The organism is Bacillus sp. FJAT-22090, from assembly GCF_007676755.1.
GTDB lineage: Bacteria > Bacillota > Bacilli > Bacillales_A > Planococcaceae > Psychrobacillus.
Genome location: NZ_VEBK01000007.1, coordinates 115,343 through 173,013, shown reverse-complemented (window position 1 = coordinate 173,013; position 57,671 = coordinate 115,343). Strand labels below are relative to the sequence as shown.

The 57,671-nt window shown below is 37.1% G+C and carries 57 protein-coding genes and 1 other RNA gene (1 of these 58 cut by a window edge); 4 read left to right on the top strand and 54 right to left on the bottom strand.

The annotated features are described in order from the left end of the window. The 11 genes from FS486_RS10990 to FS486_RS20130 form a co-directional block, all read right to left on the bottom strand. Positions 1-351, bottom strand: partial view of a VOC family protein gene (locus FS486_RS10990; protein ID WP_144511377.1) — the 5' portion only. Its footprint begins 72 nt before the window's first position; only the first 351 of its 423 coding nucleotides appear in the window; its start codon is at positions 349-351; its stop codon lies off the left edge, out of view. 270 nt (positions 352-621) lie between these two features. After that, positions 622-2,121, bottom strand: a complete 1,500-nt coding sequence (locus tag FS486_RS10985; RefSeq protein WP_144511376.1) for a carboxypeptidase M32 — start codon at positions 2,119-2,121, stop codon at positions 622-624. A 24-nt stretch (positions 2,122-2,145) separates the two neighbouring features. Then, positions 2,146-4,041: an ATP-dependent DNA helicase gene (locus FS486_RS10980; protein WP_144511401.1), complete on the bottom strand. Its 1,896-nt coding sequence runs from the start codon at positions 4,039-4,041 to the stop codon at positions 2,146-2,148. Between the two features lie 75 nt (positions 4,042-4,116). Continuing rightward, positions 4,117-5,244 carry a THUMP domain-containing class I SAM-dependent RNA methyltransferase gene (locus tag FS486_RS10975; protein WP_144511375.1) on the bottom strand — a complete coding sequence of 376 codons (1,128 nt, stop codon included), beginning with the start codon at positions 5,242-5,244 and terminating at the stop codon, positions 4,117-4,119. Continuing rightward, a complete protein-coding gene (locus FS486_RS10970) occupies positions 5,244-6,971 on the bottom strand; it encodes a putative bifunctional diguanylate cyclase/phosphodiesterase (protein ID WP_144511374.1) in 1,728 nt (575 codons plus the stop codon). The genes FS486_RS10975 and FS486_RS10970 overlap by 1 nt, the downstream gene beginning before the upstream one ends. Before the next feature lie 91 nt (positions 6,972-7,062). After that, positions 7,063-7,447, bottom strand: an RNA gene (rnpB, locus tag FS486_RS10965) — RNase P RNA component class B. Positions 7,448-7,510: 63 nt separating this feature from the next. Next, the gene (gene gpsB / locus FS486_RS10960) at positions 7,511-7,804 is read right to left on the bottom strand and encodes a cell division regulator GpsB (protein WP_144511373.1); all 294 of its coding nucleotides are present in this window, start codon (positions 7,802-7,804) and stop codon (positions 7,511-7,513) included. 69 nt (positions 7,805-7,873) lie between these two features. Continuing rightward, positions 7,874-9,169 (bottom strand): ribonuclease H-like domain-containing protein, encoded by a 1,296-nt coding sequence (locus FS486_RS10955; protein WP_144511372.1) that lies wholly within the window; start codon positions 9,167-9,169, stop codon positions 7,874-7,876. A 2-nt stretch (positions 9,170-9,171) separates the two neighbouring features. After that, complete coding sequence (locus tag FS486_RS10950) at positions 9,172-11,439, bottom strand: DEAD/DEAH box helicase (RefSeq protein WP_144511371.1); 2,268 nt, start codon at positions 11,437-11,439, stop codon at positions 9,172-9,174. After that, positions 11,429-11,800, bottom strand: coding sequence for a YppE family protein (locus tag FS486_RS10945; RefSeq protein ID WP_186321419.1), 372 nt, complete (start codon positions 11,798-11,800; stop codon positions 11,429-11,431). Before FS486_RS10945 ends, FS486_RS10950 begins: the two co-directional genes overlap by 11 nt. 75 nt (positions 11,801-11,875) lie before the next feature. Further along, positions 11,876-12,031 carry a hypothetical protein gene (locus FS486_RS20130; protein ID WP_186321418.1) on the bottom strand — a complete coding sequence of 52 codons (156 nt, stop codon included), beginning with the start codon at positions 12,029-12,031 and terminating at the stop codon, positions 11,876-11,878. Positions 12,032-12,279: 248 nt separating this feature from the next. Between FS486_RS20130 and recU the strand changes: the two genes are divergently transcribed. Then, the gene (gene recU / locus FS486_RS10940) at positions 12,280-12,879 is read left to right on the top strand and encodes a Holliday junction resolvase RecU (RefSeq protein WP_144511369.1); all 600 of its coding nucleotides are present in this window, start codon (positions 12,280-12,282) and stop codon (positions 12,877-12,879) included. Positions 12,880-12,900: 21 nt separating this feature from the next. Beyond that, positions 12,901-15,564, top strand: coding sequence for a PBP1A family penicillin-binding protein (locus FS486_RS10935; RefSeq protein WP_144511368.1), 2,664 nt, complete (start codon positions 12,901-12,903; stop codon positions 15,562-15,564). An 859-nt stretch (positions 15,565-16,423) separates the two neighbouring features. Here FS486_RS10935 and FS486_RS10930 read toward each other — a convergent pair. The 11 genes from FS486_RS10930 to FS486_RS10880 form a co-directional block, all read right to left on the bottom strand. Next, positions 16,424-16,726 (bottom strand): YpoC family protein, encoded by a 303-nt coding sequence (locus FS486_RS10930; protein ID WP_144511367.1) that lies wholly within the window; start codon positions 16,724-16,726, stop codon positions 16,424-16,426. Further along, complete coding sequence (gene nth, locus FS486_RS10925) at positions 16,713-17,369, bottom strand: endonuclease III (RefSeq protein ID WP_144511366.1); 657 nt, start codon at positions 17,367-17,369, stop codon at positions 16,713-16,715. Before nth ends, FS486_RS10930 begins: the two co-directional genes overlap by 14 nt. Before the next feature lie 12 nt (positions 17,370-17,381). Continuing rightward, positions 17,382-18,092 (bottom strand): DnaD domain-containing protein, encoded by a 711-nt coding sequence (locus FS486_RS10920; protein WP_144511365.1) that lies wholly within the window; start codon positions 18,090-18,092, stop codon positions 17,382-17,384. A 47-nt stretch (positions 18,093-18,139) separates the two neighbouring features. Next, positions 18,140-19,435 carry an asparagine--tRNA ligase gene (asnS, locus tag FS486_RS10915; protein WP_144511364.1) on the bottom strand — a complete coding sequence of 432 codons (1,296 nt, stop codon included), beginning with the start codon at positions 19,433-19,435 and terminating at the stop codon, positions 18,140-18,142. Positions 19,436-19,461: 26 nt separating this feature from the next. After that, entirely contained in the window at positions 19,462-19,950 is a 489-nt protein-coding gene (locus tag FS486_RS10910; protein WP_144511363.1) for a cell wall elongation regulator TseB-like domain-containing protein, read from the bottom strand. A gap of 3 nt (positions 19,951-19,953) precedes the next feature. Next, complete coding sequence (locus FS486_RS10905) at positions 19,954-20,124, bottom strand: YpmA family protein (RefSeq protein WP_144511362.1); 171 nt, start codon at positions 20,122-20,124, stop codon at positions 19,954-19,956. Positions 20,125-20,147: 23 nt separating this feature from the next. Beyond that, positions 20,148-22,904 carry an ATP-dependent DNA helicase DinG gene (dinG, locus tag FS486_RS10900; RefSeq protein WP_144511361.1) on the bottom strand — a complete coding sequence of 919 codons (2,757 nt, stop codon included), beginning with the start codon at positions 22,902-22,904 and terminating at the stop codon, positions 20,148-20,150. 154 nt (positions 22,905-23,058) lie between these two features. Beyond that, a complete protein-coding gene (panD, locus tag FS486_RS10895; RefSeq protein WP_144511360.1) occupies positions 23,059-23,442 on the bottom strand; it encodes an aspartate 1-decarboxylase in 384 nt (127 codons plus the stop codon). A gap of 3 nt (positions 23,443-23,445) precedes the next feature. After that, a complete protein-coding gene (gene panC, locus FS486_RS10890) occupies positions 23,446-24,291 on the bottom strand; it encodes a pantoate--beta-alanine ligase (protein ID WP_144511359.1) in 846 nt (281 codons plus the stop codon). After that, the gene (gene panB, locus FS486_RS10885; protein WP_144511358.1) at positions 24,266-25,123 is read right to left on the bottom strand and encodes a 3-methyl-2-oxobutanoate hydroxymethyltransferase; all 858 of its coding nucleotides are present in this window, start codon (positions 25,121-25,123) and stop codon (positions 24,266-24,268) included. Before panB ends, panC begins: the two co-directional genes overlap by 26 nt. 994 nt (positions 25,124-26,117) lie before the next feature. Further along, a complete protein-coding gene (locus FS486_RS10880; protein WP_144511357.1) occupies positions 26,118-27,104 on the bottom strand; it encodes a biotin--[acetyl-CoA-carboxylase] ligase in 987 nt (328 codons plus the stop codon). Between the two features lie 274 nt (positions 27,105-27,378). Here FS486_RS10880 and FS486_RS10875 point away from each other — a divergent pair, with 274 nt between their 5' ends. After that, positions 27,379-28,236, top strand: coding sequence for a manganese catalase family protein (locus tag FS486_RS10875; RefSeq protein ID WP_144511356.1), 858 nt, complete (start codon positions 27,379-27,381; stop codon positions 28,234-28,236). Between the two features lie 294 nt (positions 28,237-28,530). Here FS486_RS10875 and FS486_RS10870 read toward each other — a convergent pair whose 3' ends face one another. Genes FS486_RS10870 through FS486_RS10850 form a run of 5 tightly spaced genes read right to left on the bottom strand, consistent with a single transcriptional unit; the run spans position 28,531 to position 32,395 of the window. After that, positions 28,531-29,721: a CCA tRNA nucleotidyltransferase gene (locus tag FS486_RS10870; protein ID WP_186321417.1), complete on the bottom strand. Its 1,191-nt coding sequence runs from the start codon at positions 29,719-29,721 to the stop codon at positions 28,531-28,533. 1 nt (position 29,722) lies between these two features. Further along, the gene (bshA, locus tag FS486_RS10865) at positions 29,723-30,853 is read right to left on the bottom strand and encodes an N-acetyl-alpha-D-glucosaminyl L-malate synthase BshA (protein WP_144511354.1); all 1,131 of its coding nucleotides are present in this window, start codon (positions 30,851-30,853) and stop codon (positions 29,723-29,725) included. 12 nt (positions 30,854-30,865) lie between these two features. Further along, a complete protein-coding gene (mgsA, locus tag FS486_RS10860) occupies positions 30,866-31,273 on the bottom strand; it encodes a methylglyoxal synthase (protein ID WP_144511353.1) in 408 nt (135 codons plus the stop codon). 10 nt (positions 31,274-31,283) lie between these two features. After that, complete coding sequence (gene dapB / locus FS486_RS10855) at positions 31,284-32,060, bottom strand: 4-hydroxy-tetrahydrodipicolinate reductase (RefSeq protein WP_144511352.1); 777 nt, start codon at positions 32,058-32,060, stop codon at positions 31,284-31,286. Positions 32,061-32,062: 2 nt separating this feature from the next. Then, a complete protein-coding gene (locus tag FS486_RS10850; protein ID WP_144511351.1) occupies positions 32,063-32,395 on the bottom strand; it encodes a nucleotide pyrophosphohydrolase in 333 nt (110 codons plus the stop codon). 108 nt (positions 32,396-32,503) lie between these two features. Here FS486_RS10850 and FS486_RS10845 point away from each other — a divergent pair, with 108 nt between their 5' ends. Next, positions 32,504-33,373, top strand: coding sequence for a YitT family protein (locus FS486_RS10845; RefSeq protein ID WP_144511350.1), 870 nt, complete (start codon positions 32,504-32,506; stop codon positions 33,371-33,373). Between the two features lie 125 nt (positions 33,374-33,498). On the opposite strand, the gene FS486_RS10840 is transcribed toward FS486_RS10845, so the two are convergent. The 27 genes from FS486_RS10840 to der form a co-directional block, all read right to left on the bottom strand. Beyond that, positions 33,499-34,122: a zinc metallopeptidase gene (locus FS486_RS10840; RefSeq protein WP_260858082.1), complete on the bottom strand. Its 624-nt coding sequence runs from the start codon at positions 34,120-34,122 to the stop codon at positions 33,499-33,501. Between the two features lie 114 nt (positions 34,123-34,236). Continuing rightward, a complete protein-coding gene (gene lhaT, locus FS486_RS10835) occupies positions 34,237-34,833 on the bottom strand; it encodes a lipoprotein heptaprenylglyceryl N-acetyltransferase LhaT (protein ID WP_144511348.1) in 597 nt (198 codons plus the stop codon). Between the two features lie 98 nt (positions 34,834-34,931). Next, positions 34,932-35,717 (bottom strand): menaquinol-cytochrome c reductase cytochrome b/c subunit, encoded by a 786-nt coding sequence (locus FS486_RS10830; RefSeq protein ID WP_144511347.1) that lies wholly within the window; start codon positions 35,715-35,717, stop codon positions 34,932-34,934. A 42-nt stretch (positions 35,718-35,759) separates the two neighbouring features. After that, positions 35,760-36,434: a menaquinol-cytochrome c reductase cytochrome b subunit gene (gene qcrB / locus FS486_RS10825; RefSeq protein ID WP_144511346.1), complete on the bottom strand. Its 675-nt coding sequence runs from the start codon at positions 36,432-36,434 to the stop codon at positions 35,760-35,762. Between the two features lie 21 nt (positions 36,435-36,455). Then, positions 36,456-36,959 (bottom strand): QcrA and Rieske domain-containing protein, encoded by a 504-nt coding sequence (locus tag FS486_RS10820; protein WP_144511345.1) that lies wholly within the window; start codon positions 36,957-36,959, stop codon positions 36,456-36,458. A 158-nt stretch (positions 36,960-37,117) separates the two neighbouring features. Beyond that, positions 37,118-37,564: a DUF2487 family protein gene (locus FS486_RS10815; protein WP_144511344.1), complete on the bottom strand. Its 447-nt coding sequence runs from the start codon at positions 37,562-37,564 to the stop codon at positions 37,118-37,120. 11 nt (positions 37,565-37,575) lie between these two features. After that, a complete protein-coding gene (locus tag FS486_RS10810) occupies positions 37,576-38,127 on the bottom strand; it encodes a ReoY family proteolytic degradation factor (RefSeq protein ID WP_144511343.1) in 552 nt (183 codons plus the stop codon). Positions 38,128-38,147: 20 nt separating this feature from the next. Beyond that, entirely contained in the window at positions 38,148-39,392 is a 1,245-nt protein-coding gene (locus FS486_RS10805; protein WP_260858079.1) for a tetratricopeptide repeat protein, read from the bottom strand. A 195-nt stretch (positions 39,393-39,587) separates the two neighbouring features. After that, the gene (aroA, locus tag FS486_RS10800; RefSeq protein WP_144511342.1) at positions 39,588-40,880 is read right to left on the bottom strand and encodes a 3-phosphoshikimate 1-carboxyvinyltransferase; all 1,293 of its coding nucleotides are present in this window, start codon (positions 40,878-40,880) and stop codon (positions 39,588-39,590) included. 15 nt (positions 40,881-40,895) lie between these two features. Beyond that, complete coding sequence (locus FS486_RS10795; protein WP_144511341.1) at positions 40,896-41,996, bottom strand: prephenate dehydrogenase; 1,101 nt, start codon at positions 41,994-41,996, stop codon at positions 40,896-40,898. Beyond that, the gene (hisC, locus tag FS486_RS10790) at positions 41,996-43,096 is read right to left on the bottom strand and encodes a histidinol-phosphate transaminase (RefSeq protein ID WP_144511340.1); all 1,101 of its coding nucleotides are present in this window, start codon (positions 43,094-43,096) and stop codon (positions 41,996-41,998) included. The genes FS486_RS10795 and hisC overlap by 1 nt, the downstream gene beginning before the upstream one ends. Before the next feature lie 25 nt (positions 43,097-43,121). Continuing rightward, on the bottom strand, positions 43,122-43,484 hold the full coding sequence (aroH, locus tag FS486_RS10785) for a chorismate mutase (protein ID WP_144511339.1): 363 nt from the start codon (positions 43,482-43,484) through the stop codon (positions 43,122-43,124). After that, positions 43,481-44,572 carry a 3-dehydroquinate synthase gene (gene aroB, locus FS486_RS10780; protein WP_144511338.1) on the bottom strand — a complete coding sequence of 364 codons (1,092 nt, stop codon included), beginning with the start codon at positions 44,570-44,572 and terminating at the stop codon, positions 43,481-43,483. The genes aroH and aroB overlap by 4 nt, the downstream gene beginning before the upstream one ends. 3 nt (positions 44,573-44,575) lie before the next feature. Next, the gene (aroC, locus tag FS486_RS10775; RefSeq protein WP_144511337.1) at positions 44,576-45,757 is read right to left on the bottom strand and encodes a chorismate synthase; all 1,182 of its coding nucleotides are present in this window, start codon (positions 45,755-45,757) and stop codon (positions 44,576-44,578) included. Positions 45,758-45,859: 102 nt separating this feature from the next. Next, positions 45,860-46,630 carry a CheR family methyltransferase gene (locus FS486_RS10770; protein WP_144511336.1) on the bottom strand — a complete coding sequence of 257 codons (771 nt, stop codon included), beginning with the start codon at positions 46,628-46,630 and terminating at the stop codon, positions 45,860-45,862. Positions 46,631-47,084: 454 nt separating this feature from the next. Continuing rightward, positions 47,085-47,531 (bottom strand): nucleoside-diphosphate kinase, encoded by a 447-nt coding sequence (ndk, locus tag FS486_RS10765; RefSeq protein WP_142537214.1) that lies wholly within the window; start codon positions 47,529-47,531, stop codon positions 47,085-47,087. A 108-nt stretch (positions 47,532-47,639) separates the two neighbouring features. Further along, a complete protein-coding gene (hepT, locus tag FS486_RS10760) occupies positions 47,640-48,614 on the bottom strand; it encodes a heptaprenyl diphosphate synthase component II (RefSeq protein WP_186321416.1) in 975 nt (324 codons plus the stop codon). A gap of 20 nt (positions 48,615-48,634) precedes the next feature. Further along, positions 48,635-49,339, bottom strand: coding sequence for a demethylmenaquinone methyltransferase (locus FS486_RS10755; RefSeq protein WP_144511335.1), 705 nt, complete (start codon positions 49,337-49,339; stop codon positions 48,635-48,637). 3 nt (positions 49,340-49,342) lie between these two features. Beyond that, complete coding sequence (locus tag FS486_RS10750) at positions 49,343-50,104, bottom strand: heptaprenyl diphosphate synthase component 1 (RefSeq protein ID WP_144511334.1); 762 nt, start codon at positions 50,102-50,104, stop codon at positions 49,343-49,345. A 53-nt stretch (positions 50,105-50,157) separates the two neighbouring features. Further along, the gene (gene mtrB / locus FS486_RS10745; protein ID WP_144511333.1) at positions 50,158-50,379 is read right to left on the bottom strand and encodes a trp RNA-binding attenuation protein MtrB; all 222 of its coding nucleotides are present in this window, start codon (positions 50,377-50,379) and stop codon (positions 50,158-50,160) included. 70 nt (positions 50,380-50,449) lie between these two features. Then, complete coding sequence (gene folE, locus FS486_RS10740) at positions 50,450-51,019, bottom strand: GTP cyclohydrolase I FolE (RefSeq protein WP_144511332.1); 570 nt, start codon at positions 51,017-51,019, stop codon at positions 50,450-50,452. Between the two features lie 177 nt (positions 51,020-51,196). Further along, positions 51,197-51,469: an HU family DNA-binding protein gene (locus tag FS486_RS10735; RefSeq protein WP_144511331.1), complete on the bottom strand. Its 273-nt coding sequence runs from the start codon at positions 51,467-51,469 to the stop codon at positions 51,197-51,199. A gap of 172 nt (positions 51,470-51,641) precedes the next feature. Beyond that, positions 51,642-53,120, bottom strand: coding sequence for a stage IV sporulation protein A (gene spoIVA, locus FS486_RS10730; protein WP_144511330.1), 1,479 nt, complete (start codon positions 53,118-53,120; stop codon positions 51,642-51,644). A gap of 76 nt (positions 53,121-53,196) precedes the next feature. Next, positions 53,197-53,907: a hypothetical protein gene (locus FS486_RS10725; protein WP_144511329.1), complete on the bottom strand. Its 711-nt coding sequence runs from the start codon at positions 53,905-53,907 to the stop codon at positions 53,197-53,199. Between the two features lie 13 nt (positions 53,908-53,920). Then, the gene (locus FS486_RS10720) at positions 53,921-54,136 is read right to left on the bottom strand and encodes a DUF2768 domain-containing protein (protein ID WP_260858078.1); all 216 of its coding nucleotides are present in this window, start codon (positions 54,134-54,136) and stop codon (positions 53,921-53,923) included. A gap of 85 nt (positions 54,137-54,221) precedes the next feature. Further along, positions 54,222-55,241: an NAD(P)H-dependent glycerol-3-phosphate dehydrogenase gene (locus FS486_RS10715; RefSeq protein WP_144511328.1), complete on the bottom strand. Its 1,020-nt coding sequence runs from the start codon at positions 55,239-55,241 to the stop codon at positions 54,222-54,224. Positions 55,242-55,263: 22 nt separating this feature from the next. Continuing rightward, positions 55,264-56,574 carry a ribosome biogenesis GTPase Der gene (gene der, locus FS486_RS10710; protein WP_144511327.1) on the bottom strand — a complete coding sequence of 437 codons (1,311 nt, stop codon included), beginning with the start codon at positions 56,572-56,574 and terminating at the stop codon, positions 55,264-55,266. Positions 56,575-57,671: the final 1,097 nt, after the last annotated feature.

The window sequence follows — 57,671 nt, the reverse complement described above, 5'->3', positions numbered from 1 at the left end:
TTTGAATACAGCAACAATGCCATATGGTTGTTCCAGTGGCTCTCTAACAAATTCTATTTCTCTTTCTATCATTTCATTATAGTCTCTCCAAAAGTCATCTGTCGCAAGGAATAGAAAAACTCTGCCTCCCGCTTGATTTCCAATAAAACATGTTTGTTCTGGTTTTGAGGCCCTTGCAAGTAATATGGTAGTTCCCGAAGAACCAGGTGGGGCTACTACTACCCATCGTTTATCTTGCTCTGGTTGATACGTATCTTCAATTAACGTAAAATGAAGTTTTTTTGTGTAGAACTCAATAGCATCATCGTAATCCTGAACAACCAAAGCTATATGTACAACAGATTGTATCATTATGTGAACCCTTCTTTCTTTGAAAATAAAAATCCTTACAACATCATATTAAACATCTGCAGAAAATACTTAGAAGTAACTCTATGGATTTCTTCAAATACCGTTAAATCTTTGGAGAATCTACCTAATTCCTACTTCCTCGTAATCCCGAAATATAAATTAGTATATACCTAGATCGTGAAATAAGCCGTATATCCGATAGCAAAAACGGAAATACGGCTTATTGTTTTACATATAAAAAACATGATTATATTATTATGCGGGATTACGTTATAGCTGATATATCTTCGTATATTTTTCTTCTAAATAATCTGCTAGGTAGTTGCCATTAAGTCCTTCTCCTGTAGCACTTTGCAATATGTCCAGTGGTTTTTTTAATGCCCCATATTGATGGACATTTTGAGTAAGCCACTCTTTAATCGGAGAAAGATCCCCCTGCTCAAATAACTCGTCAAAGTTAGGGATATCCTTTAACATCGCTGCTTTAAATTGTGAAGCGTACATGTATCCAAGTGCGTATGAAGGAAAATAGCCAAAGCTCGCTCCTGCCCAGTGGACATCTTGTAAAATACCTTCAGCATCTGTTTGTGGACGAACACCCAAATATTCTTCATATTTTGCATTCCAAATTTCAGGTAAATCTTCTACTTGTAAATCTCCATTGAACAAGCCTTTTTCTATTTCATAGCGTATCATAATATGAAGTGCATACGTCAATTCATCTGCTTCAATTCGGATAAGAGAAGGCTTCACTTCGTTGATAGCACGCAAAAATTCTTCCATCGTAACGTTTCCAAATTGGTCAGGTGAATAGCTCTGGAGCTTTTCATAATTTTGTTCCCAAAATTTCGGATTTCGCCCAACAAAGTTTTCATAAAATAATGACTGAGATTCATGTATTCCCATGGATGCACCACTAGCTAGTGGCGTTCCCGTAAGCTCTTCTCCAACGTTTTGCTCGTAAATCGCATGACCACATTCATGAATTGTTCCAAAAACGGCAGAACGGAAATCAGACTCATCGTATTTCGTTGTAATTCGCACATCCCCACGATTCAATCCTGTCGCGAATGGATGTACAGTTTCATCTAATCTACCAGCTTCAAAATCATATCCTAGTTGCTTTAGTACGTCCAAACTAAAAGCCTCTTGTTTTTGTTTATCGAAATGCTTGAATAGAAAATCTGTCTTTGGTTGGTTCGGTGATTCTGCAATTTTCTTTAATAACGGAACAATTCGGCTTCGTAAATCTCCAAACACTTGATCTAATACTTCAGTCGTCATTCCTGGTTCGTATTGATCAAGCAGGACGTTATACGGGTTATCATCTTTTACTCCCCAATAGTTAACAAACTGCTTTAAAGTTGCGACCATTTCTTTTAAATATGGCATGAACATAGCCCAATCATTCGTTGCTTTTGCCTCTTCCCAAACCGATTCGGACTTAGATTGAAGAATGACAAACTTCTTATATTCCTCTGCCGGAATTCTTTTACTTAAATCATACTCTTTTTTTACTTCTTCAAATGTGCGTTTCGTTACAATATCAGCATGATCTAGTGAAGCTTCTACTCCGTCCAATAAACCTTTAAGTTCGTCTGAAGTAGATAAGTTAAACACCTCGGTAGCAAGTACCCCTACAACTTCCGAGCGCTGATCAATTCCTTTTTTTGGTGCACCAGTGCGCATATCCCAATATAGAACTCCTAATGCTTCATTGTAGGCACCAATCTTTTTCACATAATCTAAAAACTGTTGTTCAACCGTCATCCCAAATCCCCCTTGTTAATCACCTTACATTGTAGTAGGTAAAATACCTGTAAATTTGCTTTCTAGTTTTGCTTCTTCTTCATTCAAAAGAAGATGAATTTCACCATGATCATTCGATGTACGGATTAAGCGCCCAATTCCTTGCTGCAATCTTAAAAGCATGAAAGGCAATTCTACCTCCTCAAATGGATCATTTGAAAACGAACGTTTTGCATCAAATAGTGGATCCACTGGAGGAAATGGCAAATCATAAATAATTACTCTCGTTAATGCTTTTTGTGGCAAATCGAGCCCTTCCCATAGATGGTATGAACAAAGTGTAGAGAAATCGCCATTTTGAAACTCTTTTACTATTGTAGAAAGCTCACGATCCCCTTCAAATACTATACCATTTAAGTTTGTCGCACGGATACGGAATTGTTCCATCGCCGCTTTAGATTTGAATAAAATTAAAGTTTGCTGTGGTTTTTCTAAAATAGTTTCTACTTGATTTACTTTTTCGCTTTGCTCTATTCGATGAGCATAGATTTTCATCACTTCATCATAGTCAAACGGAGACTGAACTGAAAACGATTGATATTTTTCAATCCCTAAGGAATCTGCAATGTACGTAAAATCTTTTTCGATCGATAAAGTAGCAGAAGAAAAAACGATTGGCAATTTCGAAGTGAATAGTTTCTCGTGTAATATGTCTGTTACAAGGCGTGGCATTACTATTAAAGTCTCATAACCATCAATTATTTCAAGCCATTCCACTCCATCACCTTTTTCGGTAAACAAACGTAAAGAGAATGAATACTGCTCCAGAAATTCCTCTACCATACGAAGTTCGTATTCTGGAATTGTAAATAGCTCTGATTCGAAAACAAATTCCTCGAGCAAATCATCCGTAATCTGTATAGCCTGTTTGCATAACTGCATGAGTTCTGGTGTTTTATCAATTTTCATGCGTTCGCTTTCTTCTTCATTGGTTCCTTTTCTTAAAAGGCCAAATATACGATCATGGTTTTCTTGCAGCATTTCCATTAGATTTAACGTTTTTTCTCGTACGCCATCTACCATCACTCGTTCAAGCAAACGGATTAGGGTCTCACTTTGTACTTCGTATGTTAAAGCTTTTTGTGCAGCAAACTCCAGCAAATGCCCTTCATCCAATACAATCATTGAAACCTCAGGAAGTAGGGGCATTTGCCCTTCTCGCACCCGAGATTCTTTCGTCCAAATATGTTCCATTAAAAACTCATGCGAACAAATAAGTAGATCGGTTGATTGTCGATAATTCTGACGGTGTATCGTTTGACCACAACGATTGCGTAGATCACACACCATACACTGTTGGGTCGGGTGATAATTTACTTTTTGCCAATCCTCATCGCTAATACCGGCATATTGACTTCTCTCCCCATAAGGAAAAATCTTTTGAAGGGAGGAATGACCATAAACGAAATCAGGAACTTGATCTTCAATTTCTTCTAAAAAATAGTCATTATCTCCATCTTTTTGCGCTTCTTCTAATCGTTTCAAACATAAATATTGGTCGCGTGATTTTGCTAAACGTACATCTATGTTAATATCCAAATAGTTCTGCAGCTTAAAAATATCCCCGGCTTCTTTTACTAATTGCTCGATGAGCGTTTCATCAGCACAAGCTATAAGAGCTGGTTTTCCCGTATAACGTGCATATGAAATAGCTGGTAATAAATAAGCAATTGTTTTGCCAGTTCCAACTCCGGCTTCTGCAAATAATACGTTTTTTTCTTTTAACGTTTTCTCAATTTGATACGCCATGAAGATTTGTTCATCCCGGCATTCAAACCCTTTTTCAGGCAATTCATCATAAAGAACATCTCCCATCCAATCTCCTAGTGATTCAAAGAAAGAACGGTCTTTTGATAATTTAAATGGTAAAGCATTTTTCATCATAAAACTCCCTTGAGTAATTATATTTCCCTTAAATAACAATATAACAGTAAAGGGGACTAGTCCCCTTTACTGTTATGAACGTTTACCCCAGAACTGATAGTAATCTGTTCGAATAAAACCATTAAATAGTTTTCGTTTTTTTGTTGCTTTGCTACCATATAAATTTTCAAAGTTTTCCATGGAAGAAAGCATGTAAACTGACCAGGATGGATATTTTCCCATAACATGCCCTAAATTACTAATTACTTGCTCAATAACTTCTATCTCACCAATACGTTCCCCGTAAGGAGGATTTCCAATCATGACACCATCCGTTAAGGTTGTTGAAAAATCACTTGCTTGCATCTGTTTAAACGTGATTAAATCAGCAAAGCCTGACTCGAATGCGTTTTGCTCTGCAACTTGAATCATTTTATGGTCTATATCTGACCCAATTATTTGAAGTTCCTGATCATAATTTGCCAAACTCTCTGCTTCGTTGCGGACATCTTCCCAAATTGTTTTGGGCATCCAAGACCATTCTTCACTATGAAAGTCACGATTAAAGCCAGGTGCAATGTTTTGACCAATCATGGCAGCCTCAATTGGAATTGTTCCAGAGCCACAAAATGGATCTACAAATGGACGATTGGGACTCCACTTCGAGATTTTTACAAGAGCAGCTGCAAGGGTTTCTTTTAATGGTGCTTCACCTTGTTCTTGACGATATCCCCGTTTATGAAGACCCGCGCCACTCGTATCAATCGTAATAGTTGCTATATCTTTTAAAATGCTTATTTCAATTTTATAAGTTGCACCAGATTCATCTAAAAATCCAATCCGTTTATGTGCTAGTTTCAATCGTTCTACGATCGCTTTTTTCACAATTGCTTGGCAATCAGGCACACTGAATAACGTGGACTTAACTGATTTCCCTTGAACTGGAAAAGCTGCATCTACGGGCAAAAACTTTTCCCATTGTACTGCTTTTGTGCGTTCGAAAAGATCATCAAACGTTTTCGCCGGAAACTGAGCTGCTACAATTTTTACTCGGTCGGCAACACGTAGCCAAATATTTGCTCGTGCAATTGCTCGTTCGTCTCCTTCAAAATATACTTTTCCATTTTCAGTTGTCGTTTCGTATCCTAATGCTTTAACTTCATCTGCAACTATGGATTCGAGACCCATAGCAGAAGTAGCTACTAATTTAAATGTTGTCATTATATATTCCTTTCTTGCTTGTGAATATCCCAAAGTTCCAGAAAATCCAACAACTCTAAACTTGGGATGGGTTTACTGAAATAATACCCTTGAATGATGTCACAGCCCATTTCTGTTAAAAGCTTCAATTGATCTTTTGTTTCTACACCTTCTGCTACAACTTTTATATGTAATCGGTGCGCCATCAAAATAATAGAATCTACAATTGCCTGCTTATCTTGTAATGATGCGATTTGTTGTATAAAACTACTATCAATTTTTAAATAGTTTAACGGGAAGCGATTTAAATAACTTAAAGAAGAATAACCAGTTCCAAAATCATCAATTGATATTTTAAAACCCATACTTTTTAATTTTATCAATTTATTGACGACATCTTCTGCATCTTTCATAACCGTTCGTTCTGTAAGCTCAAGTTCTAATTGCTGCGGACTACAATTATGTTGCATAATAATTGAATTTATACGTTCGATAAAGTCATCCTGTTGAAAGTGGAGGGCCGCAATATTAACAGAAACAGGTAAATGATACACATTCTGTATTCTCCATTCTATTATATCCAAACAGACTTTTTCTATAATTACTTCGCTCAGGGGGATGATAAGCCCTGTATCTTCCGCATAAGGAATAAATTCTGCAGGGGATACAAATCCTAGTTGGTCATTCCTCCATCTGACAAGCGCTTCCACACCTATTACTTGTTGAGTATCTAATGATATTTTAGGTTGGTAATGAATATCAAATTCCTTCTTTTGTATTGCTTTTCTAAGCTCAGCTTCAAGTAAAAGTATTCTTTTGGCATCTTTCTTTAGATCTTCAAAGTAGAAGGCGTATTGATTCCTTCCATTTTGTTTTGCAAAATACATCGCTTTGTCTGCTTTATGAATGAGCTTTTCTACTTCTTCCCCATCTTGCGGATAAAAACTAATTCCTATACTCGATGTTATATATATTTCATTTTCCTTAATATAAAACGGTTTATTTAAAAGCTTAAGGACTTCTTTTGCAAATAGTGCTGCTTCTTTTTGATGGCCAATATTAGACCTTGTCAATAAGAATTCATCCCCACCATATCTCGCAAAAAGATCCTGCGACTTTACGATTGGCTGGATACGATTAGCAACTTCCGTTAAAATTAAATCTCCTATTTCGGTTCCTAGTGTTTCATTTATTTGCTTAAATCGATCTAAATCTATAAAAAGAATAGCATGTTTACTAGAGCTTAATGTGGATACTTGGATTAAGTCATCTAATAATTTATTATACGAATTTCTATTCATTAAATTAGTTAAATGGTCTGTGCTTGTTAGCTCTTCAATTTCTTTTTCTACGATCTTCTTACGAGAAATGTCTGAAAAAATCCCGAAATAATGTGTAATCTCTCCATCGCTATTTGCAATGCTTTCAATGGATAACCATTCCGGATACAATTCCCCACTTTTTCTTTTATTCCAAATCTCGCCTCGCCAAACTCCATTTGTTTTAATTTCGTTCCACATTTTCTTATAAAATAATGGAGATTGTTTTCCTGATTGCAGAATACTTGGCGTTTTTCCCTTCACTTCATTTAACGAATATCCTGTAACAGTTTCAAAGGCAGCGTTAACTAATAAAATTTTCATTTCACGGTCTGTAATCATTATTCCTTCAACCGTTGAGTTAAATATTTCTTGAATTAATATGTTTGGATATAAAGAAAGTTCTTCAAATGGTTGCTTATTGTCCATTTTCTACACCAACCTGCCTAACTATTTAAAGAAAAGAAAAGCCCTCCTAGCGTGGAGAGCTTCTTAGTTATTTAATATAGCCACTCATACACCCAATAAGCCATGTTTTGTTTCTACAGTACTCAAACGGTGCTTTACCTCGTACGATGTAGATGGCAATCATCTATCTACGAAAATTTCTTCTCGTTCTTCTATCCGTTCATTTCCTTCAAGAAAATTCCCCTACCATAATTTGGGTTTCTCACTCGTGGGGTTTACCTCGTTCCACCTGTATAGTTTCCTATACAGCTTCGTCACTGTGGCACTTTCAGAGATTGTCAGCCATATCATACGACTTAGGCCTTCATCCCGCCGTCAGCTATTCTAGCTGCCTTAGTTTATTTTTTCACTAAGCACGAACACTACATTCATCGCAGAATTGTGTGAGCATGGACTTTCCTCTACAATGTCTAGCATTGCAGCGATTGCCCGGATATATAAGTGGTATGTCTAGTATATACGAAGTACTGAATAGATTCAATCGCTGTGAATTAATATAATTATTCGTACAATTTACTACCGAAAACATGCTTTTCTAGATGAGAAAGTCTTTTTAAAATATCAAAGTTAGTTGCTCCTGTTTGTGGTGCCGGAGCAGTCCTTTTTGGTGCTTCCGCTAACTCTTCTTTTAGTTGGTTATTTTCTAATTGAAGTTGCGCAATTTTCTTCTCAAATGCCTCATAATCTTGAATGATGTCATCTAAGAAAATATCAACTTCCTCTTGGTTATAGCCTCTTAAGCCCGTTTTAAATTCTTTTTCAAGTATATCTGAAGTTTTTAATTTTGTTTCCATATGGTATCTTCCTTCCGTCTGTTTCACTTATCCGTATTATAGCATAATGATGTCGAATAATGGAGTTATTTAAGGGTGTTTTGCGCGCTTTTTGTTAGGTTGTGCGCTTTCCCGGGAAATATTTAATTTCCGAGTTATTCTCTTTATTCTATTTTGAAAATCTCTTGTTAATCGAAGTTGTTGTCTTTCGCTTATTCCATTAGGGTTTTTAGCTAGATAATCGGCACATTCTTGTGTCATTTCCAAAGCCATTTCGTACTCTTTTTTCTGATGTTCATAAAGTTTTGCTAGCTCTATATAAACTTCGATACGATATTTCCCAACTATTTCTGTTAAAGATGTATGAAAGGCTTTTAGACTTTCATCGTATAAATGCTTTCGTTTCAAGTGAATGCCAATATAATAATAGGCTAGGCTGACTTCCTGTTCAGCAAATTGATCTATCACAAACTGGAACCAATCGAAACTCGCATCCATTGATTTTAAATCACGAAACCATTTCCCAATATTCGTATACGCGATAGAAGACTCTACTACTTTATCTTCTTTTAATAGTTCCACAGATAAAATATACAAAGTTACTAAAGATAAAATATCCCACTCATTATGTTTTAGCACTTTCATTAAATTTGTAGGATCGCCATGTCTCACTGCGTCAAAATAAATGATAGGGGCAAGATGACCAGGTATATCATTTTGACGTACAAACCCAAGCTTCATTTCTTCCAACTGCTTTAACTTAAATCGCTCCAAATCACCCTTCCAAATTCTTTTTGAGGAATGCATTAAATCGATTTGTTTATGTTCTTTTAACGGCGGAATCGAATTGCGATTCATCGTCCATCTCGAGACCAATTGAGGAAAATCGAAACTTTTTCCATTGTACGTGATGATCGACTGAGATGTTTTCCAAAATTCCGAAGCCATCAAAAATGCAGCTTCTTGGCCAGGTTCTGCTAGAACATACTGTGTTAACAAAAAACCGTTCTCTACTTTTTTCAACAATCCATTCAAAAAAATAAGTACACCTGTCCCTTTCAACCCCGTTGTTTCTGTATCGTAAAAACAAAAAGGAATCGTTGGGTCAAGAAAAAGCGGATGATTTGGGTACTTTTCTTGCATAAACGTCATTGCCTCATGCAATTTATATAGCCCAATGTTTCCATGTATATGCGACTCTTCATAAAAAGTTTCTTTTACAAACAAAAAACCTTTTTCATTTTTTATAAGTTTTAATCCTGTTTTTTCCCATTGCTCTGTATAAAAAGGAAGTGCAATTGCTGGCACTTCCTTTTCAGGTTCCTCTTTTGGCAAATTCTTTTTTACGAGATTTTTCATTTGCATTAGTTTCTTTTCATATGACATGCTTATTCACCTGCTAATGAGTGAAATAATTTAATCACTTCTTTTTTTAAATTTAACTCTGCATCCTGAGCTCCAATACATGCGGGACAGCCATTATTGCATGGGCAAGCCTCTACTTGCTTAGCTACTTTTGGAACTAAAGCAGTCCACAAATCAAACATTCTTTCAGATAAACCAATTCCACCTGGATAGCTGTCATACATATAAAAAGTAGGCTTTTCTGCATTGATCGATTTCACTTGTGGTACAACATGAATATCTTTTGCATCGCAATGTATGAATAGCGGTATAAATGCATGTAGCGCATAGGCCACACCAGTCATTGCATCGGATAATAATGTATCTGTCCAATCATTCGGCTTATCAAAACTGTACCAAGTAGAAGAAGTATGCAATTCAAGAGGTGGTAAATGAATTTTTCCAGAACCAATATTATCATGTGTATCAAATTTAATCTTTTTGAAAATAGTCGGTTGGGCCAACACAATAATATCACCAAAACGCAACGTTCCAGTATCTCCTATTTCTTCCTTATCCTCACTTAACACTTTTAATTCCACCGCAATACTTGCATCGGTAAAATAGTCCACATCGACTTCTTTTACAAATGCTTTTTTCTCTTCCCAATCTAGTATCTCCACCTGGAATTGTGTACCTTGATGTAAATAGATCGCTTCTTCATGCAGCAAAGTCATGGCACTATATTGGTCCATCTCCCCAATTACTCTCGTTTTTGTCGGTATAGTTTGGTCGATAATGATGACATTTTCTTGAGAAGCAGAACGCAAGCTAATATTACTGGCCGGAAAACTTTCGGACATCCAGTGCCATTTCTCTGCTGTTTTCAATAAAACCCCTTCACTCTCTAAAAAAGCGAGCAATTCCTGAATCGAAAACTCAGCATACTCATCCATTACAGTAAAGGGAAGCTCGAACGCAGCGCATTTTAAATGATCCATCAAAATAATCATATTATCTGGATGAATACGCACCTCTTCTGGCGATTGGCCTAGAAAATATTCTGGATGCTTCACAACGTATTGATCGAGCGCAGTGGACTGTGCCACATAAATAATGAGTGCTTCATCTTGCCTTCTTCCCGCGCGTCCTGCTTGTTGCCAGGCACTTGCAATATTACCTGGGTAGCCAGTCATAATACATGCTTGTAGTTGACCAATGTCGACTCCAAGTTCTAATGCATTCGTACTAACCACCGTTCGAATAACCCCATCTCTTAACCCTCTCTCAATAACCCTTCTTTCGGATGGTAAATATCCGCCTCTATATCCTCTAATGGTTTGATCATTTATCTTTTTGCTAACTAACGCCTGTAAATAAGTTACTAGCATTTCTACGCGTACCCTACTTTTAGCAAATACAATTGTTTGAATCCCATTTGTATATAATTCCTGGGCTAAGTCACGCACTTCCAAAACAGCACTTCTGCGTACATTAAATACGGGATGTACAATCGGTGGGTTATAAAAGACGAAATGTTTTTTCCCAGCAGGAGCACCATTTTGATCAATAAGTTCATGCGTCGTATTCGTAAGATTATCTGCTAACTCTTTTGGATTTTTAATTGTCGCAGAAGTACATATAAACTGTGGATTGCTTCCATAAAATGCACAAATTCTTTTTAATCTCCTAATGACATGCGCTACATGACTACCAAATACGCCTTTATATGTATGAATTTCATCAATTACAATATATTTAAGGTTTTCGAAAAGAGAGACCCATTTAGTATGATGGGGGAGTATCCCAGAATGAAGCATATCTGGATTTGTTAATACAATATGTCCAGACTTTCGAACTTTTTGTCTAATACCCGGCTCTGTATCTCCATCATATGTAAAACTTAAAATCTTTTCCTCGCTTGCTTTTATTAAATCATTCAAATCACTTTTTTGATCTTGCGCCAATGCTTTTGTAGGAAATAAATAAATTGCTCGCGAGGTAGGGTCTTCTAATATCGATTGAAGAACCGGAAGATGATAACAAAGAGATTTACCGGAGGCGGTTGGAGTAATGGTCGTAAATGATTTCCCTGATTTTGCGGCATCAAATGCTTGTCGCTGATGACTATATAATTGATGCACTCCACGGCTTTGTAACGCTCGTTGAATGGATGGATGCATTGTTTCAGGAAATGGAGCATATATTGCTTCTTTCTCTTCCGTTACATGAATATGCTCAATCCTGGAAAAACGATTTTCATCAATCTTCCAGTCATCTAATAATTCTTGAATACTTTTATTAGTCCTCATATTCATCCCCCACTTCGCTGATCGCTTGAATAATTGTTTCTAGTGTATATTTCGACGAATGAATCGTTTTTAGGAATCTTTTCTTACTCGTACCTTTATAATAGGACTGGACAATAAATTGCTTCATGGATTCAAGTAAGGACTCAATTTGACTGGGGTGTACATATTTTGGTCGCTTCACTCGAATCCACGTCCAAACGAGTTTTTCCCATTCAAGCAATAATTCATCTATTTTATATGCATGTGGCCTCACATCTTGAAAAAAATCAGGTTCTCTATCTTCTTCTCTATATAAATGAAAACGTACTATGCTTTCATCGCATTCTATTAATAACTGTTTACTTAATTGTAATAACGACAAAATAATCCCCCGCATTCTAGTAATAGTTTAACAAATATTAAACGATATTACTAGTTTCAAACGAACGTACATTCCTTACAATTGATTTTCAATTTTCTCTAGCTTGCCAAGCAAACGAAAAGATGATTTGCTGAAATCCGCTTCAAATTGATCTTGTTCGTCACTCAATCGATTTTCTAGTAAGTACTCCAACAACTCTAATTGGTCAATAATACGTTCAATTTTATTCATTTTCCTACCTCCTTTTAGTGTATGTTCCCTATTTTTTTAGAAATACCTCCCCTCTCGACAAACGTTCTTTTAAATGGACAAAACTAGTAGAATGTCGACAAACAGTCGCAAATAGGGGGAATGAAACTAAATATGAATAGTTAGCGTCTAATTATCTTGTGTTGGATCAGAATATGCATTACACATCATTGAGGGTGGAGTCTTCCTGCCCAAAAGTGATAAACTAATAGCATAGAGAGGTGAGGATCTTGGCTATTCATTATCCAAATGGGAAAGTCTATACTCCCAACCAGAAAACGAAAACTAAAAAAACAAAAGATTATTCTTTTAGCAATAGGGGTAGAACTTTAGAAGATGAGATAAGCGATGCAAACGAATACTATCTTGCGCATGAAATAGCAGTCATTTATAAAAAACCAATACCAATTCAAGTTGTAAAAGTCGATTATCCAAGTAGAAGTAGTGCTGTTATTAAAGAAGCATACTATCGGACACCATCCACTACCGACTTTAATGGAGTATTTAAAGGGAAATATATTGACTTTGAGGCAAAAGAAACGGAAAATAGAACAGCATTTCCTTTAAAAAATGTTCATCTCCATCAAGTTGAACATATGAGTAAAGTAGCAAAACAACATGGCATCAGTTTCTTACTCGTTCGCTTTTCCGCAATGGATCGCTATTTCTATTTACCTTTTGACCAGTTAAAGCAGTATTGGGATAGAATGCTAGCGGGAGGAAGAAAATCTATTGCCTTAACCGAATTTGAAGAGCACGCAATCGAAATCATGCCCAAATATGCACCAAGAATTGATTATTTAAAAATAGTTAATGACTTGAACGTATAAAGTGAAAGTGAGGAGACGTTTATGAGTGAGCAAAAACAAACTCGTGAACAACGAAGAAAGCAATTACAACAAAAAAAGAAAAAAACAGCTAAACCAGTTAAGGTTTGGATAAAACGAATAATATTAATAATACTCGCTTTAGGTGTCTTAGGAGCTATAGGTGGAGGATCACTCTTCGCTTATTATGCAAGCACAGCACCTAAGTTAGATGAAAGTTCTTTAAAAGACCCTATTAGCCCGAAACTGTTAGATGCAAATGGAGATGTATTTGCAACAGTCGGAGCAGAAGACAGAGAATATATACCGTATGATGAAATACCTCAACAAATGGAAGATGCAATTCTCGCAACAGAAGACGTCCGTTTTTACGATCATATGGGTGTCGATTTCCTACGCTTAGGAAAAGCAGTTCTGGCAAACTTTACAAGTGGTTTTGGATCTCAAGGTGCAAGTACGCTTACACAGCAAGTGATTAAAAATTCATTCCTTACTACGGAAAAAACATTAAAACGTAAAGCTCAAGAAGCCTATCTGGCTGTTCAATTAGAACGAAAATATTCAAAAGAAGAAATTTTTGAAATGTATTTTAATAAAGTATTAATGTCTGGAAGAACATATGGGATTGGAACTGCTGCTAAAAAGTTTTATGGCAAAGAACTAAAGGACTTGAAGTTGGATGAATTTGCTGTATTGGCAGGTATGCCACAAAGCCCAAATAATTACAATCCTTTCAAATATCCTGAACGTGCAGAAAAAAGAAGAAATATCGTGCTCCATCTTATGAATTTACATGGAAAAATTACGGACGAGGAAATGAAAGCTGCTCAAGCAGTTCCGATAGAGGATGGGTTACTTCCCGAAGAAGATCGAGTGGCAAAACAGGGTTCTAAATATGATGCTTTTATAGACATCGTTTTAGATGAGTTGGAGAAAAAAGGAGACGGAGATTCAATTTCAGAAGGGATTACCATCTACACAACACTTCAACCAAAAGCACAAAAACAAGTAGAAGAAACGTTGAATTCTGATATGTTTCCAACAAAAGACATTCAGTCTGCTGTAGCAGTCATTGATACAAAAACGGGTGCAATCGCAGCTGTCGGTGGTGGTCGTAACTACGGAGCTGATCGTGGTTACAACTATGCCCACGATATGAAACTTAGATCACCAGGTTCAACTATTAAACCTTTGCTTGATTATGGCCCAGCAGTAGAATTTTTAAATTGGTCTACCGGTCAAACAATCTTAGATGAAGAAATGACTTATACAGGTACAAAACAAGTAATTCGAAACTTCAGTGGGAAATATAAAGGCAAGATGACAATGCGCGAAGCACTTTACAACTCTCAAAATGTACCTGCAGTAAAAACATTAAAAGAAGTCGGTACAAAAAACGCAAAAGAATTTATTAATCGTTTTGGTATCGACATTGGAGAAGTACACGAAAGTAGTGCAATTGGTGGTACATCGAAAGCCATGTCTCCAATTCAAATGGCTGGTGCATTTGCTGCATTTGGTAATAGTGGTATTCATACGGAACCATATGCAATCAATAAAATAGTTTATCGTGACGGAAAAACAGAAAAGGATTACCGTCCTAAACAAAAAGCAGTAATGAAAGATTCAACAGCATATATAATTACAGATATCTTACGTGACGTATTAACTAAAGGAACTGCTAAAACAGCAGCAATTAGTGGCTTAGATATCGCCGGTAAATCGGGTACATCCAACTATGACTCGAACCAAATGAAAGAATGGGATTTACCAAGAAGCGCATTTCCTGATGTTTGGTTTGCTGGTTACACAACAAACTACTCTATCGCAGTTTGGGCTGGTTACCCAGAGATGAAAACACCAATGACTACAAATGAAGAACGTTATTTACCACAAAAAATCTTTAAAAAAGTGATGGCTAATATTTCAGAAGGAAAGGAAACGGCCAAATTCAGTAAACCTAATTCAGTCGTAGAAGTGACGATTGAAAAAGGAACCGATCCCCTTCAGTTAGCAAGTGAATATACGCCAGATAATTTAAAATCTACAGAGCTATTTGTCAAAGGCACTGAACCTACTACGGTCTCTGAGGAATATGAACAGAAAGAGTTAAATGCTCCAACTAATCTAAAGGTTGATTACGACGAGGGTACATCTTCTGCCACATTAATGTGGGACTATGAACAACCGAAAGATGGAGATGAAAATGTAAAATTTGAAGTCTCCGTAGCAATCGATAATGGACCATCTGAAATATTACAAACAACCGATCAAACTGGTTTAATTGTACAAAGTCTAATTCCAGGAAGTACGTACGTATTTACCGTAGTAGCAGTTTCGGATGATATTCGAAGTGCTCCTGCATCTGTTCCTCTCATAATTGAAGGTTTTGTCGAAGAAGATCTTGAAGAAGACATTCCTCCTGCTGAGCCAGATGAAAACGAAAGCTCGGAGGATAAGAATAACAATGGGAATGGAAACGGGAATAATAACGGAAACGGAAACAATAATGGGAATGGAAATTGGAACGGAAACAACAATGGAAATGGAAACGGAAATAATAATGGCAATAGCAATACCAATGAGAATGGAAACAATGGAAATACAGATGGAGAAGTAAATCCAGGCGACTATACAAATCCAGATGGAACAAGTGACGGGGAAGAAAATACAAATGTAAGTCCATAATTTCTAATGAAAAGTGCAATCCTCTAAAGGATTGCTCTTTTTTTGTAGCTTATTGTATGGTGAGTACCTTTTCGTGGTAAAATTGGTTGCTCTCGTTGCTGAATTGGTTGCCCTTGCGCTGAGTTTGGTTGCTCTCATGCTGAAATTGATTGCGCTCGTGGCTCATATGGTTGCATTTAGCCATTTTCTTACTTTTTCGCTCACAAATTATGCTTTTTTTATTAAGTGAGCTCTTTTTGATAAATGGTTGCTCTCGCCTGTCAATTGGTTGCTTTCATGCTGAAATTGATTGCGCTCGTTGCTCATATGGTTGCGTTTAGCCATTTTCTTACTTTTTCGCTCACAAATTATGCTTTTTCTATTAAGTGAGCTCTTTTTGATAATTGGTTGCCCTCGTTGCTGAATTGGTTGCCCCTGCGCTAAGTTTGGTTGTGCTCACTTGTTAATTGGTTGCTTTCATGCTGAAATTGATTGCGCTCGTGGCTCATATGGTTGCGTTTAGCCATTTTCTTACTTTTTCGCTCACAAATTATGCTTTTTTTATTAAGTGAGCTCTTTTTTGATAAATGGTTGCTCTCGTTGCTGAATTGGTTGCCCCTGCGCTAAGTTTGATTGCGCTCACTTGTTAATTGGTTGCTTTCACACCGAAAATGATTGCGCTCGTGGTCCATTTGGTTGCGTTTAGCCATTTTCTTACTTTTTCGTTCACAAATTATGCTTTTTCTATTAAGTGAGCGCTTTTTGATAAATGGTTGTCCTTGCGCTAAGTTTGGTTGCGCTCGTGGCTCATATGGTTGCGTTTAGCCGTTTTCTTACTTTTTCGCCCCTACTTACCCAAAAAAGAGAATGAGCGGTGTGCTCATTCTCTTTTTTGGGTATTCTGCACTCGAAGACGGGCATTTTTCTTTTTTGTCTCTTTGAATAACTCATCCAATTGACGAAATGCAGTATGATTTTGTTTATTGTTTTGTATAAAGGCGAAGCGCTCCGAAAAATTAATAGGGGCAGCATCTTCTACTTCAGCTAGAATAGATTCTAAAAGCTGAATACCCTGTTCCATGTAATCGCTTCTATTGAAATTCTTGTCTCGAAAAAGAATTGTTAAGTTACCACGCAATTCATCCCAGCGGGTAAATGCATCATCCATTTTATGATTGGACAATTTTATTCATCCTTTTCTTACCTTCACGGCATAAAGATAGCAAAGGACATTCCGGGCAATTGGGATTTTGGGCTTTGCAGTGGTAGCGGCCAAAGAATATGAGTTGATGATGTGCCTTAGACCAAAGTTCTATTGGTGTTTTTTTCATAAGTGTTTCTTCGACTTGTAGAACTGAGTCTTTCCATCTACAAAGCCCTAGTCGTTTGGTTACCCGCTCTACGTGGGTATCTACTGCAATAGCTGGAATATCAAATGCAACGGACACAACGACGTTTGCTGTTTTACGTCCTACACCTGGAAAAGTAGTGAGTAAATCTCTATTTGCTGGTACTTCCCCATCATATAATTCAATCAGCTGTTTACTTAAAGCTTGAATATTTTTCGCTTTGTTGCGGTACAAACCAATCGATCGAATATCATTTTGTAATTCTTCTATTGAGACTGCTAAGTAATCTTCTGGCTTTGTGTATTTTTGAAATAAGCTCTTTGTTACTTTGTTCACGAGTACATCTGTACATTGAGCAGATAATAATGTTGCAACTAGCAACTCAAACGGATTTTTATGAACTAGTTCACAATGAGCGTTGGGAAACATTCGCTCCATCTCATCTAGGCAATAATGCCATTGTACTTTCGTCAGCACAATTTATCCCTCCTACTCTCTCTCTTCTAACCAGTTGTAAAATGGGACTTTTGCGGAAGTTGGTAATTGTTCTACTTGTTTTGAAACCGTTGTAAACTGTCTAAATTGTGCTGATTGATTTTCAGCTGCTTCAACCGTTTTAATATTTTTCTTTTTCCATTCAAATAAAATGCGATCAATATATCGCAAGCTAAGTTTCTGCGATAAAACTGCTTCTTTCAATGCTAAGCGAATTAAAGCCGCTGTATGTTTATCTTGGTCAAACCACATGCCAATTGTTTCGTATTCCATAGGCGATAATAATCTTCCAAATTCTTGTTCGAATAACTTATATATTTCGCCTTCTTCTTCTTTTTCTTGCTTGTCCTCCGCATTGCTCTCTTCTTGTTCTAAACAATCCAGCAACAGCTCCCATAAATGGTGAAAAGCATAATATTCATAGTGAACACCATCAGAATCCATATGTTGATCAATTTGAATAAGCCCTTTTTGAACGAGACGTTGCAGAATACTAACTACTTTGCTTTCATTAAAATGCGTTCGATCTACCAAATTCTGTGGTGTCGGAAAATGGTTTCCTGCTTCTCCATAAGCGATTAAATGCAATAAAAGAATCGCTTCCTCATCTTTTATATTAATCGCTTTGTAACGACTAAAAAAAAGCTGGGAAATGGTAACATTTCCCTGCTCAATCCAGATACGGAGTCGATCTCGCTTTTGCATACTCGTACTCCCTTTCTAACAATATTACAATGTTCAATATTTACGTATTATGGATATAGACGGTTCAATAAACGTGGGAATGGTATCGACTCACGTACATGCTCCGCTCCACTTAACCAGGCAACTGTCCGCTCTAATCCAAGACCAAATCCTGAATGTGGCACAGAACCTTGTTTGCTAAGATCTAAATACCATGAATATGCCGCTTCATCTAATCCATGTTCTTGTATTCGTTGTTTTAGTAGATCATAGTCGTGAATACGCTCTGATCCACCTATGATTTCCCCATAACCTTCTGGAGCAATTAAATCTGCACATAATACAACATCTTCTCTTTCCGGATGTGGTTGCATATAAAATGGTTTAATGCCTTTTGGATAATGTGTGATGAATACAGGTTTGTCATAACTTTCAGCAATTGCAGTTTCGTGTGGAGCACCAAAGTCATCTCCCCACTCAATATCATCAAAGCCTTTCTCATGCAGAAATTTTACTGCATCATCATATGTAATTCTAGGGAAAGGTGCTTTAATATTTTCGAGTTTTGATACATCGCGTCCTAGACGTTCTAACTCTAGAGTACAATTTTTCAAGACAGCTTGAGCAATGAATTCTACGTATTGCTCTTGCACTTCCAAGCTCTCATCGAACTCCACAAAAGCCATTTCAGGTTCAATCATCCAGAATTCAATTAGATGGCGTCGAGTTTTCGATTTTTCAGCACGGAATGTAGGTCCGAAGGAAAATACTTTTCCAAGAGCCATTGCTGCAGCTTCCATATATAATTGTCCAGATTGAGATAAATACGCATCTTCGTCAAAATACTTTGTATGGAATAATTCGGATGTACCCTCTGGAGATGAACCAGTTAAAATTGGTGGATCCATTTTGACGAAACCATTCGTATTAAAAAATTCGTAAGTTGCACGGATAATTTCGTTACGAACTTTCATAATGGCATGCTGTTTTCTAGATCGTAGCCATAAATGACGGTTGTCCATAAGAAACTCAGTTCCGTGCTCTTTTGGCGTAATGGGAAAGTCCACAGCTGCATGAATAACGGTAATCTCTTTTACTTGTAGCTCATATCCAAATGAAGATCTTTCATCTTTTGTTACTTCACCCACAACATACATCGAAGTTTCTTGCGTTAACCCTTTAGCAGTTTGGAAAATTTCTTCTCCCACTTCTTCTTTTACTACGACTCCTTGTACGAATCCAGAGCCGTCACGTAATTGTAAAAATGCAATTTTGCCGCTTGAACGTTTATTGGCAAGCCATGCACCAAGTTTTACTGTTTCGCCAACATGGTTAGCCATATCTTTAATCATTATTTTTTTCATCTTATCCTCCACAGCCTTTAAAAGTTTTATAAATTTGAAATTCGTTTCCACCAATCTCCATTATCAAATAGCAGATAAACGTAATTGAGATTGTTTTTTTCGTTTACATAGGTTATTTCCCATACCGGTCCTATTTCTTCGACACCTAGCTTAGCATGTAACAACTTACTATTCTTTTCTTTTTCCAAGGCTAGCTTAATTGCTTGCTCTTTTGATATGCCATCTTGTAGTTTTACTTCCATAATAGCATCTTTGGTTGCTTTTTCTGGAATAAAATATGCTTTTTTTACTCCCTTGGAGGTAGTCCCGATTACTGTATGAAATGTAGTAGTACTATTGTATACATATGAATCGTCTACTTTCGCCAACAAATTGTTTTTTGTTGCATATTCCTCCGCGTTATTGTTCGCATCTTTAAAGGGTGCTTTTGCTTGTACATAAATGAGTAAGCTAAGTATAACCGTTAAGCTAATCGCAAAACCAACAATAAATAATAGCCATCTTTTAAGTGCCATTTACTAAGTCCTATAAATCGTAAAAACAGCTTTTTCTTGATTTTGTTTATCAAGTGCTAATCCAAACATTAAATCCTGCTGTTTTAAAGTTCGATTTAATGCATCTACTATTTTATACAAGTCTGATTGGTAATCGACAGTAACAGTAGATAGCACTTCAATTTTGTTTTCCATATTGTCTACCTGCTTTCTAAAACTCATCCTTCATTAGTATACCAATTTTCGAGCTCTAAGACCATATTTTCTAGTGACACTTTCTTAACAGGAATATTAGGAATTGCCTGTAAAAAATCACTTCCATATGACTTCGTTTCAATTCTTCTATCTAATACGATAAAAACACCTTTATCGGTAGAGGAACGTATTAAGCGTCCAAACCCTTGTCTAAATCGCAATACTGCTTCTGGAAGCGAATAAGCAGTGAAAGGGTTTTGTCCATTTTTGGTTAATAATTCTGCTCTTTTTTTAAACAAAGGGTCATCTGGAGATGAAAATGGTAAACGAACCATAATAATAACCGACAAAGCATCCCCAGGAACATCTACACCTTCCCAAAAGCTGTTTGTTCCAAAAAGCACTGATTTTGAAAAGCGTTGGAATGATTTCAATAGACGCATTCTACTTCCCGAAGTCATTCCTTGTGCAAATAGCATATAGTCTTCCAATAAATTCGTATCCTGAATGAGTTCTACCGTTTTTCGCAGCATATCTTGAGAAGTAAATAAAACAAAACATCTCCCCTCAGAAACAAGAACAGTTTGAACAATTGCTTCTGCGACTGATTCGATATAATCTCCTTGTGATACTTGCTTAATATCTGGCATATCTTCAATTATTAACAGCTCAGCTCCATTATAATAGTCTGGGGCAGCTCTATACTGAATGATGGGGATATTCTTACTCAGCCCTAGTTGCGACGTAATAAAATGTCGATTCGTAGGAACGGTCAGAGTACCAGATGTCCAGACGATCGCACCCGCTTTTCTAAAAGGATCAAGCGCATTTTTTATATCCGTTTGATAATTTAGTGGTCTTTTTATAATAGTCAAACTTCCCGGTATACTTCTTATATCGATTTCTAGCCATTTAGCTTCGATAATTTCATCCTGTAAAAAGATTTCATCCCATTCGCTTACTTTAATTTCGAGTTCTCTTATCCAATACTTCCACTCGTTCAATAAAACAGTTTGTTCACTCAATTCATCTTTTGCATAAGAAGATATAATGGATTTCGCAGAGAGAATATACGTTTGCATAGCAGTTGCCACTATACGGAAAATAGACTCATCAAAAGACAAATCTTCTAACAACGCCATTCTTTTTGTGGTCTTTAAATGTCCTTTTAAAGGATGGATAGCGCGAATAATAGAAGAGATGGCGCGATCAAATGACTCCACTACCTCCACATACTGCCTTTCCAGTCGAATTTGTAAAGCTAAAGGTATATGTAGCAATGTAAGTTTTCCGAGCAGATGATCGGTATCTAGTGTCCCGAATTGTCCTAATACATACTTCCAATTCGTATAAGAAAAAACACGTTCTCTTCGCGACATACTTGCATGGATTAACTGATGCGCCTCATCTATTATCATTGCACAGCCATGCGCTAATAATTGTTTTTCCCGCTCTTGGTCAGCCATGATCATCGCATGATTTGTTACTAAAATATCACATTTTTCACTTTTACGAAGAGCTCTTTCATAGAAGTCTATTTCTTTTGCTTCTGTTCCTTTGGAAGGAGAAGTTTTTCTAATTTTATCTACAAACAATTGACCCCCACCAGAAACATTTAGCTCTGTTAGGTCGCCTTCATCCGTCATTGTCAACCAAACTAACATTTGCATAATTGTAAACGTTTCATCATACGACTCATCTTCCAGCTGGACATGTTGCCAAAATCGATATAAGTCAATATAATGGTGCATTCCTTTAAGTTTCGCAACACGAATTTCAATCCCCAAAATATTATTCAACTTTGGAATTTCTTCTAATACTAATTGATCGATTAAATAGGTTGTATATGTACTAATGATAACTGGTTTTTGATGTTTTAACCCGTACGTGATAGTAGGCAGTAAATAACCCAACGTTTTTCCTATTCCAGTTTCCGCTTCACAGACTATCTCTGTCTGTGTCTCTAAAGCATGATGTATTTCGTCCATTAATTCAAATTGACCATGTCTTTCCTCAAATTGGTTTAAACCATTTTGAAATAACGCTATTTTTAACTTTTTCGTTAGTGGATAAGGAATGCAATTTGTGATATTTCCATAATCTTCACCAAGTTTTTTTAACGGTATTCCCCGATATATAGGAGAATCAGTTGGATCATATTGTTTTCTTTTTTTTGTTAACATATCGAAAAAAAGTATGGAAAGATTCGATTTCAACTGAAAAGACCTTTTATGTAATAATTCAATTGTTTTTAAAGGAAGTTTCTGTAATTGGTCCTTACATTTTAATAATAAATGAGCAGTAGCCAATGCATCATCATCTGCACGATGTGCGGCATGTAGGTCAATATGTAATTCTGTTGCAATGTCTTGAAGTTTATAACTATACATAGTAGGAAACATTAGCTTCGCAAATTCAACCGTATCCATCGTCTTACATACCAGCTTTGGAAGACCCACTCGTTTTAACTCCTTTTGTAAAAAAGGAAGGTCAAAATGAATATTATGTGCAACAAAAATATGGTCTTGGAGTAAATCTGAAACTTTGGATGCTATCTCTTCAAAAAGTGGTGCATTCTCCACGTCGGCATCTTTAATTTTGGTCAAGTCTTGTATAAAGTAAGGAATTGGTTTTTGTGGGTTTATAAATGTAGTAAAGGTATCCACAATTTTGCTATTTTCTATAAATACAATTGCAAGTTGAATAATACGGTCACCACTCGTCGATGAATGGCCTGTTGTTTCAATATCGACAACTGCATATTTATGATTTTCCATCATTTCTCAACTCGCTATTCATTAATATCTAAAAAAATTGTACCACATTCCCCAAACAGAAACGAAAAATATGCTAAAAGAAAAATACAAATCATTTCAATCCTTTTTTCCCGCAACTAAAAAAAGCTAGACTATGAAAAGTCCAGCTTTTTTTAGATTACATCACAGTTGCTTCTGGTTCATAATGAATAATTTGATTGATCGAGTTGTCTGCATTCATAATCGCCACAGTCGGTTGATGAGTTTTCGCTTCTTCATTCACCACATAAGCATACGATAAAATAATCACAACGTCCCCACGTTGAACAAGACGAGCAGCTGCTCCGTTCACACAAATTACTCCACTGCCTCGCTCGCCTGCAATAATATATGTCTCAAAACGTGCACCATTATTATTGTTGACGATGTGCACTTTTTCATTTGGTAACATGCCTACAGCATCTAAAATGTTTTGATCGATTGTAATGCTTCCTACATAATTTAAATCTGCCTCTGTAACTATTGCACGGTGAATCTTACTATTTAACATCATTCGTAACATCGTTTACACTTCCTCTACATCCATAAGAATATTATCTATTAGTCGAGCTTTTTCAAAAAATACAGCGGTTGCAAATAAAAGATGACTCGCCGGTTCCGAAACAGGTAGTAAGGCAGGATAAGTTAATGCTTTAAAATAGTCGATTTTACCTGATGTATGTTCGTTTATATAGGCTTTCCCCACCCCGATTGCTTCTTCCATATTTCTAGATTCTTTCCATATATCTGTCGCTAGAGTTAATGCTTTATATAAATGGATAGCTTCCTTTCGTTCCTGTTCACTTAAAAAAACATTTCGAGAGCTTTTTGCCAGTCCATCAGCTTCACGTACAGTAGGAACTCGAACAATTTGAACTGGGAAATTATAAGCACTTACAAACGTTTCAATGATGGCTAGCTGCTGGGCATCCTTTTGACCGAAATACGCATTTGTTGGTTGTACAAGATTGAACAGTTTCGTGATTACTTTTAACACGCCATCGAAATGACCAGGTCTGCTTTCCCCACATAGTTGCTTCGAGAGTTCCCCTACTTGTATGGAAATGCCACTTTCAAATGGATACATCTCTTCTGGAGTAGGAGTAAATAGTATATCTACACCAGCTTCTTGGGCGATTTTCGTATCGCGCTCTATATCTCTTGGATAGCGATCTAAATCTTCATTTGGTCCGAACTGAGCAGGATTTACGAAAATACTCGCTACGATTAAATCATTTTCTTTTCTTGCTATATTTAATAATGCTTGATGTCCTTCATGTAAATACCCCATCGTCGGGACAAAGCCAATTGTTTTTTCTTTATGTGCCTCGAGAATATTTTTTAACTCATCGATCGTTTGAACTGTTTGCATGACTGCCTCCGTACAATTGGTTTAGTTGTTCTTCCTTCATCGTAAAGGAATGCTCTATGGCTGGGAAAATACCACTTTTCACTTCATCGACATATTGCGTGAGCCCTGCTACAATTGGCCCCCCCACATTCGCATATTCCTTCACAAATTTCGGAATATGATGCGTCCCATATTTCACTAAATCATGAAATACAAGTACTTGCCCATCTGCTGTTGCTCCTGCTCCAATTCCAATAGTAGGAATTAATAATGCTTCCGAAATTGATTCCGTTAGTTGGTGAGGGATACATTCCAATACTAAGGCACATGCACCGGCTAGCTCACATTTCTTTGCGTCTTCGATTAATTTTTCAGCCGCTTCTGCAGTTTTCCCTTGTACTTTATATCCACCAAGGACCCCAGCAGATTGGGGTAATAAACCAAGATGCGCCACGACTGGGATTCCCGCAGAGGTTAACTTTTCAATAACAGGGACTACATTATCCGCACCTTCGATTTTTACCGCTTGTGCACCAGTATGTTGCATGATTTTAACAGCATTTGCAAGAGATTGATCAAGTGAGCCATGATATGTGCCAAACGGCATATCGACAACTAAAAATGTGTTCGGCGCACCTCGTCTTGTCGCTTTTCCGTGATGTATCATATCATCCATCGTTACAAGCACGGTTGAATCATAACCTAGCACAACCATTCCAACTGAATCTCCTACTAATATCATGTCGATTCCAGCTTCTTCTGCAAATCTTGCAGTTGGAAAATCATACGCTGTGACCATCGTAATTTTCTCCTTTTTTCGTTTCATTTCCAAAAAGTTACTTGTCGTTTTCAATCCAATCCCTCCTCCAAATAATTGGGGAGAAAACCGTCTAAAAAGCCCTTCAATCCTAAAGTGGACAGAAGGGCAGAAAATGTAGCTTCAAAGGTTTTCTCCGTCCCTGTCATGCATAGATCAAGGCAGACTATTCAATTCTTCCAAACTCGTGCTAGATTAAAACTGGTGCGGGTCGTCAAACGATACCGCCCTTCGTTTACAGAATAACAGAAAATTGCTTGAAGGTCCAAATGATTTTACTTAACAAGCGTTTAGCATCAAAATTAATAATTTTAAGAGAATGCATCTTAAAATTAGCTGCCCCTGCTCCGAGCAAAGTGTGCCGTTATGCGATCATAAAAAATGGCTATCCGATCAAAACTAGTCAGCATCCAAGCATAAAGTTCCGTCCATTCAAAATGTTGCGAGTAAGTAGGGAGATGTTGCGCATCTGGTCTATATAGTTGCGAGTAACGACTGATATGTTGCGCAATATTGATTGGAACATTTTATCCTTGTTGATTTAGTGGATACTTAGGGGAAGTGCATGGTTATCAATGTCCGCAAACCTTTACTTGAAGAATTGGTTGCGCTCGTTGCCAAATTGGTTGCTTTCAAGCTCAAACTGGTTGCGTTGCCTATTGAATTGGTTGCTTACAAGTGACAGTTGGTCTCGCTAAGCCATTTCCTAACTTTTAATGGATAATAAATACGGATAAAATCGGATATTTCGATGGATTGAAGCGAAAAGGACAGCGACTCCAACGGTAATAAGTGAGACAGAGAGACTTATAGGCGGCCGCGAAAGCGGACGGTGAAGGCTCATCACTCACCCCGCTGAAAGAGTCCGTCCTGCAGCGGAAATCCAAGCGGACCCTTACTTAAGACGCACTATCTCTATTATGCCCCATACTTCACACTTATCAATTTGGTCTATACAGACAGAATTTAAGAAATGATTCCTCTTTGAATGGTAAAAGCCCTCAAAATCAATTTTCGAGGGCTTCGTACTTTATTGATTCATCAAATGAATATCCGCCGAATAGATTCCACGAACCTCTCCGCTATCTAGCTGAAGCTGTAACACTCCATCATTTGTAATGCCGATTGCCACTCCTTCTAATGTTTCTCGCAGCAAGTTGGCACGAATCCGTTTTCCTAGTGTACAATTATAGCTTTCCCATAGTAATTTAATCGGTTCAAAACCATTTTCAACATACATATCTGTATATTTTTCAAGATAATATAATATTTTAGCTACTAATTCCGCACGGTCTACTTCTTTTCCTGTTTCCATTTTAAGTGAAGTAGCAATAGATTGAATGGACTGATCAAAAGCATCTATATCTTGATTTACATTTACTCCAATGCCAATAATAATGGATTGGACACGATCCATATCAGCTTGCAGTTCTGTCAATATTCCTGTTACTTTTTTCCCGTTGATCAATAAATCATTCGGCCATTTTATATGTGGTGAACAATTCGTTATATCTTCAATTGCACGAGTGATTGCTACAGCAGAAACCAAAGTAAATTGCGCAGCGTTTTGAGGACTGATCTCCGGACGAATAATTACACTCATCCAAATACCCTTTGATGCCGAAGAATCCCAAGAACGCTCTAATCTACCACGCCCAGCAGTTTGTTCTTCTGTTATTACAACTGTACCATGCAGAGCATCTTCTCTTGCTTTTTCAGCTGCAATAATTTGAGTGGAGTCACAAACAGGATGGTAAACAATATTTCTCCCTATATGTTTCGTTTCTAGATGAGGTGTGATTCTATCTGGAGAAACAATATCAGGAATGGATTGCAATATATAGCCTTTCTTTTTAATAGCTTCTATTACATACCCGTCTTCCTCGATATTTTTCAAGTGCTTCCAAATCATTGTTCTTGAAATATTTAATTCGTCAGCAAGCTTTTGACCCGATATAGGTTCACCTTTTGCTCCAAGAAGTTGGGAAAGTATCTTCTCTTTTATCGACATATTCATGAAAAACCATTCCTTTAACTAACTTTATTATCAAATAACACTAAGATATTGCTGAGCTATGTTTTAATTCTATTTATTCCTATCAAGATTATCATAAATTACAATAAGTAAGCCTTAAAAATGTATTCATTGTTTATGTATAATTTTCTATCCATCACTCATCCTATTCTCTGTATGAAAAGATTACCGTTCAAGAAGAAGTTTTTGTCCTTAACTAGCTGTACGTTCCTTACTTGAAATGTAATAAAAATCCTTCAGAAATGAGGAAATACCATTGTATTATTACAAAGAAGAATTGATCAATATAATTACACCAGACCGACCAGACCCTGAAGCAGCCAAAGTATTGCAAGAGACATTAGGCGGGCACTATGGTGAAATGAGAACAATGATGCAATATTTTTTTCAAAGCTCGAATTTTCGAGGAAAAGAGACGCAATATAGAGACTTGCTTCGAGGAGTTTTCCTGGAAGAAATCGCTCATGTTGAACTGGTACAAAATACAATAAATCAGTTACTAAATGATTCCGGTGAATCTGCTATTCCAGGTAATGCTGGCATTGATGGCGCTCCACTAAATGACGCTATCAGGCATGCAAATCCGCATCATTATATTATGGGAGCACAAGCTTCCCTCCCTGTTGATGCTGGAGGCAATCCCTGGAATGGATCATGGGTTTATGCCCATGGAAACTTGACAGCAGATTTGCTTGATAACCTTGTCCTTGAATCAACAGGAGTACTTCAAAAAACCCGTATTTATGAAATGAGCTCTAATAAAACTCTTCGAGAAACACTTGGTTTTTTAATTGTTCGTGATAATGCTCATCAAAATGCGTTTGCTAAAGCCCTAGAAACTTTAGGTGTAGATTGGGGTAAACTATTCCCCGTACCGAACTATGATATAAACAAGTACCCTGAGTGTAGAAAGTTTGTAGAAATGGGTTATCATAATACACAATTTAACTTTAGATTAGATCCTACACGCATTGGAGAGATCTTTCAAGGTCAAACTCCTAGCAGGAACAACGGAATACTTTCCGTAACAGAGCCCCCTAAAGGATTTCCAGTTCCTTTAATGCCAGATATGCCAAACGAACATAGCCCTGGTCTTCAAGACATGAATAACTAAATAATCGTTTATCCTCTAGTTGCTTAACGTGGCTAGGGGTTTTATAATTTTGTATAACAAACCTCTTATACCCTCATCATGTGGATCCGCGAAGAGATAATATGGGACCTACTACCGCTAAGCACTCGAAATTGGAGATTCTTTCGTTCTCAAAACCCTATCTCTTTAAATATATTAACTAGTGAAAATGAGGCAAGGTACCTATTTGGTGATTCAACTAACTCTGGTCGATGCCCGATCACTTGCCCAATACTCCATAACTTTCAACTTCTTTAAATAGTTTTATTAATTTCTTTACTCACCATGGATATATTCACGAAAAAACCATTGCTTTACCTGTTCACGTTCATTGACCAACTGACCATTTACAACCATCACTATTATTCTTTCCAAAACCTCTCTAATCCATGGACCCCTTTTTATCTTTGTCCACTCCATTAAATCATTTCCATTTATAACTATCTCTTTAACAGATGAAATAGGTAAGGAAGCTTTTGCTTGCCGTATATTTTCTATGGTGTAAGGCACTTCCATGTGTAATAGTTGTCCTGCATAACTTGCAGCTGGTATTAATACTTCCTCATCGAACTGAAAAAAGTCATAAGGAGTCCAATGTCCTTTTTTTAATTGATCAACCGCATGTAGCACATTTTTCACATGCATTTTTTCAGCATTTGAACATTTGTATAAAGTCAACAAACTGTTAACTTCTGTAGGTGATTGAAAAAGAGCAAAAAACGCCCATCCATTTGCGTTATTACAGAAACTCGAGAAATGTTCCCAGCTTTTTTTATTCGTTTTCCAATCGCCTTGAAAATTTTCTGCAAGCCTGCTTGTAACAAATAAATCCATCCCTTTTGCCACGAAGTCACTAGCCCAAATTTTTTCTAGCTCCACTTTAACTCGTTCCATGGAGACATGAGCAATAAGATGATGAAGAGATTGAATGGCTTTCAAGGTACCAATATGTAGAGAAAAATTCAACTGGGCAGAAAAACGCACAGCTCTTAACATACGAAGTGCATCTTCAGCGAAACGTTTATAAGGATCTCCTACTGCCTGTATCATTTCTTTTTCAATATCTTCTCTGCCACCAAAATAATCTATCAGCTCATCTGATTTTGACAGAGCCATAGCATTCATCGTGAAATCGCGTCTTTGTAGATCTTCTCGTAATGATCGGACAAATATAACCTCATCGGGTCTCCGAAAATCGGAATATGTTGCCTCCGATCGATACGTCGTTACTTCTACCGGTTCTTTAAATACGACTAACACTGTCCCATGTTCGATTCCTACATCTATTGTGTGAGGAAATAACTGTTTGACTTCATTCGGTGTTGCATTCGTTGTCACATCTACATCATTTGCACGCATGTTCCGAATAAAATCACGAACCGCGCCACCGACAACATATGCTTCAAACCCAGCTTTTTCAAGTGTTTCTATTACTTTATAAGCTTCTGGCCACCTAATTTTCATCATGTTACTTTCTCGCCACTCTTTCATACATCGCTTCATACTGTTCCACAATTTTCCTAGAGCTAAATCTTTCTTCGATAATCATTAAAGAAGTGTCCACAATTTGTTTATGTAATATTGGATCTTGTAATAGCTTAACTCCAAATTCTGCTACTTTCGCAACATCGCCGAGTTCCACTAAAAATCCATTCTCACCGTGAGTAATTACTTCAGGGATTCCTCCTACATATGTTCCAATGCAAGGCACCCCACACGCCATCGCTTCTAATAACACTAAGCCAAACGATTCTTTTTGTGAAAGCAGGAGCATTAAATCAGATATACTGTAGAGCTCTGATAAATTTTCTTGCTTGCCAAGAAATAATATATCTTGTTCGATGGATGTGCCTTTTACATATTCCATTACAGGATGTTTTTCTGGTCCATCTCCTACTAAAAGGAGTTTTGCAGGAACTTCTTTTCGAATAAGCTCAAAACTTTTTACTATATCTGGAACACGTTTTACTTTCCGAAAGTTTGAAACATGAATGACTACTTTTTCATCTGGCTGTATTCCTAATAGTTCTTTTAGATTGCCTGCGTCTTTTTTTACATATTCTTGCTCGTCCACGAAATTATAAATGGTTTCGATTTCCTTTTTCGGAGCGATCAAGTCCATTGTTTGAGCTGCTAAAGAACTAGAAACAGCAGTAACAATATCAGATTTTTCTATTCCATATCGAATAGCTCCTGACAAGGAAGAATCGTCCCCAAGAATCGTAATATCTGTACCATGTAAGGTTGTAACGATACCGATGTCTGAATTAGCCATATCTTTTGCGAGAATCGCACATACGGCATGGGGAATCGCATAATGCATGTGGAGCACGTCTAACTCCTCGTCCACAATCACTTCTGCCATTTTATTAGCAAGTGCAATATCATATGGTGCATATTGAAAAACGGAATAACTATTCACTTCAACTTGGTGAAACGTAATAGAAGGATACATTTTGTTTAAACGAAAAGGCATACTAGAAGTGATGAAATGTATTTCATGCCCTTTTTCTGCTAGCATTTTTCCAAGCTCTGTAGCTATTATTCCTGATCCTCCAACAGAGGGATAGCATGTAATACCTATTTTTAATTTACGCATATTATCACTTCCTTAACGAGAACGTCTTTCTTCTAGTAAACGCCAGTCTAAAAATCCTTCTTCTATTCCTTTTAAAAGTATTTCCGCTGTTCCCATATTCGTTGCAAGCGGAATTTGATATACATCACAAAGTCGGATTAAAGCGGATACGTCTGGTTCATGTGGTTGAGCAGTTAATGGATCTCTGAAAAAGATAACCATGTCCATTTCATTATTCGCAATCGCTGAACCAATTTGTTGGTCACCGCCAAGTGGTCCTGATTTGTATCGAAATACTGATAATCCAACCTCCTCAATAATCCGCGTTCCAGTCGTTCCTGTAGCAAACAATTTATGTTCTTCTAAAATAGGTTTATATGCGGTAACAAATTGTATTAAGTCTTCTTTTTTCTTGTCATGTGCAACTAATGCAATTCTCATTCCTTCACTCCTATAAAATAATATCTTCTAGGCCATATATCAATGTATCGCGTTTCATAATTTCGTGGATTGACAATATGATACCAGACATGAAAGATGCCCGATTAAACGAATCATGGCGAAGGGTTAAAAGTTGTCCATCTCCACCAAGCATTACCTGTTGATGCGCCACTAAGCCTGGTAAGCGGACACTGTGAATATGCATCCCTTCTACATTGGCTCCTCGAGCTCCTTCTATTATTTCCTCTTCGTTCGGATGTCCTTGTTCGAAACTAGGTCTCACCTCTTGTATCATTTGTGCAGTTTTAATAGCAGTACCAGAAGGCGCATCTACTTTTTGATCATGATGCATTTCAATAATTTCGACATCTGGCAAATACTTTGCAGCAGTCTGAGCAAATTTCATCATTAGCACCGCACCTATTGAAAAGTTCGGTGCAATAATACAACCAATTTGTTTTACTTCTACTTTATGGCGTATCTCATCTAATTGTAAATCAGTGAAGCCCGTTGTACCAATAACTGGTCTTACACCATATTCTAATGCAGTCATGGCATGTTGGAAAACTGAGGATGGAACGGTCAAATCTACTAATACATCGGGTTCTGTTTGTTCGATTAATTCTTCTAAGGATGTGAAAATAGGAATATTATCTCCTAAATGTTCTTCTTTTTTCTTATTGTCTAACAAGCTTACTAAGAGAAACTCTTCATTTCTGATGATAGCTGCAACTGCTTCTTTTCCCATTCTACCTCTTGGTCCCGCTATCGCTACTTTAATAACCACTGTTAATCCTCCTTCTTTGTCCAACGATTTTTATCACGTGTATTGTATTTATATAAAACATTTTCCAATGATTGTTGTAAATCAATTCCTTCTGCATTTGCCAAACAAATTAATACAAAAAAGAAATCTCCCATTTCATCCGCAATTTCTTTTTCTACTTCGGTATGCTTCTTTTTCTTCGCACCATACTTATGTTGAACTTCACGTGAAAGCTCTCCTAATTCTTCTGTTAATCTTGCTAATAACTCCATTGGAGGAAAATAACCTTCTTTAAATTGATTTATGTACAAATGTACATCATTTTGAAGTTCAGATAATGTTTTCTTTTCTGACATTTTTCTCACTCTCCTTCTTTAATCGTAATAAATTTATGCATTAGTTGTCAAAAACAATTAAATAAAAGATAATAACCTTAAGTATGAACTATAAAAAGAGGTGAAACAATGGGACTTGGATTAAAGTTTAAAAATATTATTATGATTATCATCGGTTCTGCAATTTATAGTTATGGGTTTGTACATTTTAATATGCAAAATGAGCTTGGAGAAGGTGGCTTTGCAGGGATAACGTTAATATTATTTTTTGTTTTTAAATGGGATGTAGCTTTAATGAATCTGTTATTAAATATTCCGATGTTCATTTTGGGCTGGAAACTTTTAGGCAGAAAAGTATTTATGTATACAATAATCGGTACTGTATCTGTTTCCCTATTTTTAAAAATATTTCAGATTTATGAGGTACAGATTGGATTACAAGATGATATGTTCCTTGTATCTTTATTTGCTGGGGTGTTCGTTGGTGTTGGTTTAGGTATTATTTTTAGATTTGGCGGCACTACTGGTGGTGTTGATATTCTAGCTAGACTTGGACAAAAATATTTGGGCTGGAGTATGGGAAAAACGATGTTTATGTTTGATGCATGTGTAATTTTGCTGTCTTGGCTGACATTTTTGGATATACGATCGGTGATGTATACACTTGTCGCAGTATTTGTTGGAGCACGTGTAATCGATTTTGTACAAGAAGGTGGCTATGCAGCTCGTGGTGCATTTATCATCTCTGAACACCAAGATGCAATTGCAAACCGTATAACGATTGAAATGGACCGGGGCGTAACGGTGTTGAAAGGGTATGGACATTACACCAAAAAAGAAAGGGAAATTCTTTACTGCGTTATTGCTAAAAACGAGATAGTTCGTTTAAAATCGATTATTACATCCGTAGATCCACATGCATTTGTGTCCGTCACAGAAACGAACGATGTAATGGGAGAAGGGTTTACACTTGATGAGGAAAAACGACCGATTGATTGAAAAAGGACAAGACTTCCATTCTCTATCATTCCACTTTACGATATATTTATTGTGAGAACAGAGCAAGCATCCTTTCATACAAAACAATTGCCCCATGCCATTCACGGCAAGGGGCAATCTTCCTTTTAATCGTTTCTAGACATTCCTGTATATATTAGTACTAAACGTAATAATTCTAAGACAGCAACGGCAGCAGCTGCAACATAAGTTAAAGCAGCAGCACTTAAAACTTTCTTTGCATGGCGTTCTTCCTCATTACGAATAATACCTAATGACACCATCTGATTCATCGCCCGATTGGATGCATTAAATTCTACAGGAAGCGTTACAATTTGGAATACTACACCAGCCGCGAGTAACACAATACCTAATAGTAGCAGCCCACTCATAGAAGCAAATATACCAATCATGACAAAAATCCATGAAGCATTGGAAGAAATATTTGCAATAGGTACCAATTTATGACGTAAAGTTAAAAATGAATAAGCTTCCTTATGTTGAATCGCATGTCCAACCTCATGAGCTGCAATTGCTGCACCTGCAACAGACGCCTCATGATAGTTATGAGAAGACAATGCCACAATTTTAGTCATAGGATTATAATGGTCACTTAAAAAACCACTACTTTCCACTACCTTTACATCATATAAACCATTCGCATCTAATATAGTCCTTGCCACTTGCGCACCAGTCATACCAGATGTTGAACGAACTTTAGAATATTTTTTATACGTACTTTTTACTTTCATTTGGGCATATATCGGCAATAACAAAATTATCGCGAAATATATGATATAAGAAGCCACCAATCATTTCCCCTCTCTTATCTATACTTACTATTTTAATGGGTCCCGCAACTGTAATCAACTAATTCGCTTTGACCTTTTTTGATAAACACCAATTGCAATGGCAATACAAGCAATTGATAACCAAAATGTAAAATAGCCTACTTGATCAGCATATATATATAAACTACGGTAAATAGGCATTTGATCGAATACATAATCGATCACATCATTATGTAATGTCCAAACAGACGCAATAAGTATTGATACCCAAGCGAATCGATAAAAAGGAATATACAATATCGCCTGTAAAGCCATAGCAAAATGGGAAACAACGAGCATCCATCCCATCCAACCAATGGAACCAGTCTCAATATAAGTCCAAATATTCATGATTACTGCCCAAACACCATATTTAACTAGTGTAATAAGCGCTAGTGCCTCGATCAGTCTCCAATTTTTCTTGAACAACCATCCTAAAAGCGCAAGTGTAAAAAACAAACTTGCCGTTGGACTGTCAGGAACAAAAATATAAAATTTTGGCTCAGTTATAGCAAGTTGTGAACCATACCAGTAGTATCCATATATAGTGCCCAATAAATTCACGATAAATAATAACCACATAAACGATTTATTGTAGAGTATTACTTTCAAAAACGTTATTAGTTCTTTCATGAAAACGCTCCTCAATATATGTAGGTAAAAAAAAAGAGCCAGTTTCCTGACTCTTTTTTATGATTAATACAAATTACAGATTAATCTAATCTTGAATGTTATTCTTCTGGTTGAAGTGTTGTAATAAATTCAGCAAGCTTGTGAAGTTCTTCTTCAGTACCTTGGAATGTACCACCTGGCATACCACCAGGTAAACCTTCATGTGCAATTTGAACGATTTCATCAGCAGTATAATCTAAACCGATTAACGGTTTACCTAAACCACCTTCAAATGCGTTACCATGACATCCAATACAGGATGAACCTTGATAAATTTGATATCCTTCTGAAGTTTCGTCAATTTCCACTTCAGCCACTGGTTCTTTAATTTCCCCTTGAGCTTTCGCAGCTTCCCAGTCATGGTTAGCTACTGATTCCCAAGTTAAGAAAATCATTGCCGCAAAAGCAAGAAGCATGAATCCAGTTGGTAACGGACGTTTCCATGGGCTTCTTTCTTTGCTTGTGTCCAAAAATGGTACTAATAGAAGTGCTCCAAATGCTAAACCAGGAATAATAATAGCTCCGATAATATTATATGGACCAGAAGCAAATTCATATTTTAATAATTGATATAAAAATAGGAAATACCAGTCTGGTAAAGGAATATATCCCGTATCAGTTGGATCCGCTGGACGCTCTAGTGGCGATGGATGTGCAACAGTTAAAACTAAATAGCCAACTAAGAAAACCGCACCGACTAACCATTCTTTTAGTAAAAAGTCAGGCCAGAAAGCTTCTGTTTTACCTGGATACTCAGAATAGTCTTTCGGAGTTTTCTTTGGGCGAATAGAAGGATCTGTTACACGTGAATCACCAACAAATTTCATACCTTTTCCGCGATGCATAATGTCCCCTCCTTGTTAAGAATTATCTGTACCACTTACCCATTATAGTGGTCCAGAAATACCTTGACGACGAATCATGATAAAGTGAGCTGCAAGTAAAGCAAATAATGCAGCTGGCAAGAAGAACACATGAATCGCAAAGAATCTTGTTAATGTTTGTGCACCGATGATATGTTCATCACCAGCCAAAAGTGTTTTAATAATTCCACCGATAAATGGAACAGATGCTGCAATTTCAATACCTACTTTTGTTGCGAACAATGCTTTCATGTCCCAAGGTAGTAAGTATCCCGTAAATCCTAAACCTAACATAACGGCGAAGATCAATACTCCGACCATCCAGTTTAGTTCACGAGGTTTTTTATAAGAACCAGTAAAGAATACACGTAATGTATGTAAGAACATCATAACAATAACAAGTGATGCTCCCCAGTGATGCATCCCACGCACAATTTCACCGAATGCTACTTCATTTTGAAGGTAGTAAACAGATTCCCATGCATTTTCAATATCAGGTACATAATACATTGTTAAAAACATACCCGATAAAATTTGAATTACTGTAATGAAGAATGTTAGTCCTCCGAAACAATAAACAAATGCAGAGAAATGGTGTGCAGGGTTTACGTGTTCTGGTACTTCGTGGTCTGCGATATCACGCCATATAGGTGTAATATCTAGACGTTCATCCACCCAATCATAGATTTTATTCAGCACTGATGTCGTACCCCCTTACTTTTAAACTAATGTGTTAGGAATAGCTTTCCCAATTTCTAAGAAACCGTCATTCTCACGAACTTCATATTGATCCAACGGACCTAGAGGTGGTGTTTTTGGAACGTTCTTTCCATTTTTCTCATAGCGTCCACCATGACACGGACAGAAGAATTGATTTTTGTGAGCTGGGTCAGCTTCCCAGTTTACCGTACAGCCTAAATGTTTACATATTGGAGACAATGCAATAATCTCGTCCCCTTCTTTGTAAACCCATGCTGAATTTGTTACATCAGACTTGTACCATGCATCCACTTGTTCAAAAGTGAAATCTACACGTTCAGGAACTTCTGTAAGATCGGCAACTTTTTTCTCCGTTAGGACAAAATCTCCGCCTTCTTTTTTCTGCAATACAGGATCAACTGCAAAACGTACCATCGGCATAAGCATTCCAGCTGCCATGAATCCGCCAACACCTGTTAGTGTATAACTTAGAAATTGACGTCTTGATACTTTATTGTTACTCATCCTTTTCCCCCCTCTAACTTAAAGGTCAGTCCAATGGACATACTTGCTTGAAATAATAATACTAGGACATATCCATGATATATCAATAAAAAAGGAAGGTCAATATTCCATCGACACGAATTATGAACTTTGTGAACAATTATTGAAAGAAATTGTCACTAATTCGCCCATTTTTTTGCGAAAATTGGAACGAGCTGTCGAAGTTGATCTTCTAACACAGAATTCCTCATTTTTTGGTCCATGGAATCTAGTGGAACAGACGGTGTCCAAATCACGTTTTGTTCTTCTCCCATTGTACTCCACTCTCTATCAGATGTAACGTAAAATGTATGCTTAAAATTCGCTTTATTTAATTCTTCCTGCCAAGTATTCAGCAATAATTGCTTGTCCTGATTTGCTGTATAAGAGAAGGAAGGAAATAAAACAATCCTTCCTTTAAACTGATTTTCAATTATATTAGCCAAAGATAGTGTAAAATCTGCAGCTGATGCTGCAAATGGAAAACCATGCTCCGAACCATCTATTAATATTAACGGGATAATTGCTGTATCTATATATTCTTTCTGTGCTTGAAATATTGCACTATCTTTTCCATTCCAATGCATGACTATCTCTCCTAGTTCTGTCTATGTTGTAGTTCTTTCCATAAAGCTGAGAGCTCTAGAAACTTCTCCTTATTGTTATCGTCGATTGCTTTATCAATTTGTTTTTTTAGTTGCTCGACTTGAAATGAGTATAGGCTTTCCGCTAACATATCCTCTGCGATAAGCTTATCTTTTTCACTAATATGCAAATACTTTGGCATGTAAGGATTTTCTTCTAGAACTGCTAAGTATTCTGGACTTGGTGGAAGCGTTTGGAAATTTAATTGAATGTACATATCTTCTTCTGGATGCAAACGTAAATCATGAAAAGATTTCTCTGCATCTGCCGTCATGATACTGCCCTTGTAAAAACGAAATGGAATTCCAGATGATGTTGTTACCGACATAATCATAGCCCTAGGACAGTAATGTGCTTCCTCCACAAAATGTACGTTATTCAACAATGTTTCGTGACTTATTAAGTAATTCAAAATCCAGACGCACTCTCTTCTTTTCATTTGATACTTTTTTAAAAACCACCGAACAAATTCTTTTTTCTCGCCAACTGAAACAGAAGCAGTCACGTAACCTCTCCTTCCTTTTTTTAATCGACTAAATCAAACCACGTACTGTTTTCAGGCTGTAGTTTTTGTAATATCATCGCAACCTCTTGTGCTTCATCTCTTTTCCCTTCTTCAAGTAGGAAATAAACGTAGTTTTCTAAAAATGGAGCGTCTTCCTTATGTTCAGTATATGCTAGCTTATAAAATCCGTATGCTTCTTCGTATAATTCTAAACGCTCATATGCAGCTGCAAGAAACGGGTACATCGAAGACCATTCAAACTGTTGTTGTTTCAATGTTTCGTACAGTTCGATCAGCTCCTCATCCTTCTCTTCGGTTGAAAACAAAGAAGAAAGAATAAAAATTGCATCCATATATTCTGGATCTAATGCGATCGCCTCACGTAAGAATAACTCTGCTTCTTTCACTCTACCCAATTTTAACGAAATCTTACCTGCAAATAAGTAATATTCTTTTTCAAATTCGTCTCTAGCTATACCATCTTGAATCGCTTTTAACGCTTCTTCATTTTTCTCAAGCATCGCATACGATTCTCCAAGCAGCATATAGCCTGAAAAATAGTCTGGATCGATTTCCAATAAGTCCGTCAAATGCTTCACAGCAGTATCATAATGCTGTACTTGGAAAGAGGCATACGCCGCATGGAATAAAACATCTGGTGCCACTTCCTTCTGCAAAGCTTCTGTATAATAAGGAATCGCCTCTTCGTATGCTGCTCCTGCACTATAAATCTCTGCAAGCTTAAGTGACAAATCAACTGCAGGAATTGCATGTTGCATAGGGATCAAATCCTCCATGATCCTAGCAGCCTCTAAATACCTACCTGTTTCAAAAAGTAGCTCCCCTTTTGCATAGAGAAGTAATGGCTCATTTGGCATTATGCCAATCGCTTCATTAATCTTTTGCTCTGCTACTTCATACAGCCCAATCATTTGATAATAATCGGCTAATGTTAAAAGGGCTTGTGGATATGCCACGCTTGTTTTTTCCACACTGGTAAGCAGTTCCAATGCATCATCTTCTTTATCCATTTCTAAGAAGAGCTGTGATTGATCTATTAGCAATTGATTTTCATCTGGAAATAAAAAACGTAAATGCTCCAGAACTTGTATCGCCTGTTGTAAGAATCCATATTGTGCCAATAAATCTGCAAGTTCGTATTGCTCATCTGGACTTCCTTCCAGAAAAAAAACATCTAATAGCGCTTCGATTCTTTCTATATTTCCTTCTTCCATAGCTTGGATAAAAGGCATCATTTTTTCCATATCATCACCATACTTTCTTTATGTCTTTATCGTACAAGAACATTTCGTTACGAACAAGAAAAAAACCTCTAGAGTGCGAACTAGAAGTTTAAGAATATACATTATTTTGTCGTATTTATAATTAATTTCATTACAATTGGAATAAAAATGGAATAGACCAAGAAGCTATTTCAGTTCATTCCTTGGTCTCATATTTTACTTACTGACTACCACACTGTCCAATTGCTCAAAAAAGTTTGGATAGGAAACTGATATACAGGCTGGGTCATCCAATGTAATACTACCAGATGCAATGAGGGAAGCAATCGCCCCCATCATTCCAATACGATGGTCGCCATATGTCTTTATTTCCGCTCCATTAAGGAACGTAGGGCCTTCGATGATCATGCCGTCATCTGTAGCTATAACATTAGCACCAAGCTTATTCAATTCATTCACCACTGCATCAATTCGATTTGTTTCTTTCACTTTTAGCTCTTCCGCATTTTTAATAACCGTTTTTCCTTCTGCTTGCGTTGCGAGTAAAGCGATAATCGGAATTTCGTCAATTAGTCGAGGTATTAAATCTCCACCTATTTCAGTGCCTTTTAGTAAAGAGGTTTCTATTTCAATAGTTCCCATTTCTTCATGGCTCGCATTTTCTAAATTTTTAATAGAAAATGTAGCACCCATTGCTTGGAGCACTTCGATTATCCCAGTTCTTGTAGGATTTAACCCAACGTTGGTCAAGGTTATTTTACTATTTGGTACGATAGCTCCCGCTGCTAAAAAGAATGCAGCTGAGGAAATATCTCCAGGTATTACGACATGCGTTCCCGTAAGTTTTTGTCCTCCTTGCAAACGAATCGTTTTGTTATCCACCTGAATATCTGCGCCAAAATGATGGAGCATTTTTTCTGTATGGTCACGTGAAGTTTCTGTTTCTTCCACAACTGTTTCCCCTTGCGCATGCAAGGCTGCGAACAAGATTGCTGATTTCACTTGGGCACTTGCAACTGGCATTTTATATTGAATGGATTTCAAATTCGTACCTTCTACAGCGATCGGAGTAAATTGGCTATTTTCTCTTCCAATCAACTTCGCTCCCATTTGCTTTAAAGGAGCAGTTACTCGTTTCATTGGGCGTTTTTGAATCGATTCATCCCCTATAAGGACGGAAGAAACATGGGATCCAGCAAGAATGCCAAGCATTAGACGCGTTGTTGTGCCAGAGTTGCCCGTATACAAAATTTCATTAGGCTCTTTCCACGCTTCAATCCCGTTGCTTTCGATGCGTACTTTTTCGCCCTCCACAGCTATTTCTACACCCAGCTTAGAGAAGCAATCTATCGTTGCAAGACAATCATCGCTTTGTAGAAATCCTTCTACAGTAGTAGTACCTTCAGCTATCGCTCCAAACATAATCGATCGATGCGATACTGATTTATCTCCAGGAATACGGAGCGAACCTCGTAAAGAAGGCTGTCCATAATCTAATACTTTACTCATCCTCATTCTCCTCCCTTAAGAAATATATGTTTCAAAAGTCGTATTTTTCGCAATGCATTTTACTGCTTTTGCTCGGTCATCCATCGTTTGAAAACTAATAACTAGAATACCGAATACATCTACACGAGTTTCTACAATGCGCAAATTTGTGATACTGATACTGTCTCTTGCAAGATATCCTGTAATTTCCGAAATAACTCCTGGATAGTCAGGTACATCTACATATAAATCATAGACAGTAAACATCGCACCTTGAGCAGTAATCGGTAATTCATCTCGCACTTGTTTTGCTTTTTGAAAATATGCTTCAATATCGTCCTCTTCTGCATGTAACAAAAGATTTTGCAAATAAATCATTTCCTCCGTCCACAGTTGTAATTGATTGCTCAATTCTTTACGATTTTGAACTGTAATATCTCGCCACATAATAGGATTTGACGATGCAATTCTTGTTAAATCGCGGAACCCCCCTGCTGCCAATTGCTTCGTGAAGGGAAATTGTTCGTTCTCTCCTGCCAGCTGATGCACGAGCGAAGCTGCAACTAAATGAGGAAAATGACTTACTACAGCTGTCATATGATCATGTTCTTCAGCATTCACTTGTACAATTTTTGCTTTTGTTACTTGTAATAAGTTCGTCAGCATATTTACTTCTTCTTCATTTTCATTTGGAAAAGGAGTTAATAAATAATAGGCATTTTCAAACAAATGTGCTCTCGCTGCTTCTACTCCGCTCTTATGCGAGCCTGCCATTGGATGCCCGCCGATAAAGGTGATGCCTAACTCTTTTAGTACTAACCCTGCCTTCATAATTTCATTTTTTGTACTACCAGTATCTGTAACAATTACGTCTTCTTTTAGTCTCCAATTGGATAACTCGCCCATCAATCGGATTGTTTCATTCACTGGGGTAGCAAAAATTATGATATCTGCAAGCTCTGCTGCTTCTTTCATCTGGACGGCCATCTCATCAATGACTCCAATTCTTTTAGCGGTCCGGAGTGCGTGGGTATTTGCATCATAACCGATAATGGAGACTTCTTCATTTCGTTTCAAACCAAGGGCCAATGATCCTCCTATGAGGCCAAGCCCAATGATGAAAATTGTTTGCTTCATTACAGAACGCCTTCTTCTGTTAGCACTTCATCTAATTTTTGCAGCAGCCCCGCATTTTCTGCTTCCGTCCCAATTGTAATGCGAAGGTAACCAGGTTTTCCTAACACGTTACCACTTCGAACGATAAATCCACGTTGCATCAATCCTTGAAAAACTTTATCACTGTCCGCTTTCACTTCCATTAAAACAAAGTTAGTTTGAGAAGGATATATATGGAGATTACGTTCTTGGCAATATGCTTCGAACTGTGCTTTCCCAACATTATTTTTTTCCTTACACGCCTCTATAAAAGCTTGGTCTTCTAATCCAATGATGGCAACTTCTTGACTTAAAACTGTATTATTAAAAGGTTCGCGTAGCGGTTCCAATTGACTGATCACTTCTTCTGAACCAATGGCATATCCAATTCGGAAACTAGCTAGCCCATATGCTTTTGAAAAAGTACGCATAATCAAAACATTTGGATGTTCTTTCAATAAGCTAATAGAATCCTGATATGTGTCATCTGTTATGTATTCTGTATAAGCTTCATCCAGTACGATTAGCACATCACTAGGAACCTTTTTGACGAATGCTTGAATTTTGTCGCTAGGTATAAGTGTACCCGTTGGATTATTAGGATTACAAACCCAAACGATTGCTGTATTTTCATCTACTTCTGCAGCCATACTATCCAAATCATGTTCTCCATTTAAAAGGAGCGGAACCGTTCGAACTTCTGCACCTTCCACAATCGCATTATGCTTGTATTGGCCAAATGTAACATCTGCTAGCACTGTATTTAGCCCTGGTTGTAGAAGAGCACGAGAAACGATTAAAATATTATCATCTGATCCATTGCCAAATAATAACTGTTTTTCTGAAACATTTACATGTTTAGCTACAGCTGAACGAAGCCTGGAGGCATAGCCATCTGGATAAATAGCATAATCGATTGTCACATTATCCAGATATTCCTTTACTTTTGCAGAAGCTCCATAAGGATTCTCATTGGATGCAAGCTTCGTTACTTTATCTAAGTTGAACATTTGTTTTACTTCTTCTGTTGTTTTGCCAGGCTGGTATGCTTGAAGACCAGCAATTTGTTTTTTGAATTTCATCTAAAGAATCCTCGCTTCTTATTTATTATTTGACTAAATCAGGTCTTAGTTGAACAGCATTGTTCAAGTAAATATGTTGAATCTCCTGTTGTCCTTTTACTGTATTGACATGCATTAATAGTCTGATACACTTTTCCAAACCATTTGGAACATTCATTTCGTGTGTACACATAACCGGTACATACGTCCAACCAGACAAACTTCTCACTGCTCTTGCAGGGAATGCCGACGTGATGTCTGGTGTCGTAGAAATAATAACGGATGCAATATCTTCAGGACTGATATTATTGGCATTAGCCATTTCCTGCACAAGACGTGCGGTTTCTTGTAGTACTTCCTCATTTATATCTGCTTCTACTGTTGTGGCACCTCTTACTCCTCTTATCAATTAAACTCCCCCTTGACCCACTTCCTTAATTGCTCATCACATTTTTTCACTTCATCCATCGAAATAACTTTCACAAATGGAGCACCAACTTCTTCTAGTAAAGCAAAGTGGAGCTCACCATTTGTTGTTTTCTTATCTTTTAACATAAAGCTCGCTAACCGTTCAAATGAACAATCAAGTACATACTGAAAATCATATCCTAGTCTATTAACTAAAAAAAATATATTTTTTGCAAAACCTTTTTCTACTTTACCATGAATTTCGCTTAGCATTAAGGCTGGTATCATGCCAATCATAACTGCTTCACCGTGCGTGATTTTGCCATAACCAACAGTAGCCTCAATCGCATGTCCATATGTATGACCAAAATTTAAATATTTACGATAGGACTGCTCTTTTTCATCTAGTTCAACAATATGTGCCTTTACATGGATTCCTTTTTCTAGCCAATGCAGTAGCTCCTCTTTTTTGATAGATTCTATTTGGGAAATTGTGAAAAATTCATTTACCCATTGAGAATCACTTATTAATGCATGTTTGATCACTTCTGCAAGGCCTGAACGAACCTCCACTATCGGAAGCGTTGCTAGGAAATGAAAGTCATAAATAACTTCTTTTGGCTGATAGAATGCACCAATCATATTCTTTCCATTCGGGTGATTTATGGCAGTCTTGCCCCCTACTGCGCTATCATGCGCTAAAATAGTCGTAGGAATCTGATAAAACGGGATTCCTCGCATGAATGTAGCTGCCACAAAACCTGTTAAGTCTCCAACTGCTCCTCCGCCCAATGCAAATAAACACGAGTTTCTAGAACAATTCTCATTCAATAGAAACGTTTGCACATCGAAATACGATTCGAATGTTTTACATGCCTCTCCATTTGGAACGATATAAAGTTTAAACGGGTGTGTAAAATGTTCGCGTACATACTCTTCATGTAAAGCCCATACATGCTCGTCTGTGATGATGACAAGCTTATCGGCCTTTGCTAATGCTTCTGTATGTCGAATACAAAACTCACTCAATATATTTTCCCCTAAATAAACTTTATAAGATGCATCTTTCGTTCTTACTGGGATAATCATCTATTAAAACCCCTTCGTATAATCTCGATGTCTTTCAATCTCCACTTTTAAGGAATCCATTCTATCTCCATTGAATGTATCCAGTACTGCTGCTGCAATTTCCCATGCAATAACTGCTTCAGCAACTACAGAAGCAGCTGGTACTGCACAGCTATCTGAACGTTCGATACTTGCTTTAAAAGGCTCTTTTGTATCAATATCGACACTTTGTAATGGTTTATATAATGTTGGAATTGGTTTCATAACTCCTCTAACGACAATCGGCATTCCAGTCGACATTCCACCTTCTAAGCCCCCTAGACGATTTGTATCTCGTGTATAGCCTTCTTCCTCACTCCAAGAAATTTGGTCATGCACCTGACTCCCAAACAAATTCGCCATCTCAAACCCTAACCCAATCTCTACTCCTTTAAATGCATTAATACTCATCATAGCCATCGCAAGTTTTGCATCAAGCTTACGATCATAATGAACATAGCTCCCTACACCTGCCGGCATTCCAGAAATGATTACTTCTACAACTCCGCCAATTGTATCACCAGCTTTTTTCGCATGATCAATCGCTTCTACCATTTTTTCAGAAGCTTCAGAATCCAAACAATAGACAGGATCTGCTTCTACTATTTCTCTAATCTCTTCTATTGTTTTTCCAGTCGCTCGATTTAAATCCGCTTGAATTCCTCCAATTTTCGTTACATGGGCAACGATGGAGATTCCTAACTCTTTTAGAAATTGTTTTGCAACTGCCCCTACCGCAACTCGTACAGTCGTTTCTCGCGCAGAAGAACGCTCTAATACATTTCGCAAATCACGATGACCATACTTCATGCCGCCAACTAAATCTGCATGACCGGGACGCGGTCTCGTAATTTGTCTTTTAATATCTTCTGGATCCACTTCTTCACCAAGTGGTTCAATGCCCATAATATTTGTCCAGTGTTTCCAATCATCATTGTTAACTACAAGACAAACGGGAGAGCCTAACGATTTTCCATGGCGCACTCCTGCCGTAATAGCTACAGTATCCTTTTCAATCTGCATTCTTCTTCCACGCCCATGACCACCTTGGCGACGCTTTAATTCTTTATTTATTTGTTCACTCGTAATCTCTAATTGGGCTGGTAACCCTTCAATAATGGCTGTAAGTTGTGGTCCATGTGACTCACCTGCTGTTAAATAACGCACAACACTTTCCCCCTTCAACTCGCTAAAGTATTTGTATTCCACTATAACATAAAATATAGTTCAAAGTATAGAAGAAAACCGCTCAATATTTAATTGAGCAGCTTATTTCTTACGATAAAAAAATGTATCTTCTGTTTCAAACCCGTATTTTCCTGGGTTAAAAATCTGCTCCGTACTACCAACAAATAGAATGCCCCCTGATCTTAGGGAATCACTAAAGTTTTGATATATTTGATCTTTTGCTTCTTCTGTAAAGTAAATCATGACGTTCCGACAGATAATAAGATCATAATTCTTCTCATATGTATCTTTTAATAAATTATGTTTTTTAAATGAGACTGTTTTTTTAATAGCATCATCTACTTTATAAAATAGCGCTTGTTTTTCAAAGTATTTCGATTTCATCTCATCTGGGACTTCTGCAAGGGACCGCTCTGGATAAATTCCAACCTTTGCTCGTTGAATGGCATTTTCATCTAAATCTGTTGCATGAATTGCAATTTGTGATAAAGGAATATGGTTGGATAAGACCATTGCAGTTGTATATGGTTCTTCTCCAGTTGAACAAGCTGCACTCCATATTTTTAATCGTTTGTTTTCAGCAAGCAGTTTGGGGAATATTTTACGTTGTAATACATCCCACCGTTTTGCATTTCGATAAAATTCGGAAACATTAATTGTCATTCTGTCCAAAAATTCATTCATTAAATCTCTATCTTTGTCTAGCGCTTGAAAGAAATCCACAAAATCTTTATACCCCTTTTTTTCATACAGTGAAGTAAGTCGTCTTTTCATTTGTGCTTCTTTATAAGCAGCAAGATCAATACCCGTTTTTCGTTTAATAGAATCTACAAATTTAATATAATCTGGCAAATTACATCGTTCCTTTCAAAAAACCTATATCTAGTATATCGCAATCATTTCATTTCGAATATAGAAAAAGACAGACAAATATGAACATTTGTCGGTCTTTTTTCTGTGAAAAGCGTGGAAAGACCATTATGTGCAACTTTTTTGTACATATTTAAATAAGGAAAGAAAGATACTTCCCAATTCATAGAGTAAGCTCTCGAAAATACACTTTTGTTCGCTATTTCGCTTCTTTAGTTTGTAAACGTTAACTATTTCTTTGTAGTTCCTCTACTATTAGTTTCATCATTAAATAACGACAACATGACATTATTATTGGGTTCTACTCTTCTAAAACGAAAATCGATTGTATTATAGAATCGATCTTATTCACTAAAAAATCTGAAACACTGGATTTATCGATACTCCAAAAAAGAGCCTGAAATGACAATGTCATTTCAGGCTCTTTTAAAAATTATTAGTTAATCCAGTTGTTAGCATCTTTCGCGTATGCTACTAATTCTTCTTGTTTGAAGAATAAGCCGATTTCGCGTTCAGCGCTTTCTGGTGAGTCAGAACCGTGGATAATGTTTTTTCCAACAGTTACTGCGAAGTCTCCACGGATAGTTCCAGGAGCAGATTCTTTAGGGTTTGTTGCACCCATCATAAGACGAGCTGTTGAGATAACATTTTCACCTTCCCAAACCATTGCGAAAACTGGTCCAGAAGTGATGAATTCTACTAATTCGCCGAAGAATGGGCGTTCTTTATGCTCGCCGTAATGTTGTTCTGCTAATTCAGTTGGAATTTGCATTAATTTTGCTCCAACTAGTTGATATCCTTTTTTCTCAAAACGACTTACGATTTCACCGATTAAATTACGTTGTACGCCGTCAGGTTTTACCATTAAAAATGTTTTTTCCATGAATAACACTCCTTCAAATATATAATGGATTAAATTTCTCCACCGTTAAAAATAGTATCACTATAAGCTAATATTTTCAATTAAATTCGCATTCGAAGCTGAACACTATCAAAATTTGCGTTTACTCATAAATAATGCAATATTTTGTAGAGATTTTTTAGCAGAATTCGAAGGCAATTGCTTCACTTCATCAAGTGCTTTTTGCAAGTAAAGATTACTTACTTGTTTCGCCTTAATAATTCCATCCGAGTTTCGAATCTTGTTTAATAGTTTTTGCTTATCTGTTTCCGATATTGTTCCTTCAAACATAGCATGTAATAAGTTGACAATAGCCGGTTCGCTTTTTGCATATAAAACAGGTAACGTTATATTCCCTTGTAATAAATCACTTCCGGCTGGTTTCCCTAATTGTTCATCGGTAGAAGTGATATCTAAAATATCATCAATAATTTGGAATGACATTCCAACGTAATAACCAAATTGCTTTAAATGTTTTACCGTTTTATCATCCGCTCCAGAAGCGATTGCTCCTAATTCGCAACTAGCAGAGATTAATATAGCGGTTTTTCGTTTTATTCGTCTTAAGTAATCTCGAACAGTTTGGTCTAAAAAGCGCTTATCCTCAATTTGAATAATCTCTCCTATACATAGTTCAATCATTGTATGGGATAACACTTCATGTGCATATGTATTTTGTAATGCTGTTATGTATTCTATCGCTTTGGCAAAAAGAAAATCACCTGTATACATTGCTACCCTGTTATTCCACTGTGCTTTTACCGTCTCTCTGCCTCTTCTAGTTTCTGCATCGTCTATCACATCGTCATGTACGAGAGACGCCATATGTATAAGCTCAATTGGAACAGCGACATTCTTAATGGATTCAATCGAATAGTTTCCGAACTTCGCTGCAAGTAAAACAAAAACAGGACGAATTCGTTTTCCTCCAGCGAGAAGTAAATGAAGAGAAGCTTCATTTAATAAGTGGGAGGAAGAATTCACAGCTACTGCTAGTTCTTTTTCTATGACATCCAAATCCGATTTTAAATCGGAATAAAGTAATTTCAACTTCATCTTATCCACAGATCTAAACCTTCTCCCACTTAAATATCTTTTTTAAAACCAATATGCCTTGCCGCCGCACCACCACTATATGGTTTGCTCGTTACACTCACCGCTCCAACTGCTTCAAATAATTTTGTTAGCTCTGCTCGATTCGGAAAGTCTTTCGCTGACTCTTGTAGCCAAGAATACTCTTTATAACTTTTAGCAAATAATTTACCAAATATAGGCATGATGAATCGGAAATATAAACGAAAAGCTGCATTAAACAATTTAGAGTCTGGTTGCGATGTTTCAAGACAGACAATCATGCCTCCTGGTTTTGCAACCCGATGCATTTCACTCAGTACTTGTTTGTAATCTGGTACATTTCTTAAACCAAAACCTATAGTGACATAGTCAAATGTATTGTCTTCAAAAGGTAATTCCATTGCATTCCCTTGCAATAATTCTATTTGGGAAATATCTTTCACCTTTTCTTTTCCTACATTCAGCATGTTCTGACTAAAATCGAGTCCCTTTACTTTACCAGAAGGGCCGGTTGCATTTGCTAATGCAATAGTCCAGTCAGCGGTTCCACAGCATACATCTAATGCGGAGCTACCCGTTTTAACCTGCATTGCTTTCATCGTGTCACTACGCCATATCTTATGTTGTTGAAAACTAATAACCGAATTCATCGAATCATAGTTATCTGAAATTTTCTCAAAAACTTCATGTACATGTTGCTCTTTAGATTTTCCCACCGTTTAACCTTCTCTCAACTGCTTTTCCAGCGAACATTTAGCCACCCGTTCTAATATTGCATGTTTTACATGTTCTTTTAATAATTGGGAAGAACGGACGTCCCGTACTAAATCGTTTTCTATCTTTTTAATCTCCGTTTGAAGTGAGTCCAAATTCGATTGTAATTTACGCGATTTGCCAATATATAAAGTAGACTCCGTTTGTTCAAAAGCAACAATCTCTTTTTTAAGAGAAGTAAGTAATAAAGCCTCTTTCATAATAAACACATATTCGTGAAAAGCGTAGTATTCCATAAACTGTTCAATAGGTTTACTTTCAATCAGCTGAATAGATTGAATAAGCTGTTCAAATGTATATTCATTTAAATCATAAAACCTTGTTTTATGCTCCGTAATAGAGGTGACACACTCGGATAATTGTCGAATCAAATCTATTTTTTTGTCCTTAGCTAGGAGTTGGTAATACTTCCCACTATAATAATCTCCCGCTAATACTTGTAATTGCTGTTCCTTGCTAGTTGCATTTTTTTCTTTCACTAGGTCATGCGCAGCAAGTGCTGAAAAAATGAGCGAAGTTGCAATGACAGAGATACGCTCTGATTCGTTCCAATCTTCCCCATTGAGTAGTGGTAAAAGTGTAAAAAACAAACGCTCTTCGTCAATAACAGGAGTTCCTGTATATTTTAACAAAGTACTTTGCCCGATTTGCATGAGAATATCTTTTTTATATTGCTCTACATGTTGTGTGATCAATGCTTCGTTCATACACTTTACTCCATTTCCCAATTGCGCTTACTTTTTATGATAATGTAGTCTTTTTATTTTTTAGATTCACTTTGAATAACACCGTTTACTGTGTGAATAGATGCTTGTCCTCTAATTTTCATAGCAGAAGTATGCTCAGTAAATTGAGCAATCATTACTTCACCTGTATCTAGTTTTTCAGAATGATGAAATTTTGTATCTGTGCCACGAGTGAGACCGATAACATGCACTCCATCTTCTTGTGCTTTTATAACGATAAAATCTGAACTAGACATTCTAATATTCTCCTTTGTAAAAACAGTCTTTTTTTATCATACCATATTCTAAAGCTTTCATCCAAAACTGTTACTTCATCTGTATAAAAGCTAAAATTTCTGAACGTTTCACTTCGTCAGTTTCTAGAATCCCTTTAGCAACAGCAGTCACCGTTTTCGCACCAGGTTTTTTAATACCCCTCATAGTCATACACATATGTTCAGCTTCAATTACCACGTAAACTCCGTGTGGATTTAGCATTTCCATTATGTCATCAGCAATACTCGAAGTAATTCTTTCTTGCAGTTGAGGGCGTCTTGCAGTAGTTTCGACGGCTCTAGCTAACTTACTTAACCCTGTCACTACTCCGTCACGCGGAATATAAGCGACATGTGCTTTGCCGTAAAAAGGAACAAGATGATGTTCACACATTGAATAAAATGGAATATCTTTCACTAGCACGAGTTCTTCATGATCTTCGTTAAAGACTGTTTTAAAATATTCTTTTGGATCTTGATGCAATCCTTCGAACATCTCTGCATACATTTTGGAGACTCTTTTCGGGGTATCAAGTAGTCCTTCCCTTTCAGGATTCTCCCCAACTGCTTCTAAAATCATTTTAACTGCTTCTTCTATTTTTTTCAGATCGACATTCGTCATCTGTTAACCCCCTAGACCAAACTAAATATGTCACTAGCATCTTAGCATACGAGACAAATATAATAAATATTTTTCACTATGTATCATACCGAATTATTTTATCATGTATCTTAATTGAAAAGAACGGCTACCGCGAAGCAAGCTTCACAATAACCGTTCTATGTACTACAACATCAGTTATTTAACTGCGTCTTTAAGTGCTTTACCTGGTTTAAAAGCAGGCACCTTGCTAGCAGCGATGTCGATTTCTTCACCTGTTTGAGGGTTACGTCCTTTACGTGCTGCACGTTCACGAACCTCAAAGTTACCAAAGCCGATTAATTGAACTTTTTCACCATCTGCAAGAGCAGTTTGAATTGATTCAAAAACAGCTTCAACAGCTTTAGAAGCATCTTTTTTCGAAAGTTCTGCAGCTTCCGCAACAGAGTTCACTAATTCTGTTTTATTCATACCATTCACCTCCTCTCAAAGGAAGATAGCTTTAATCCTGTAAAAAGAGTATCACAACCAAAATCCCTTCGCAACACTATTTACACGTGTTTAGGGAAGAATCCTTAAAAAAACGCCATTTTCACAAAATAACAGGACTTTTCGCATAGTCGCGAAAAGCCCTGTATCATATTTACAATATAAAAGTTACCATACCTCGGTCACCTTCATTGACCATTCTTTCGATTGTTTGGCGCATTCTATTTTTCGCAACATTCGAAACACTCTCTGTTTTATAGCGTAAACTTTCTTTCATTACTTCGACTAAAGATGTACCGAAAACTTGAGTTTGCCACAATGCGTCCCTATCATGTAAATAGCCATGTTTTAAATCTTTTAGTAATTGTTGACTATGGAACTCGGAGCCAATAAGAGGTGCGAACTCCGCTTCCATATCAACTCGAATAATGTGAAGAGAAGCTGCTTTTGCCTTTAAGCTAACTCCATAAAAATTATTTTGTTTAATAATTTCCGGTGCGGAAGGTTGAAAATCTTGTATGGTTGGAAGCGATACTCCGTACCCATGATTTTTGGCAGCCTCCAAAGCATCCGAAAACTTATTGTACGCTTTTTTCGCCTTAGAAGCTTCTTTGACAAATAACAGCCAGTCTTTTTTAGATTGAATAGGTTCTTCTAGCCACTCATCACATACTTCTTGAAATACTTCCGGCTTTAAGCCAATTTGAATACATGCGGAACCGCGACCTGGATTCGCTTCCACTACTTCCGCTGATTGAATAAAGGGAACTTGTTTAAATCTGGAAGCAAGCTCTTTCACATCTTTCATCTTGGAGACAATTTGTAGCCATTCCTGTAAAGAAGAAGTGATTGCATTGTTTACAAAGTGATCCGGCTCTAACACATCCGTCCAATCAGGCTTCATCAATTCAATATCGGTGATCGGAAATTCATAAAGTGCCTGTTGGAGTATGTACTGAATTTCCTCCGCAGTCATCCGATCTACAGCTACCGCTATTACAGGCACTTCATGTTGCTTTTGTAATTCTTCCGATAATTGGATTGTCTCAATATGCCCTGGATTTTTACTGTTTAACACAATAACAAAAGGTTTTCCAATTTCCTTGAGTTGCGAAATTATTTGTTGCTCTGCTTGCTCCGCTGCTTTTCTAGGAATATTGTTCACTGTACCATCTGTTGTTACAACGATTCCGATAGTAGAATGGTCACGAATCACTTTATCGGTCCCAATTCTTGCAGCTTCTTCAAATGGGATCGCCTCACTATGCCATGGAGTATGCACAAGTTTTTGTCCATCTTCTCCCGAACCAGTATTAATCCCATCGATCATATAACCAACACAATCCACTAACCGAATTTGAAGCCTTAATTGATCCTCACCAAGATGAATATTTGTTCCATGCGCTGGTACAAATTTAGGTTCAGCGGTCATAATAACATTGCCTGGAGAACTTTGAGGAAGCTCATCTTGCGCACGGATTCTTTCCGATTCCTCCTGAATATTCGGAATAACAACAAGTTCCATTACTCTTTTTACAAAAGTAGATTTACCAACCCTTACTGGACCTACTACTCCAATATACACATCACCATTTGTTCGTTCTGCTATTTGTTCATACAGTTTACTCGACATGGATACTCTCCTTTCTTCGCAATCTAATATATGCGTAAAAAAAACGTTTCATGCACGATGCATAAAACGTTTCAAGTTATTTATCTACCATAAAAATTGGTTCATTGTTTTCATCAACTGTATAAGGAAGTGAATATGCTGGTACGATAGCAAAATTATCTGTCAATAAAAAACGAATGTCTTCTCCAGGTTTTACACTGGTGTCACTTTTTTGAAGAAGTCGATTCAACTCGATTGAGTAGTCTACGTATACCTTCCCATCCCCAGTGGCTACTAGAGGCAGTAAAGTATCGGAATATGGGCTTTGAACAGTTAACTCACTTTTATAACCCATCTTTTTATAATCTAGCTTATACACACCTTCTGTGATTATTTCTGCAACAGGTCCATAACCATTTATCCCTTTGCGATAGTTAATGTCACGAATCGCCTCAGCAAGACGCAAATCTACCAATTTAACAGTTGGATTTTCTTCAACATCCATCAAAACGTATTGGTAAATTCCACCTGCTTCATATGAATTAGCCGGCACTTTCCCCATATAGGTTGGAACAATTTTTTTAAAGTCAATTGGATATTTGATATATTGGTCCGTATCCATATCCCGCGTTTTAATCGGTAATAGACCACTGGAATCTTCCTTAAAGCTATTAACTGCGTTTTGCACTGCATTCAATTGATCTTCGTAAGGCAATAAATTCTCTGGTTCATATCCACTTTTATAACTACATCCGGCCAATAATAGAATTCCCATTGTTAAAACCGCTAGTAAACTTAACTTTTTCATGTGAATCTCCTTACTACGCTTTTGTTGGATTAAAAATAATATAGATCATCGTAATGAAACCTATAAATAATAATATGTATGCTATCAATCCAAAGACAAATTTCAAGAAACGGTTTTTAAACTTATTTTTCACAAAAAACATCAGGATCATAGCAAGCAACATACTTCCCATAGATCCAAATGAAATCCACATCTTATCCATGGAGGATATTAATAAAACAGGTAACATAGGATTCCCACCTTTCTATCTAGTAAAGAGTATAGCACATCAAAAAAGAGTTGCTTTCAAACAACTCTTTTCTTTATGACAATTTTTAGAACGATTTATAATCATCCAATTCATGTTTCTTTGTTCGATGCATTAGAATATCTACCGCTTCTTTTGGATGAATACCTTCAAATAAAACGGAGTACAACGCTTCTGTAATTGGCATATCTACTTGCTGTTTTTTTGCCAGTTGATATGCTGCTTTCGTTGTTCTTACCCCTTCTACCACCATACCTATTTCAACAAGCACTTTGTCAAGGGAAGCCCCTTTTCCAAGCATATTACCTGCTCTCCAGTTTCTGGAGTGAACACTAGTACATGTGGCGATTAAATCACCCATACCTGTTAAACCTGAAAAAGTATACGGTTTTGCACCTAAACTTATACCGAGTCTTGAAATTTCTGCAAGTCCCCTAGTAATTAGAGCAGCTTTTGCATTATCTCCATAACCTAAACCATCTACAATGCCAGCAGCTAATCCTATTACATTCTTTAATGCTGCACCAATCTCTACCCCTACCACGTCTTCATTGGTATAAACTCGAAAAGAAGTATTCATGAATAGATCTTGAACTTTTTTAGCAGCGTCAATATCCAAGCTCGCTGCAGTTACTGTAGTCGGATGATGCAAAACAACTTCTTCCGCATGACTAGGACCTGATAGAACAACAATTGCTTCAACTTTTGGACTCGGCAACTCATCTACCAGCATTTCAGAAATTCGTTTGAAAGAATCTGGTTCAATCCCTTTTGAAACATGGACGAATAGCTTCTTCTCCGTTAAAAATTCCTTCATATCCCGACAAACTTCTCTAATCGCTTTGGTTGGTACAGCAATAATGATTGTCGATGCATGTTCAATCGCTTGCTTAAAATCACTTGTCGCTCTGAGATTGGTTGGTAAAAGTGTGTCTGGCAAATATTTTTTATTCGTATGATGTTCATTTATCTCTTGTGCTTGATCCTCACGATGTGACCAAAGGAGACACTCGTTTTTGTTATCAGCAAGCACCATTGCAAGTGCCGTTCCCCAACTACCAGCACCAAGTACTGTTACTTTCTCCATTAAATTAACCCCCCTTTAACACTTAAGTTCTTGCGCGAGTTATAATACGTATTGGAGTACCTTCAAAATCAAAGGATTCTCGAATACGATTTTCTAAAAATCTTTCGTAGGAGAAATGCATTAATTCTGGTTCATTAACAAATACAACAAATGTCGGTGGTTTAATCGCAACTTGTGTCGCATAGTAAATACGTAATCTTTTCCCTTTATCGGTTGGAGCTGGGTTACGTGCCACAGAATCTTCAATTACTTCATTCAGTACAGAGGATTGTACTCGAAGTGAATGGTTTTCACTAACTGTGTTAATAACAGGAAGCAGGCTGTGCACACGTTGTTTTGTTTTTGCTGAAACAAAAATAATAGGTGCATAGTCTAAAAACTGGAAATGTTCTCGGATAGACTTCGTCATTTCATTCATTGTTTTATCATTTTTTTCAATAGCATCCCATTTATTCACCACAATGATGACTGCCTTACCGCCTTCATGAGCATACCCTGCAATTTTCTTATCTTGTTCTTGGATGCCCTCTTCTGCGTTTAGTACGACTAAAACAACGTCTGAGCGTTCAATCGCCTTTAAGGCACGAAGAACACTATACTTCTCCGTTGTTTCATATACTTTTCCTTTTTTACGCATACCCGCTGTATCAATCATCACATAATCTTGTCCATCAAATGAGTATTCCGTATCAATTGCATCTCGTGTAGTGCCCGCAATATCACTAACGATAACACGTTCATTACCTAAGAATGCATTAATTAAAGAAGATTTTCCAACATTAGGTCTTCCGATCAATGAAAACTTAATTACATTTTCATCATATTCTTGGTCTTCTACATCTGGGAAGTTTTTCGCCACTTCGTCTAGTAAATCTCCAAGTCCTAATCCATGTGAACCTGAAATAGGAAATGGTTCGCCCATTCCAAGAGAATAGAAATCATAAATCATTTCACGCATGTCTGGATTGTCAATTTTGTTGACTGCCAAAACAACTGGTTTTTTTGTTTTATATAATATTTTTGCTACGTATTCGTCCGCCGCTGTAATACCTTCTCGTCCATTTGTTAAGAAAATAATTACATCTGCTTCATCCATCGCTATTTCTGCTTGTTGTTTAATTTGCTCTAAAAAAGGCTCATCACTGAGTTCAATACCACCTGTGTCGATAATATTAAAATCATTTGTTAGCCAATCTGCCGAGCTATATATACGATCGCGAGTGATCCCTGGAATGTCTTCCACGATCGATACACGTTCTCCTACAATTCGATTAAATATAGTTGATTTACCAACATTTGGCCTACCAACGATTGCTACTACTGGTTTTGTCATTACTTTTTCATCCTTCCAACTTCGTCTATTTTGTATTATACAACAAAAAGTTGAAAGCAGGCGACTTCTTTGTCGAAGTCATCTGCTTTACTCACATAATTATCCCAAAATAGAAGTATGAAATGTTTATGAATTAAGTCTTATTTAAGAGCAACGAGAATAATGCACTACGCATTAACGACTTTCTTTGAGAGTCATTATTAGATAGTCAATTGCCAATACTTAATGGCTGCGTATTTTAGGGATAATGCGTTGTAAGGAAGTGTCCGCTTGGATTTCCGCTGCAGGGCGGACGCTTTCCGTGGGGTGAGTGATGAGCCTTCACCGCCCGCTTAGGCGTTCGTTGTAAAGTCTCATCTTACTCACTTGATCCCGTTGGAGTCGCCGTCTTGCAACTGCAATCCATCAAAATTGACGCTTTTATCTGTATTTATTAGCCATTAAAAGTTAGTAAATGGCTTAGTGAGACCAATTGTCACTTGAAAGCAACCAATTCAATAGGCAACGCAACCAGTTTTAGCTTGAAAGCAACCAAATTGACAACGAGCGCAATCAATTCTTCACACAAAGGCTTGCGGACATTGATAACTATGCACTTCCCCTATAGTATCCGCTTCATCAATATGAATAAGAGGGTCCATTCAATATTGCGCAACAACTTAGTCGTTACTCGCAACTTTATCGACCGGATGCGCAACATTTTGAACGGATGGAACTTTTATGCTCGGATAGCAATAAATTTGTGACACATTGCCCCTATTAAGTCGGGAATTTATAATCGGCTTACTCCCAATAAACTTGCTATGTTATGAATTAGTTGCTTTCACAAGTAACTTTCGATAACCGATTGGTTACCCTAATCCATTTATTGGGTTTTCCCATAGGAAAAAAGGGATATTTTTTTCAGCGAGCCGATACTGAAAAGGAAGCTTATTCTATGATTTTCTCTGCTGGATGCGACTCCTGCCGAGGCCAACAAGATGTTGGTCACGAAGGCGTTGCCACACGATGTGGCGCTTTTAGCCTTTGTTCCTCTGTGGGCAAATGAGACAGCCCAACGACGCCTAAGCGGCGGGGGTTGCTCATCGCTCACCCGG

Excerpts from the sequence above, each read along its gene's own strand:
- FS486_RS10735 (WP_144511331.1), bottom strand. The coding sequence starts at position 51,469 with ATGAATAAAACAGAATTAGTGAACTCTGTTGCGGAAGCTGCAGAACTT.
- aroB (WP_144511338.1), bottom strand. The coding sequence starts at position 44,572 with ATGATTATCCCAGTAAGAACGAAAGATGCATCTTATAAAGTTTATTTA.
- mgsA (WP_144511353.1), bottom strand. The coding sequence starts at position 31,273 with ATGAGAATTGCATTAGTTGCACATGACAAGAAAAAAGAAGACTTAATA.
- FS486_RS10845 (WP_144511350.1), top strand. The coding sequence starts at position 32,504 with ATGGGACTTGGATTAAAGTTTAAAAATATTATTATGATTATCATCGGT.
- FS486_RS10795 (WP_144511341.1), bottom strand. The coding sequence starts at position 41,996 with ATGAAGCAAACAATTTTCATCATTGGGCTTGGCCTCATAGGAGGATCA.
- FS486_RS10720 (WP_260858078.1), bottom strand. The coding sequence starts at position 54,136 with ATGTTACCTGTTTTATTAATATCCTCCATGGATAAGATGTGGATTTCA.
- FS486_RS10975 (WP_144511375.1), bottom strand. The coding sequence starts at position 5,244 with ATGACAACATTTAAATTAGTAGCTACTTCTGCTATGGGTCTCGAATCC.
- FS486_RS10830 (WP_144511347.1), bottom strand. The coding sequence starts at position 35,717 with ATGCATCGCGGAAAAGGTATGAAATTTGTTGGTGATTCACGTGTAACA.
- FS486_RS10955 (WP_144511372.1), bottom strand. The coding sequence starts at position 9,169 with ATGTCATATGAAAAGAAACTAATGCAAATGAAAAATCTCGTAAAAAAG.
- lhaT (WP_144511348.1), bottom strand. The coding sequence starts at position 34,833 with ATGAAAGAACTAATAACGTTTTTGAAAGTAATACTCTACAATAAATCG.
- FS486_RS10910 (WP_144511363.1), bottom strand. The coding sequence starts at position 19,950 with ATGGCACTTAAAAGATGGCTATTATTTATTGTTGGTTTTGCGATTAGC.
- panC (WP_144511359.1), bottom strand. The coding sequence starts at position 24,291 with ATGCAAACAGTTCAAACGATCGATGAGTTAAAAAATATTCTCGAGGCA.
- FS486_RS10935 (WP_144511368.1), top strand. The coding sequence starts at position 12,901 with ATGAGTGAGCAAAAACAAACTCGTGAACAACGAAGAAAGCAATTACAA.
- mtrB (WP_144511333.1), bottom strand. The coding sequence starts at position 50,379 with ATGTCTAGTTCAGATTTTATCGTTATAAAAGCACAAGAAGATGGAGTG.
- FS486_RS10850 (WP_144511351.1), bottom strand. The coding sequence starts at position 32,395 with ATGTCAGAAAAGAAAACATTATCTGAACTTCAAAATGATGTACATTTG.
- FS486_RS10820 (WP_144511345.1), bottom strand. The coding sequence starts at position 36,959 with ATGAGTAACAATAAAGTATCAAGACGTCAATTTCTAAGTTATACACTA.
- hisC (WP_144511340.1), bottom strand. The coding sequence starts at position 43,096 with ATGAAATTCAAAAAACAAATTGCTGGTCTTCAAGCATACCAGCCTGGC.
- bshA (WP_144511354.1), bottom strand. The coding sequence starts at position 30,853 with ATGCGTAAATTAAAAATAGGTATTACATGCTATCCCTCTGTTGGAGGA.
- dinG (WP_144511361.1), bottom strand. The coding sequence starts at position 22,904 with ATGATGGAAAATCATAAATATGCAGTTGTCGATATTGAAACAACAGGC.
- FS486_RS10870 (WP_186321417.1), bottom strand. The coding sequence starts at position 29,721 with ATGATGAAAATTAGGTGGCCAGAAGCTTATAAAGTAATAGAAACACTT.
- FS486_RS10920 (WP_144511365.1), bottom strand. The coding sequence starts at position 18,092 with ATGCAAAAGCGAGATCGACTCCGTATCTGGATTGAGCAGGGAAATGTT.
- FS486_RS10840 (WP_260858082.1), bottom strand. The coding sequence starts at position 34,122 with ATGAAAGTAAAAAGTACGTATAAAAAATATTCTAAAGTTCGTTCAACA.
- der (WP_144511327.1), bottom strand. The coding sequence starts at position 56,574 with ATGACAAAACCAGTAGTAGCAATCGTTGGTAGGCCAAATGTTGGTAAA.
- gpsB (WP_144511373.1), bottom strand. The coding sequence starts at position 7,804 with ATGGAAACAAAATTAAAAACTTCAGATATACTTGAAAAAGAATTTAAA.
- FS486_RS10970 (WP_144511374.1), bottom strand. The coding sequence starts at position 6,971 with ATGGACAATAAGCAACCATTTGAAGAACTTTCTTTATATCCAAACATA.
- folE (WP_144511332.1), bottom strand. The coding sequence starts at position 51,019 with ATGACGAATGTCGATCTGAAAAAAATAGAAGAAGCAGTTAAAATGATT.
- FS486_RS10985 (WP_144511376.1), bottom strand. The coding sequence starts at position 2,121 with ATGACGGTTGAACAACAGTTTTTAGATTATGTGAAAAAGATTGGTGCC.
- FS486_RS10815 (WP_144511344.1), bottom strand. The coding sequence starts at position 37,564 with ATGCATTGGAATGGAAAAGATAGTGCAATATTTCAAGCACAGAAAGAA.
- panD (WP_144511360.1), bottom strand. The coding sequence starts at position 23,442 with ATGTTACGAATGATGTTAAATAGTAAGATTCACCGTGCAATAGTTACA.
- FS486_RS10880 (WP_144511357.1), bottom strand. The coding sequence starts at position 27,104 with ATGAATATGTCGATAAAAGAGAAGATACTTTCCCAACTTCTTGGAGCA.
- FS486_RS10950 (WP_144511371.1), bottom strand. The coding sequence starts at position 11,439 with ATGAGGACTAATAAAAGTATTCAAGAATTATTAGATGACTGGAAGATT.
- FS486_RS10715 (WP_144511328.1), bottom strand. The coding sequence starts at position 55,241 with ATGGAGAAAGTAACAGTACTTGGTGCTGGTAGTTGGGGAACGGCACTT.
- asnS (WP_144511364.1), bottom strand. The coding sequence starts at position 19,435 with ATGAAAAAAATAATGATTAAAGATATGGCTAACCATGTTGGCGAAACA.
- aroA (WP_144511342.1), bottom strand. The coding sequence starts at position 40,880 with ATGAGTAAAGTATTAGATTATGGACAGCCTTCTTTACGAGGTTCGCTC.
- FS486_RS10905 (WP_144511362.1), bottom strand. The coding sequence starts at position 20,124 with ATGGAAAACAAAATTGAAGTGCTATCTACTGTTACTGTCGATTACCAA.
- FS486_RS10750 (WP_144511334.1), bottom strand. The coding sequence starts at position 50,104 with ATGAACGAAGCATTGATCACACAACATGTAGAGCAATATAAAAAAGAT.
- FS486_RS10980 (WP_144511401.1), bottom strand. The coding sequence starts at position 4,041 with ATGAAAAATGCTTTACCATTTAAATTATCAAAAGACCGTTCTTTCTTT.
- FS486_RS10725 (WP_144511329.1), bottom strand. The coding sequence starts at position 53,907 with ATGAAAAAGTTAAGTTTACTAGCGGTTTTAACAATGGGAATTCTATTA.
- FS486_RS10805 (WP_260858079.1), bottom strand. The coding sequence starts at position 39,392 with ATGGAAAAAATGATGCCTTTTATCCAAGCTATGGAAGAAGGAAATATA.
- FS486_RS20130 (WP_186321418.1), bottom strand. The coding sequence starts at position 12,031 with ATGAATAAAATTGAACGTATTATTGACCAATTAGAGTTGTTGGAGTAC.
- ndk (WP_142537214.1), bottom strand. The coding sequence starts at position 47,531 with ATGGAAAAAACATTTTTAATGGTAAAACCTGACGGCGTACAACGTAAT.
- spoIVA (WP_144511330.1), bottom strand. The coding sequence starts at position 53,120 with ATGTCGAGTAAACTGTATGAACAAATAGCAGAACGAACAAATGGTGAT.